General features: G+C 56.9%; 53 protein-coding genes and 4 tRNA genes (1 of these 57 cut by a window edge). 43 read left to right on the top strand and 14 right to left on the bottom strand.

Going from position 1 to position 56,764, the window contains the following annotated elements; genetic code table 11:
- From wecC to ACMWL8_RS21505, 12 genes are all read left to right on the top strand, one after another.
- Positions 1–282: the final stretch of a UDP-N-acetyl-D-mannosamine dehydrogenase gene (gene wecC, locus ACMWL8_RS21560; RefSeq protein WP_028014811.1), read on the top strand. It extends 981 nt beyond the left edge of the window; only the last 282 of its 1,263 coding nucleotides appear in the window; its start codon lies off the left edge, out of view; its stop codon occupies positions 280–282.
- Positions 279–956, top strand: coding sequence for a dTDP-4-amino-4,6-dideoxy-D-galactose acyltransferase (rffC, locus tag ACMWL8_RS21555; protein WP_028014810.1), 678 nt, complete (start codon positions 279–281; stop codon positions 954–956). The genes wecC and rffC overlap by 4 nt, the downstream gene beginning before the upstream one ends.
- Positions 957–960: 4 nt before the next feature.
- Positions 961–2,091 (top strand): dTDP-4-amino-4,6-dideoxygalactose transaminase, encoded by a 1,131-nt coding sequence (gene rffA / locus ACMWL8_RS21550; RefSeq protein WP_045261000.1) that lies wholly within the window; start codon positions 961–963, stop codon positions 2,089–2,091.
- A gap of 1 nt (position 2,092) precedes the next feature.
- Positions 2,093–3,343: a lipid III flippase WzxE gene (gene wzxE / locus ACMWL8_RS21545; protein ID WP_045260999.1), complete on the top strand. Its 1,251-nt coding sequence runs from the start codon at positions 2,093–2,095 to the stop codon at positions 3,341–3,343.
- Positions 3,340–4,419 carry a TDP-N-acetylfucosamine:lipid II N-acetylfucosaminyltransferase gene (locus tag ACMWL8_RS21540; protein ID WP_028014807.1) on the top strand — a complete coding sequence of 360 codons (1,080 nt, stop codon included), beginning with the start codon at positions 3,340–3,342 and terminating at the stop codon, positions 4,417–4,419. Before wzxE ends, ACMWL8_RS21540 begins: the two co-directional genes overlap by 4 nt.
- Positions 4,416–5,768: an ECA oligosaccharide polymerase gene (wzyE, locus tag ACMWL8_RS21535; protein ID WP_302233214.1), complete on the top strand. Its 1,353-nt coding sequence runs from the start codon at positions 4,416–4,418 to the stop codon at positions 5,766–5,768. The genes ACMWL8_RS21540 and wzyE overlap by 4 nt, the downstream gene beginning before the upstream one ends.
- 12 nt (positions 5,769–5,780) lie before the next feature.
- On the top strand, positions 5,781–6,521 hold the full coding sequence (wecG, locus tag ACMWL8_RS21530; protein WP_045260998.1) for a lipopolysaccharide N-acetylmannosaminouronosyltransferase: 741 nt from the start codon (positions 5,781–5,783) through the stop codon (positions 6,519–6,521).
- A gap of 197 nt (positions 6,522–6,718) precedes the next feature.
- Positions 6,719–8,104 (top strand): bifunctional threonine/serine APC transporter ThrP, encoded by a 1,386-nt coding sequence (gene thrP / locus ACMWL8_RS21525; protein WP_045260997.1) that lies wholly within the window; start codon positions 6,719–6,721, stop codon positions 8,102–8,104.
- Positions 8,105–8,206: 102 nt separating this feature from the next.
- Positions 8,207–8,283: transfer RNA gene (locus ACMWL8_RS21520), tRNA-Arg, on the top strand.
- Positions 8,284–8,351: 68 nt separating this feature from the next.
- Positions 8,352–8,427 (top strand) — tRNA-His (locus ACMWL8_RS21515).
- 21 nt (positions 8,428–8,448) lie between these two features.
- A tRNA-Leu gene (locus tag ACMWL8_RS21510) sits at positions 8,449–8,534 on the top strand.
- A gap of 46 nt (positions 8,535–8,580) precedes the next feature.
- Positions 8,581–8,657 (top strand) — tRNA-Pro (locus ACMWL8_RS21505).
- Between the two features lie 506 nt (positions 8,658–9,163).
- On the opposite strand, the gene ACMWL8_RS21500 is transcribed toward ACMWL8_RS21505, so the two are convergent.
- The 5 genes from ACMWL8_RS21500 to hemC form a co-directional block, all read right to left on the bottom strand.
- Positions 9,164–10,375 (bottom strand): hypothetical protein, encoded by a 1,212-nt coding sequence (locus ACMWL8_RS21500; RefSeq protein ID WP_045260996.1) that lies wholly within the window; start codon positions 10,373–10,375, stop codon positions 9,164–9,166.
- Positions 10,376–10,548: 173 nt separating this feature from the next.
- A complete protein-coding gene (gene hemY / locus ACMWL8_RS21495; protein WP_045261008.1) occupies positions 10,549–11,748 on the bottom strand; it encodes a protoheme IX biogenesis protein HemY in 1,200 nt (399 codons plus the stop codon).
- Between the two features lie 2 nt (positions 11,749–11,750).
- The gene (gene hemX / locus ACMWL8_RS21490) at positions 11,751–12,938 is read right to left on the bottom strand and encodes a uroporphyrinogen-III C-methyltransferase (RefSeq protein ID WP_041911826.1); all 1,188 of its coding nucleotides are present in this window, start codon (positions 12,936–12,938) and stop codon (positions 11,751–11,753) included.
- Positions 12,939–12,958: 20 nt separating this feature from the next.
- Positions 12,959–13,699: a uroporphyrinogen-III synthase gene (gene hemD, locus ACMWL8_RS21485; RefSeq protein ID WP_045260995.1), complete on the bottom strand. Its 741-nt coding sequence runs from the start codon at positions 13,697–13,699 to the stop codon at positions 12,959–12,961.
- Positions 13,696–14,637, bottom strand: coding sequence for a hydroxymethylbilane synthase (hemC, locus tag ACMWL8_RS21480; RefSeq protein ID WP_032644935.1), 942 nt, complete (start codon positions 14,635–14,637; stop codon positions 13,696–13,698). Before hemC ends, hemD begins: the two co-directional genes overlap by 4 nt.
- 350 nt (positions 14,638–14,987) lie before the next feature.
- Here hemC and cyaA point away from each other — a divergent pair, with 350 nt between their 5' ends.
- Complete coding sequence (gene cyaA / locus ACMWL8_RS21475; protein ID WP_045260994.1) at positions 14,988–17,531, top strand: class I adenylate cyclase; 2,544 nt, start codon at positions 14,988–14,990, stop codon at positions 17,529–17,531.
- Between the two features lie 43 nt (positions 17,532–17,574).
- Here the strand turns inward: cyaA and cyaY are convergent, their stop codons facing one another.
- Positions 17,575–17,895, bottom strand: a complete 321-nt coding sequence (gene cyaY / locus ACMWL8_RS21470) for an iron donor protein CyaY (protein ID WP_045260993.1) — start codon at positions 17,893–17,895, stop codon at positions 17,575–17,577.
- A gap of 135 nt (positions 17,896–18,030) precedes the next feature.
- Here cyaY and lptM point away from each other — a divergent pair, with 135 nt between their 5' ends.
- From lptM to corA, 8 genes are all read left to right on the top strand, one after another.
- Positions 18,031–18,234 (top strand): LPS translocon maturation chaperone LptM, encoded by a 204-nt coding sequence (gene lptM / locus ACMWL8_RS21465; protein WP_041911830.1) that lies wholly within the window; start codon positions 18,031–18,033, stop codon positions 18,232–18,234.
- Between the two features lie 35 nt (positions 18,235–18,269).
- Complete coding sequence (gene dapF / locus ACMWL8_RS21460) at positions 18,270–19,094, top strand: diaminopimelate epimerase (protein ID WP_028014795.1); 825 nt, start codon at positions 18,270–18,272, stop codon at positions 19,092–19,094.
- Positions 19,091–19,798, top strand: a complete 708-nt coding sequence (locus ACMWL8_RS21455; RefSeq protein ID WP_045260992.1) for a DUF484 domain-containing protein — start codon at positions 19,091–19,093, stop codon at positions 19,796–19,798. Before dapF ends, ACMWL8_RS21455 begins: the two co-directional genes overlap by 4 nt.
- Entirely contained in the window at positions 19,795–20,697 is a 903-nt protein-coding gene (gene xerC, locus ACMWL8_RS21450) for a tyrosine recombinase XerC (protein ID WP_045260991.1), read from the top strand. The genes ACMWL8_RS21455 and xerC overlap by 4 nt, the downstream gene beginning before the upstream one ends.
- Positions 20,697–21,413, top strand: a complete 717-nt coding sequence (yigB, locus tag ACMWL8_RS21445) for a 5-amino-6-(5-phospho-D-ribitylamino)uracil phosphatase YigB (RefSeq protein WP_045260990.1) — start codon at positions 20,697–20,699, stop codon at positions 21,411–21,413. The genes xerC and yigB overlap by 1 nt, the downstream gene beginning before the upstream one ends.
- 79 nt (positions 21,414–21,492) lie before the next feature.
- On the top strand, positions 21,493–23,655 hold the full coding sequence (uvrD, locus tag ACMWL8_RS21440; RefSeq protein WP_041911833.1) for a DNA helicase II: 2,163 nt from the start codon (positions 21,493–21,495) through the stop codon (positions 23,653–23,655).
- Between the two features lie 149 nt (positions 23,656–23,804).
- Positions 23,805–23,861, top strand: coding sequence for a YsgD/CorL family protein (gene ysgD, locus ACMWL8_RS21435; protein ID WP_212743980.1), 57 nt, complete (start codon positions 23,805–23,807; stop codon positions 23,859–23,861).
- 150 nt (positions 23,862–24,011) lie between these two features.
- Positions 24,012–24,962 carry a magnesium/cobalt transporter CorA gene (gene corA, locus ACMWL8_RS21430; RefSeq protein WP_008501540.1) on the top strand — a complete coding sequence of 317 codons (951 nt, stop codon included), beginning with the start codon at positions 24,012–24,014 and terminating at the stop codon, positions 24,960–24,962.
- A 42-nt stretch (positions 24,963–25,004) separates the two neighbouring features.
- Here corA and rarD read toward each other — a convergent pair whose 3' ends face one another.
- Positions 25,005–25,901, bottom strand: a complete 897-nt coding sequence (rarD, locus tag ACMWL8_RS21425; protein WP_045260989.1) for an EamA family transporter RarD — start codon at positions 25,899–25,901, stop codon at positions 25,005–25,007.
- A 51-nt stretch (positions 25,902–25,952) separates the two neighbouring features.
- On the bottom strand, positions 25,953–26,420 hold the full coding sequence (gene yigI / locus ACMWL8_RS21420; protein WP_028014789.1) for an acyl-CoA thioesterase YigI: 468 nt from the start codon (positions 26,418–26,420) through the stop codon (positions 25,953–25,955).
- A 162-nt stretch (positions 26,421–26,582) separates the two neighbouring features.
- On the opposite strand from yigI, the gene pldA reads away from it, so the two are divergent.
- The 3 genes from pldA to rhtC all read left to right on the top strand — a co-directional run bounded on the left by pldA (position 26,583) and on the right by rhtC (position 30,054).
- Positions 26,583–27,452 carry a phospholipase A gene (gene pldA, locus ACMWL8_RS21415; protein ID WP_045260988.1) on the top strand — a complete coding sequence of 290 codons (870 nt, stop codon included), beginning with the start codon at positions 26,583–26,585 and terminating at the stop codon, positions 27,450–27,452.
- Between the two features lie 90 nt (positions 27,453–27,542).
- Entirely contained in the window at positions 27,543–29,372 is a 1,830-nt protein-coding gene (recQ, locus tag ACMWL8_RS21410; RefSeq protein WP_032644788.1) for an ATP-dependent DNA helicase RecQ, read from the top strand.
- 61 nt (positions 29,373–29,433) lie between these two features.
- Positions 29,434–30,054 (top strand): threonine export protein RhtC, encoded by a 621-nt coding sequence (gene rhtC / locus ACMWL8_RS21405; RefSeq protein ID WP_010426287.1) that lies wholly within the window; start codon positions 29,434–29,436, stop codon positions 30,052–30,054.
- Here the strand turns inward: rhtC and rhtB are convergent.
- Positions 30,051–30,671 (bottom strand): homoserine/homoserine lactone efflux protein, encoded by a 621-nt coding sequence (rhtB, locus tag ACMWL8_RS21400; protein ID WP_045260987.1) that lies wholly within the window; start codon positions 30,669–30,671, stop codon positions 30,051–30,053. The two genes, rhtC and rhtB, sit on opposite strands and share 4 nt — an antisense overlap.
- Positions 30,672–30,782: 111 nt before the next feature.
- Here rhtB and pldB point away from each other — a divergent pair, with 111 nt between their 5' ends.
- The 3 genes from pldB (at position 30,783) to ACMWL8_RS21385 (ending at position 33,583) form a co-directional block, all read left to right on the top strand.
- On the top strand, positions 30,783–31,775 hold the full coding sequence (gene pldB, locus ACMWL8_RS21395; RefSeq protein ID WP_041911835.1) for a lysophospholipase L2: 993 nt from the start codon (positions 30,783–30,785) through the stop codon (positions 31,773–31,775).
- 25 nt (positions 31,776–31,800) lie between these two features.
- On the top strand, positions 31,801–32,601 hold the full coding sequence (gene yigL, locus ACMWL8_RS21390; protein ID WP_045260986.1) for a sugar/pyridoxal phosphate phosphatase YigL: 801 nt from the start codon (positions 31,801–31,803) through the stop codon (positions 32,599–32,601).
- 82 nt (positions 32,602–32,683) lie between these two features.
- Positions 32,684–33,583, top strand: a complete 900-nt coding sequence (locus tag ACMWL8_RS21385) for a carboxylate/amino acid/amine transporter (protein ID WP_045260985.1) — start codon at positions 32,684–32,686, stop codon at positions 33,581–33,583.
- Here the strand turns inward: ACMWL8_RS21385 and metR are convergent.
- Positions 33,471–34,424 (bottom strand): HTH-type transcriptional regulator MetR, encoded by a 954-nt coding sequence (metR, locus tag ACMWL8_RS21380; protein ID WP_028014783.1) that lies wholly within the window; start codon positions 34,422–34,424, stop codon positions 33,471–33,473. The two genes, ACMWL8_RS21385 and metR, sit on opposite strands and share 113 nt — an antisense overlap.
- Positions 34,425–34,539: 115 nt before the next feature.
- Between metR and metE the strand changes: the two genes are divergently transcribed.
- A complete protein-coding gene (gene metE, locus ACMWL8_RS21375; RefSeq protein WP_045260982.1) occupies positions 34,540–36,801 on the top strand; it encodes a 5-methyltetrahydropteroyltriglutamate--homocysteine S-methyltransferase in 2,262 nt (753 codons plus the stop codon).
- Between the two features lie 44 nt (positions 36,802–36,845).
- Here metE and ACMWL8_RS21370 read toward each other — a convergent pair whose 3' ends face one another.
- Positions 36,846–37,652 (bottom strand): dienelactone hydrolase family protein, encoded by an 807-nt coding sequence (locus tag ACMWL8_RS21370; protein WP_045260981.1) that lies wholly within the window; start codon positions 37,650–37,652, stop codon positions 36,846–36,848.
- Positions 37,653–37,907: 255 nt separating this feature from the next.
- Between ACMWL8_RS21370 and udp the strand changes: the two genes are divergently transcribed.
- The 9 genes from udp to tatD all read left to right on the top strand — a co-directional run bounded on the left by udp (position 37,908) and on the right by tatD (position 45,818).
- The gene (udp, locus tag ACMWL8_RS21365; protein WP_003860792.1) at positions 37,908–38,669 is read left to right on the top strand and encodes a uridine phosphorylase; all 762 of its coding nucleotides are present in this window, start codon (positions 37,908–37,910) and stop codon (positions 38,667–38,669) included.
- A gap of 139 nt (positions 38,670–38,808) precedes the next feature.
- Entirely contained in the window at positions 38,809–40,266 is a 1,458-nt protein-coding gene (rmuC, locus tag ACMWL8_RS21360) for a DNA recombination protein RmuC (protein ID WP_045260980.1), read from the top strand.
- Positions 40,267–40,332: 66 nt separating this feature from the next.
- Entirely contained in the window at positions 40,333–41,088 is a 756-nt protein-coding gene (gene ubiE / locus ACMWL8_RS21355; protein WP_028014779.1) for a bifunctional demethylmenaquinone methyltransferase/2-methoxy-6-polyprenyl-1,4-benzoquinol methylase UbiE, read from the top strand.
- A gap of 13 nt (positions 41,089–41,101) precedes the next feature.
- Positions 41,102–41,707, top strand: a complete 606-nt coding sequence (gene ubiJ / locus ACMWL8_RS21350; protein ID WP_045260979.1) for a ubiquinone biosynthesis protein UbiJ — start codon at positions 41,102–41,104, stop codon at positions 41,705–41,707.
- Positions 41,704–43,344, top strand: a complete 1,641-nt coding sequence (ubiB, locus tag ACMWL8_RS21345) for a ubiquinone biosynthesis regulatory protein kinase UbiB (protein ID WP_028014777.1) — start codon at positions 41,704–41,706, stop codon at positions 43,342–43,344. The genes ubiJ and ubiB overlap by 4 nt, the downstream gene beginning before the upstream one ends.
- A gap of 76 nt (positions 43,345–43,420) precedes the next feature.
- Positions 43,421–43,675, top strand: a complete 255-nt coding sequence (tatA, locus tag ACMWL8_RS21340) for a Sec-independent protein translocase subunit TatA (RefSeq protein WP_013099238.1) — start codon at positions 43,421–43,423, stop codon at positions 43,673–43,675.
- A 3-nt stretch (positions 43,676–43,678) separates the two neighbouring features.
- Entirely contained in the window at positions 43,679–44,221 is a 543-nt protein-coding gene (gene tatB / locus ACMWL8_RS21335; RefSeq protein WP_045260978.1) for a Sec-independent protein translocase protein TatB, read from the top strand.
- Between the two features lie 2 nt (positions 44,222–44,223).
- Positions 44,224–44,994 (top strand): Sec-independent protein translocase subunit TatC, encoded by a 771-nt coding sequence (gene tatC, locus ACMWL8_RS21330; RefSeq protein ID WP_028014775.1) that lies wholly within the window; start codon positions 44,224–44,226, stop codon positions 44,992–44,994.
- A 41-nt stretch (positions 44,995–45,035) separates the two neighbouring features.
- The gene (gene tatD / locus ACMWL8_RS21325; RefSeq protein ID WP_028014774.1) at positions 45,036–45,818 is read left to right on the top strand and encodes a 3'-5' ssDNA/RNA exonuclease TatD; all 783 of its coding nucleotides are present in this window, start codon (positions 45,036–45,038) and stop codon (positions 45,816–45,818) included.
- Here tatD and rfaH read toward each other — a convergent pair.
- Positions 45,815–46,306, bottom strand: a complete 492-nt coding sequence (gene rfaH, locus ACMWL8_RS21320; RefSeq protein WP_020882871.1) for a transcription/translation regulatory transformer protein RfaH — start codon at positions 46,304–46,306, stop codon at positions 45,815–45,817. The two genes, tatD and rfaH, sit on opposite strands and share 4 nt — an antisense overlap.
- A gap of 170 nt (positions 46,307–46,476) precedes the next feature.
- On the opposite strand from rfaH, the gene ubiD reads away from it, so the two are divergent.
- Entirely contained in the window at positions 46,477–47,970 is a 1,494-nt protein-coding gene (gene ubiD / locus ACMWL8_RS21315) for a 4-hydroxy-3-polyprenylbenzoate decarboxylase (protein ID WP_028014773.1), read from the top strand.
- A 42-nt stretch (positions 47,971–48,012) separates the two neighbouring features.
- On the top strand, positions 48,013–48,714 hold the full coding sequence (fre, locus tag ACMWL8_RS21310) for an NAD(P)H-flavin reductase (protein ID WP_028014772.1): 702 nt from the start codon (positions 48,013–48,015) through the stop codon (positions 48,712–48,714).
- A gap of 182 nt (positions 48,715–48,896) precedes the next feature.
- Here the strand turns inward: fre and fadA are convergent, their stop codons facing one another.
- Positions 48,897–50,060 carry an acetyl-CoA C-acyltransferase FadA gene (fadA, locus tag ACMWL8_RS21305; protein ID WP_008501515.1) on the bottom strand — a complete coding sequence of 388 codons (1,164 nt, stop codon included), beginning with the start codon at positions 50,058–50,060 and terminating at the stop codon, positions 48,897–48,899.
- 9 nt (positions 50,061–50,069) lie between these two features.
- Entirely contained in the window at positions 50,070–52,259 is a 2,190-nt protein-coding gene (gene fadB / locus ACMWL8_RS21300; protein WP_045260977.1) for a fatty acid oxidation complex subunit alpha FadB, read from the bottom strand.
- 190 nt (positions 52,260–52,449) lie between these two features.
- Here fadB and pepQ point away from each other — a divergent pair, with 190 nt between their 5' ends.
- From pepQ to hemG, 4 genes are read left to right on the top strand one after another with little or no spacing between them, the layout of a single operon-like run.
- Entirely contained in the window at positions 52,450–53,781 is a 1,332-nt protein-coding gene (gene pepQ, locus ACMWL8_RS21295) for a Xaa-Pro dipeptidase (RefSeq protein ID WP_045260976.1), read from the top strand.
- Complete coding sequence (locus tag ACMWL8_RS21290) at positions 53,781–54,395, top strand: IMPACT family protein (protein WP_045260975.1); 615 nt, start codon at positions 53,781–53,783, stop codon at positions 54,393–54,395. Before pepQ ends, ACMWL8_RS21290 begins: the two co-directional genes overlap by 1 nt.
- Before the next feature lie 40 nt (positions 54,396–54,435).
- Positions 54,436–55,887 (top strand): Trk system potassium transporter TrkH, encoded by a 1,452-nt coding sequence (trkH, locus tag ACMWL8_RS21285; protein WP_013099227.1) that lies wholly within the window; start codon positions 54,436–54,438, stop codon positions 55,885–55,887.
- A 10-nt stretch (positions 55,888–55,897) separates the two neighbouring features.
- Positions 55,898–56,443, top strand: coding sequence for a menaquinone-dependent protoporphyrinogen IX dehydrogenase (hemG, locus tag ACMWL8_RS21280; protein WP_028014767.1), 546 nt, complete (start codon positions 55,898–55,900; stop codon positions 56,441–56,443).
- Positions 56,444–56,764 lie beyond the last annotated feature (321 nt).

Below are 56,764 nucleotides of genomic sequence, written 5' to 3'. Positions count from 1 at the left end.
CTGGCATTTAAACCCAATATTGACGATCTGCGTGAAAGCCCGGCGATGGAAATTGCTGAGATGATTGCTGAATGGCATAAGGGCGAAACTCTGGTGGTCGAGCCGAATATTCATGAACTGCCGGCAAAACTGGCGGGGCACTGCATGCTGACGGCGCTGGATGACGCGCTGGCGACAGCGGACGTGCTGGTGCTGCTGGTGGATCATAAAGAGTTTAAAGCGACGTCCGGTGACGCGGTGCGTCAGCAGTATGTGGTTGATACCAAAGGCGTCTGGCGTTGAGTGCACTCCACGGCGTGCTGGAATCCCTTGAGTGGGAAAGCGCATTTTTTGCCCGTCCCTCGGCGATAGTCCGCTGGCGCGAGAATGCGCCCGCCCTGCAGGAAGTGGACTTCAGCGCCTGGCAGCGCGTGCAGGCTAAGATCCCGGCGGACCGTGCCGACCTGCTTGATGCGCTCCAGCAACACGGTTTTCAGCTGGTTGAAGGCGAGGTAGACCTTTCCATCACCCTCACCCGGCACGATGCGTCCGGCGCGGAAATTGCAACGGAACAGGACATTCCTGTGCTGCGCCAGATGGCGGCCCGGGCGTTTGCGCAAAGCCGCTTTCGCACGCCCTGGTATGCGCCTGACGATAGCGGACGTTTCTATGCCCAGTGGGTAGAGAATGCGGTCAAAGGTACCTTTGACCACGTCTGCCTGATTTTCCGTGCAGCGAACGGTCAGATTCAGGGATTTGTCTCGCTGCGCAAGCTTAACAAGCGCGAGGCGCGTATTGGCTTATTAGCCGGGCGCGGCATGGGGGAGAAACTCATGCAGGCGGCGCTGCACTGGGCGCAGCTGCAGCAGGTTGAGACGCTGCGGGTGGCGACCCAGGTGGGCAACACCGCCGCGCTTAAACGTTATATTGCGAGTGGTGCCAACATCGACGCCACCGCCTACTGGTTATACAGGTGACAAGATGATTCCATTTAACGCACCACCCGTCGTGGGAACCGAGCTCGACTATATGCAGTCTGCCATGGGCAGCGGCAAACTCTGCGGTGACGGCGGTTTTACCCGTCGCTGTCAGCAGTGGATGGAGCAGCGTTTTCGCAGTGCTAAAGTGCTGCTGACCCCGTCCTGCACGGCATCGCTGGAAATGGCGGCACTGCTGCTGGATATCCAGCCCGGTGATGAAGTGATCATGCCGAGCTATACCTTCGTTTCCACGGCGAACGCGTTTGTCCTGCGCGGAGCGAAAATCGTCTTTGTGGATATCCGCCCGGATACCATGAACATTGATGAGACGCTGATTGAAGCGGCGATCACCGACAAAACGCGTGCAATCGTGCCGGTTCACTACGCGGGCGTGGCCTGTGAAATGGACACCATCATGGCAATCGCCAAAAAGCACAACCTGTTTGTGGTAGAAGATGCCGCGCAGGGCGTGATGTCCACCTACAAGGGGCGCGCGCTGGGCACCATCGGCCACATCGGCTGCTTCAGCTTCCACGAAACGAAAAACTACACTGCCGGCGGTGAGGGCGGTGCGACGCTGATTAACGATCGTGCCCTGGTTGAGCGTGCGGAAGTGATCCGTGAAAAAGGCACCAACCGCAGCCAATTCTTCCGCGGTCAGGTTGATAAGTACACCTGGCGCGATATCGGCTCAAGCTATCTGATGGCCGACCTGCAGGCAGCGTACCTGTGGGCACAGCTGGAAGCGGCAGAGCGAATTAATCTCCAGCGCCTGTCCCTGTGGCAAACCTATTACGATGCGCTTGAGCCGCCGGCAAAAGCCGGACGTATTGAGCTGCCAACCATTCCGGCCGATTGCGTCCACAACGCCCACATGTTTTACATCAAGCTGCGCGATAACGACGATCGCAGCCAGCTCATCGCCTGGCTGAAAGAGGCCGAAATTATGGCGGTCTTCCACTATATTCCGCTGCACTCCAGCCCAGCGGGCGAAGCGTTTGGAATGTTCGCAGGTGAAGACCGTTACACCACGAAAGAAAGTGAGCGTTTGCTTCGCCTGCCACTGTTCTTCAACCTCGCGCCAGTTAACCAGCGTACGGTGATCAATACCCTTCTGAGCTATTTCGGCTGATATGTCTCTGGCAAAAGCATCGGTGTGGACCGCCGCGTCCACGCTTGTAAAAATTGGTGCCGGACTGCTGGTCGTCAAGCTGCTGGCCGTCTCATTCGGCCCCTCAGGCGTCGGGCTGGCGGGCAACTTCCGTCAGCTTGTTACCGTCCTTGGGGTGCTGGCCGGTGCCGGGATCTTCAACGGCGTGACCAAATACGTTGCTCAGTATCATGATGATGCGGCCCAGCTTCGCAGGGTAGTGGGCACCGCGTCGGCAATGGTCACGGGCTTTTCGACCCTGCTGGCGATTGTGTTTCTGCTAGCCGCAGCGCCCATTAGCCAGGGATTGTTCGGGCACACCCATTATCAGGGACTGGTGCGTCTGGTCGCGCTGGTCCAGATGGGCATTGCCTGGGCTAACCTGCTGCTGGCGCTGATGAAAGGTTTTCGCGATGCAGCCGGGAACGCGCTTGCGCTCATCCTGGGTAGCGTCATCGGCGTGATTGCCTATTATTTCTGCTACCGCCTGGGCGGCTATGAAGGCGCACTGCTTGGGCTGGCGCTGGTTCCGGCACTGGTTGTTGTGCCTGCGGCGTTCATGCTGATGCGCCAGGGCGTTATCCCTCTGAGCTACCTGAAACCGCAATGGGACAAGGTGCTTGCCAGCCAGCTGGGTAAGTTTACCCTGATGGCGCTCATTACTTCCGTCACGCTGCCGGTGGCTTACGTGATGATGCGAAACCTGCTGGCGGCGCATTACAGCTGGGATGAGGTAGGGATCTGGCAGGGCGTAAGCAGTATTTCCGATGCTTACCTCCAGTTTATAACGGCTTCCTTTAGCGTTTATTTGCTGCCAACCTTATCGCGTCTGACGTCCAGGCAGGATATTACCCGCGAAATTTTCCGCTCCCTGCGTTTTGTATTACCCGCAGTGGCGGCGGCCAGTTTGACCGTCTGGTTATTGCGTGATGTCGCCATCTGGCTGCTGTTCTCGGCGAAGTTTACCGCCATGCGCGATCTTTTTGCCTGGCAACTGGTGGGTGATGTGCTGAAAGTGGGGGCTTACGTTTTCGGCTATCTGGTGATTGCGAAAGCCTCGCTGCGGCTGTATATCCTCGCGGAGGTTAGCCAGTTTGCATTGCTGACAGCATTTTCGCACTGGCTGATACCCGCGCACGGTGCGCTGGGGGCGGCTCAGGCCTACATGGCAACCTATATCGTTTATTTCGCTGCCTGCTGCGGCGTATTTTTATTGTGGCGTAAACGCGCATGACTGCACTGATTCACATCCTGGGATCGGATATCCCACACCATAACCAGACCGTTTTGCGGTTCTTCAACGACGAGCTGGCATCGGGCAATCCTGATGCGCGCGAGTTTATGGTTGCAGGTCAGGATAATGGCCTGAGCGCGGCGTTTCCGGCGCTGACAATCACCTTCTGGCCGGATAAAGCTAGCCTGGCGAAGGCGGTTATTGCCAAAGCCAAAGCGGATCGTGAGCAACGTTTCTTTTTCCACGGGCAGTTCAATACCGGCCTGTGGCTGGCTCTGCTCAGCGGGGGAATTAAACCCTCCCAGTGCAGCTGGCATATCTGGGGAGCCGATCTCTACGAAGTCTCGCGCGGCTGGAAATTCCGTCTTTTCTATCCGCTGCGTCGCATGGCGCAGGGAAGGGTGGGCCGCGTTTTTGCCACCCGTGGCGATCTGAATTATTTTGCGAAGCAGCACCCTAACGTGCGCGGTGAGCTACTCTATTTCCCAACCCGTATGGATCCGGCGCTGAACACCATGGCGAATGACGCGGTTCGCGAAGGCAAGCTGACGGTGCTGGTGGGGAATTCCGGCGACCGCAGTAACGAACATGTCGCCGCGCTCCGGGCGGTACACCAGCAGTTTGGCGACACGGTGAACGTGGTGGTGCCGATGGGTTATCCGGCCAACAACGACGCCTACATTGATGAGGTTCGCCAGCAGGGGCTTGCGTTATTCAGCGAAGAAAATCTGCACATTCTCAGCGAAAAGCTGGAGTTTGATGACTATCTTGCGCTACTGCGAAAATGCGATCTGGGCTATTTCATCTTTGCTCGCCAGCAGGGGATTGGTACGCTGTGCCTGCTGATTCAGGCGGGTGTACCGTGCGTGCTTAATCGTGAAAACCCGTTCTGGCAGGACATGGCCGAGCAGCATATTCCGGTGTTGTTCACCTCAGACGCGCTGAATGTCGAAGTGGTACGTGAAGCACAACGCCAGCTCACGCTGGTGGATAAAAATAGCATCGACTTTTTCAGCCCGAATTACCTCACGCCGTGGCACCGCGCGCTGCGTATCGCTTCAGGAGACAACGCATGAGTCAGTTGCAGTTTAGCGGCTTACTGGTTGTCTGGCTTCTGAGCACGCTATTTATCGCCACGCTCACCTGGTTTGAGTTCCGCCGGGTGCGCTTCAACTTTAACGTGTTCTTCTCGTTGCTGTTTCTGCTGACCTTCTTTTTCGGCTTCCCGCTGACCAGCATTCTGGTCTTCCGTTTTGACGTGAGCGTCGCGCCGCCGGAAATTCTTCTCCAGGCCCTGCTGGCGGCGACCTGCTTCTATGGTGTTTACTACGTCACCTATAAAACGCGTCTGCGACCAGCGCAGGCCGCTGCCCCGCGTCGGGCGCTCTTTACCATGAACCGGGTGGAGACCCATCTGACGTGGGTGATGCTCATGACGATCGCCCTGGTTAGCGTCGGCATCTTCTTCATGCATAACGGCTTCCTGCTGTTTAAGCTCCACTCCTACAGCCAGATTTTTTCGGCTGAAGTCTCAGGCGTGGCGCTTAAGCGATTCTTCTATTTCTTCATCCCGGCGATGCTGGTGATCTTCTTCCTTCGCCAGGACAGCAAGGCATGGCTGTTCTTCCTGGTCAGTACGGTTGCGTTCGGTATCCTGACCTACATGATCGTGGGCGGTACGCGTGCCAACATTATCATCGCTTTCGCTATCTTCCTGTTCATCGGCATCATCCGCGGCTGGATCTCGCTGTGGATGCTGGTTGCGGCAGGGGTATTTGGCATTGTGGGGATGTTCTGGCTGGCGCTGAAGCGCTACGGGATGAACGTGGCGGGCGACGAGGCGTTTTACACGTTCCTCTACCTGACGCGCGACACCTTCTCGCCGTGGGAAAACCTGGCATTGTTGCTGCAAAACTACGACAAGATTGATTTCCAGGGGCTGGCGCCGATTGCGCGCGATTTCTACGTCTTTATCCCGAGCTGGCTGTGGCCGGACCGCCCTGGCGTAGTACTCAATACCGCGAACTATTTTACCTGGGAAGTGCTGAACAACCATTCGGGCCTGGCGATCTCGCCAACCTTGATTGGTTCCCTGGTGGTTATGGGGGGAGGCTGGTTTATCCTGCCGGGCGCGTTTGTCGTAGGGTTGATTATTAAGTGGTTTGACTGGCTTTACGTGCGCGGTAACGAAGAGACCAACCGCTATAAAGCGGCCATTTTGCACAGTTTCTGCTTTGGTGCCATTTTCAATATGATCGTTCTGGCGCGCGAGGGGCTGGACTCGTTCGTTTCGCGCGTGGTGTTCTTCATGGTCGTTTTTGGCATCTGCCTGTTACTGGCCAAACTGTTGTACTGGCTGTTCGACAGCGCAGGGCTTGTGCACAAGCGCGAGCCGCAGGGCAGCACAACGCTGTCGCAAGTCTGAGTAGGGAAAGTAATGACTGATAAAACTTCTGCACCGCGCTATGCGCTTCGTGGTTTGCAGCTGATTGGCTGGCGCGACATGCAGCACGCGCTGGATTTTCTGTTCGCCGACGGGCAGATGAAGTCCGGTACGCTGGTCGCTATCAATGCGGAAAAGATGCTGGCGGTGGAAGATAACGCCGAAGTCAAAAGCCTGATAGAAGCGGCTGAATTTAAATACGCGGACGGAATCAGCGTGGTCCGCTCTATCCGTAAAAAATATCCTGACGCTAATGTATCTCGCGTGGCGGGTGCCGATCTCTGGGAGCAGCTTATGGCCCGCGCGGGCGCGGAGGGCACGCCGGTGTTCCTGATTGGCGGTAAGCCTGAGGTGCTGGCCGAGACTGAAGAGAAACTGCGTCGTCAATGGAATGTTAATATCGTTGGTAGCCAGAATGGTTACTTCAAGCCTGAAGACCAGCAGGCTTTGTTTGCCCGCGTGCGCGACAGTGGGGCAAAAATCGTCACCGTGGCGATGGGGTCCCCGCGCCAGGAGATCCTGATGCGCGACTGCCGCATGGTCAGCCCGGATGCGCTTTATATGGGCGTCGGCGGCACCTACGATGTCTTTACCGGCCACGTGAAGCGCGCGCCGAAGATTTGGCAAAATATGGGGCTGGAGTGGCTCTACCGCCTGCTCTCCCAACCCACCCGCATTAAACGACAGATTCGACTGCTTCGCTACCTCACCTGGCACTATACCGGTAAAATGTAATCAAAATGTAGCGCGATATGCTGTTCGCGCTGCAACTCACCTGCAAAACTGCCGATAATTTGTGCAATGCATTCATTTTTTTAATGCATCGTTTGCCATTTGGCCGATTTTAAGAAACCATTCGCACCGTATTTTAGTACCCCTAAAAAACAATAACCGGTATTAAGCCGGGAAACAGCAAACACAATCGAGGATCTATGGCAGAGAAAAAACCGGAGCTACAGCGTGGGCTGGAAGCTCGTCATATTGAACTGATAGCGCTGGGCGGCACTATCGGCGTGGGCCTGTTTATGGGCTCCGCAAGTACGCTCAAATGGGCAGGCCCTTCCGTATTACTGGCGTATATTATCGCCGGGCTGTTTGTTTTCTTCATCATGCGCTCAATGGGCGAAATGCTCTTCCTGGAGCCGGTAACCGGTTCCTTCGCCGTTTACGCGCATCGTTATATGAGCCCGTTCTTTGGCTACCTGACGGCCTGGTCATACTGGTTTATGTGGATGGCGGTGGGCATCTCTGAAATCACCGCGATAGGGGTCTACGTCCAGTTCTGGTTCCCGGACATGGTCCAGTGGATACCGGCACTCATTGCCGTGGGGCTGGTGGCGCTGGCAAACCTGGCCGCCGTGCGCCTTTACGGTGAAATTGAGTTCTGGTTCGCAATGATCAAAGTCACCACGATTATCGTGATGATTGTCGTCGGCCTGGGCGTGATTTTCTTCGGCTTTGGCAACGGTGGACTCGCTATCGGCTTTGGCAACCTGACCGAAAACGGCGGCTTTTTCGCTGGCGGCTGGAAGGGCTTCCTGACGGCGCTATGTATCGTTGTGGCCTCGTATCAGGGCGTGGAGCTGATCGGTATTACTGCCGGTGAAGCGAAAAACCCGCAGGTTACGCTGCGTAGCGCGGTGGGCAAAGTGCTGTGGCGCATCCTGATTTTCTACGTGGGCGCAATCTTCGTTATTGTGACCATCTTCCCGTGGAATGAAATCGGCACGACGGGGAGCCCGTTCGTATTAACCTTTGCGAAGATTGGGATTACAGCAGCAGCGGGTATCATCAACTTTGTGGTCCTGACGGCAGCGCTGTCAGGCTGTAACAGCGGGATGTACAGCTGTGGCCGTATGCTCTACGCGCTCTCGAAAAATAACCAGCTGCCTGCGGCAATGAGTAAAGTCTCACGTGCTGGCGTGCCGGTAGCGGGCGTCGCGGTCTCCATTGTCATCCTGCTGATTGGCTCCTGCCTGAATTACATCATCCCTAATCCGCAGCGCGTGTTTGTTTACGTCTACAGCGCCAGCGTGCTGCCGGGCATGGTGCCGTGGTTTGTTATCCTCATCAGCCAGCTGCGTTTCCGCCATGCGCATAAAAAAGCGATCGCCAGCCATCCGTTCCGCTCGATCCTTTTCCCGTATGCGAACTATTTGACGATGGCGTTCCTGATTTGCGTATTAATTGGAATGTACTTTAATGAAGATACCCGCATGTCGCTGTTTGTCGGGCTGATCTTCCTGGCGGCAGTGACGGCCGCGTATAAGCTTTTTGGCCTGGGTCGCCGTGCCACCACGCAGAAAGTGGAGGAATAAGCGGCAAAATGTGCAAACCATAACCAAACGCGCATTTTTTTCAAAAAAGCACTAGACAGCGGGGACGGAGGTACGTAATATCCAGCCCCGCAACGGCGCTAAGCGCCCGTAGCTCAGCTGGATAGAGCGCTGCCCTCCGGAGGCAGAGGTCTCAGGTTCGAATCCTGTCGGGCGCGCCATTTTAGTTCCCGGCGCTAGAGCTGCGGTGGTCTGAGAAGTAGTCAGTACCGCGTGAAAGAATACAGTGGTGGCTATAGCTCAGTTGGTAGAGCCCTGGATTGTGATTCCAGTTGTCGTGGGTTCGAATCCCATTAGCCACCCCATTATTGAAAGAGTTGTGAATTGCGAAGGTGGCGGAATTGGTAGACGCGCTAGCTTCAGGTGTTAGTGTCCTTAGGATGTGGGGGTTCGAGTCCCCCCCCTCGCACCACGACTTTTTAAATGAATTGAACTAAAAATTCAAAAAAGCAGTACATCGGCGAGTAGCGCAGCTTGGTAGCGCAACTGGTTTGGGACCAGTGGGTCGGAGGTTCGAATCCTCTCTCGCCGACCAATTTTGAACCCCGCTTCGGCGGGGTTTTTTGTTTTCTGTAAGTTTTCTTCCCTGTCGTTATCTCCAGAAAGTACCCTTTATCATTGTCGCGATTCAGTGACATGCAAGCCATTGAAAATAAAATAAATAATTATTTATGGGATTTACTGTCTCTTCCTGGCGACATATTTCTGCTTTTGCCGATACGCTAGGAAGCTTCAGAAGCTACTTAACAGCATAATTTCCTTTTATCTTAAAATGTTGCGGCATGTAAAAGTTCTGCGTGTAAATCTGGCACGTTACGTGCAATAATATACGCGTAGATGCTCATTCCATCTCTTATGTTCGCCTTAGTGCCTCATAAACTCAGGAATGACGCAGAGCCATTTACGGTGCTTATCGTCCACTGACAGATGTCGCTTCGGCCTCATCAGACACCATGGACATAACGTTGAGTGAAGCACCAAATATGTTGTCTTACAGACCTGTTTTAACGCCTGCTTTTATAGCAGGCGTTTTTTTATGTCTTATTCCCGATACCCACGCATGATCAGGGCGACCAACAGCAGGGCGGCTGACGAGACCGTATAGAGCGCCAGCACTGAGCCAAGCCCAACAGCCACTATCGCTGTAATGCCGGTGAAAAGCGAGGCGCTGAGCGTTTGCCAGCGCCAGGCTTTACCGCTGGCTGACGCGGTTTGCGTAATATGAAAACTGCTGAGTACGCCAAACGTGCCGGCTGCGAAGAGAACGTTTGAGGCCAGATGCGCGATAAAGATCATCCCCAGCGCACATGCCATCCACCCGGATAACAACGGCAGCATTCCATAAGCGGCAAGAAAAATACCGAGACAAACGATGATTCGTGGCGTGTGGACGGCAAAGCGCGTCAGGCTCTCTTTTTTTAGCAGCATGGGGCCGCAAAGTTGTCCCATGCTCCTTGCGAAAAGCAGAGGCAGAGCAAGGCCCGCCGCATCCTGAGGATGGAGCTGCTGCGCCAGGGCCGGAAGTAGCGCCATCGCCGGTGAGCCGACGGCCGCCAGCGCCGGCAAAATGAGCAGGCTGCGCTTTTGCCGAACGGTCAACGTCCGCCAGCGCAGTGGCGCGGGGGCCGCCTCTTCACCGGGGAAAGGTAGCAATGACCCAGAAAACCGGCGTCCAGCCAGCCACAGCAGCAGCAGTGAACCGAGAAAGCTGGCGGCATCAATGGCCAGCAGGGTAAACACGGATGTCTTCTGGAACAGCAGCACGCCCAGTCCAGTACCTAATAACACCTGAGAAGCAAAAATCACATTTTCCAGACAGGTCGCAGCAGGCAGCTCTGTTTCGCTAAGTCCGCGTTTAAAGAGCAATGTCAGCGCGGGCCAGCTCATCCCGCTGAGCAGCGCTTCGGTGGATTGCACGGCGAGTAGCGAGGCAATGCTGTGATAACCCGCACCGAGCAGGGGGAAGAGCAGGGCGAGCAATCCCAGCCCCTCGGTCAGTATCAGCAGGAATACTGGAGAATAGCGCGAGCACAGCTTTTCGCCGATCGCGCTGCCGATGAATCCCGGAACCGTTGCGAAAAGAAAAGCGAGGGTGAGCAGGGCGGGCGGGGCCGACCACGCTAACAGTAAACCAAAGACCACGACCTGGGTTAGCCCATTTCCCAGCGAAGAAAAGATAAAAGCACAGGCAAGCAGGCGCAGCCAGCGGTGGCAGCGCAGCGCTTCAATAAGCGCATACAAAAGCGAGTTCATGAAGATTTCCTTTCAAAAACGATTTAATCCACGCTGCAGAAAGTGCGCGTGTGTGAAAAAAAGTTAATGAAAAGACATCGTTACATTGGCGGGTTCGTTTGCAGATGTGGGTGTAAAGAATGTAGCAGGAGAAAGGCGATAAAAAAAGGAGGCCGTCTGGCCTCCTTTTTTATTTATTGCGGGTTACCGTTATTTTGCAGCGTCAGCAATAGCCCATCGCGACGCATGGCGGCCGCCTCTTCTGGCTTATGCTGTTTGTCCAGCGTATCGGCAAGCCACGCGTAGTCAAACGCGTCCGGACGCTGTTTCAGTGCCGCACGGAAGGCCAGGCTCGCCTCTTGCCATTCGCCGTGCTTCATCAGCGACTGGCCCAGGGTACTCCACAGCAGCGGACGGTCACCGACGGTTTTGATCTGCTGGCGCAGCACTTTTTCGACCTGCTCAGGGTTATTGGTTTTCAGGCGCGGGATCACCATGACCAGGCGATCGTCGTACTGGCGCTTCAGGCCGTCGAGAAGGATCTCCTGGGCGGTGTCATGATCGTCACATTCAATAAGATGTTCCGCCATGGCCACCTGCAGGGGGACCTGCTGGCGCGTTTTCCGGCTCTGATTCTTCCACCAGGTTTTCAGGCCTTCGCTGCCCAGATCGGCGCGCGCCTGATCCATCAGGCCAATCCATGCCAGACGCTGAAGTTCATCACGATGTTCATCATCACCCACTTCGGCCTTCGCCATCGACAGAATGATGTCCAGCAACGAGCCCCACGCTCCGGTACGAATATAGGCCTGCTCCGCAAGGCGCAGGACTTCCGGATGACGCGGTGCGATTTCCAGCAGACGGTCAATGCCGTGGCGCGCCGCGTGGTTCTCATTGCGCGCGAGCTGCAGGCGGACGCGGGTAATTTCCACCGGGATCGGGTCGCCAGACGCCAGCTCTGACGCGCGTTCCAGATGCTGGTTAGCGCGGGCTTCATCACCGCGCTGCTGCGCCGCTTCGGCGGCCAGAAGATAGTTCACCACCGGCTGTTCCGCGTGATCGGCGTTTTTCGACATCAGCTTTTCAACCTGCTGGTAATCGCCTTCGGCCAGCTTTAGCAGTGCCTGTTCCGTTTGCTTACGGGCGCGGCGGCGCTTACGGCCAACGAACCAGCCGCGGGTATGGGCACCGGTGCGGAAAATACGGCGCAGGATCCATTCAACGGCAAGCAGGACCACGACGCCGAGGATCAGAACGATCGCCAGACCCGTTACGCTGGTTTCAATGTTGTAGTTATCGGTCTGGATCAGGACGTATCCCTGATGACCCGCAAGCATCGGGCCCAGGACGATCCCGGCGATCAGCAGGATGAAGAGTAAAAGGACTTTTAGCATCATTACTCTCCCTGTGGCGCGCTTTCAGGCGCTGGTGCCGCCGCTGTGCCGGTCTGCCCGGCCGGAACGCCCGGCTGCGCCAGGAGGTTACGCACGCGCGTCTGCATCAGCTTCTCCAGAATCGGCTGGCTGGCCAGTTTATCCGGCACGTTCATGGTGATGTTCTGCTGGCTCAGCTTGTCGATATCTTCGAGGAAGGCGGTGGTCGTTGCATCATCGGTGTTGTAGTAGGCGCGTACCCACGTCGAGACGTTATCCAGCGCCTGTTTGTACGTTTCTTCCTGATGGCGCGGCACGGCCTGCGCCGCGACCAGCAGGCGGGAACGGATGTTTTCGCGCAGATAGATATCCTGATTCGGCGCTAACAGCGGTACGGCGGTTTCATCGCGACGGCGGATGGTGATGAAGCTGTCCATAAAGTTCTGCCAGCTTTTCTGCAGGTTTATGCGCCATTCGCTCAGGGAGCTGGACAGCTCGGTACCGTCAGAGTCCATCGGGGAGTCGTCGTCATTGTTATCCGCCAGCTGCAGGTTATCTATTTGATTCGAAAGCTGGTTCACCTTAAGGATAATGCCGTCGTAATCCACCTGTGAAACGGCGGAGAGGCTGGCGATATCCTCGGTAATCGCACGGCGCGCGGTAATCAGGCTCGGGTCGTTCATGTCGGCCAGGCTCGCATCGGCGCTTTTCAACAGCGCGGCGGCGGTGGTCACGTCCTGATCGCTCCACAGCTTACGCCCGGCGAGTTTGACGAGAAAATCGGCCTGCGAGAGCAGCCAGGTTTTGGCATCGGTGCCGGAGATGGTGGCAACTTTCTGCTGTACTTCGCCCAGCTGTTTGGTCAGCTCTTCCTGTTTGCTGTTTGCCTCGGCAAGCGCGGCGGCCTGCTGCTTAATCACCGCTTCCAGCTCGGTTTTCTGCGTTTCCTGCGCTTTTTGCAGGGAGGTAAGCTGATTGACCAGCGTATCGCTGGTGGCCGTCTGGTTAGCACTCTGTTGCTTTACCAGACCATACAGGCCGACGCCTGCTGCCAGCGCAATGGCGATGGCAATCGCGCTCAGCGCGAGGCTGGTTTTATTGCTGCCGTTTTTCTTCTCAGCGGTTTTCTCTGTCGTCTCTGGCTGTGGCGTCGTCTCCACAGTCTCCCTGGTCTCTTCAACCACGGCGGAGGATTTTTCGTGTTCCGTCATTATGGCTTCCCATTTGAGAGTTATTGTAATGCGCGCAGCAGCGCATCGTTGTCGGCGTTATCAGCGATCCGAATATCCTGCCAGCCCAGTTCCCGGGCGAGGTTCGCCAGACGCTCACTGACGACCAGAAGCCGACAGCGGAGTAACCAGTTTTCGCGATACCACTGCGGTATCAGCGACCAAAGCTGTTGTAACATTTCACCGCTGGTGACCACCAGCGTATTAATACCGCGCGCGTGCCAGCGCATCGCCTCTTCTGCACCGTCGTAGTGTTTCGCACAGCGCTGGTAGCACTCAACAAACGTGACGTCAGCCCCGCGTTCCCGCAGCGTTTCACCCAGCAGTTCGCGGCCACCGTTGCCGCGCAAAATGAGCGCGCGCTTTCCGGCAATAGTTTGTAATTCAGGTAATTGTAGCAAGACTTCGCTGATTTCCCGATCCAACGGGTAGCGAACGTCTGTTCCACTCACGGTATGTAAGGCCAGCGCGGTGGTTCTGCCGATAGCGAAATAGCGCGGAGCGGTCGGCCAGCGTGTCCCCGCCTGTTGCAGCTGCGCATGGGCAAATTCCACGGCATGCTGCGATAGCGCAAACAGCAGGTCGCCTTCCTGCAGGGTATTCATCTGGTCGGCGAGCGCAGAGAGCTCCCGACCGGGGGAGAATTCAATGAGCGGAAAACTCCAGGCCACCTGCCCCAGTGCGCGCAGACGGCTCACTAACTGCTCTCCTGCGGGAGAAGGGCGGGTGACAAGAATACTCATGCAGGGGGTTCTCCGTTATAGACCTCGGCCAGAATTTCACGCGCGCCGTTATTCAGCAGCTCTTCCGCCAGCGACACGCCAAGCGCTTCGGCATCCTGCGGCTTGCCGCGACGTTCGCCGCGCACCATCTGTGAACCGTCCGGCGCGCCCACCAGCGCGCGCAGCCACAGTTCACCGTCTGTTAATTCAGCATAGCTGCCAATCGGCACCTGACACCCGCCTTCGAGGCGAGTATTCATCGCCCGCTCGGCTTTTACGCGGGTTGCGGTCTCGTCATGGTTCAGCGGAGCGAGCAGCTCGCGGGTGCGCGCATCGTCCAGACGGCACTCAATGCCGACGGCGCCCTGTCCGACGGCCGGCAGCGACAGCTCTGGCGGCAACGCCACGCGAATGCGTTCCTCCAGCCCCAGGCGCTTCAGGCCGGCAACGGCAAGAATAATGGCATCGTAATCGCCGTTATCCAGCTTGCCCAGACGCGTGCCAACGTTACCGCGCAGCGAGCGGATGATAAGGTCAGGACGACGCTCCGCCAGCTGACACTGACGGCGTAAACTGGACGTGCCAACCACGCTACCCGCCGGCAGCGCGTCGAGCGAGTCATAGTGGTTCGAGACAAACGCGTCACGCGGATCTTCGCGCTCGCAGATGGTCACCAGCCCCAGCCCTTCCGGGAACTCGACGGGCACGTCTTTCATCGAATGTACGGCGATATCGGCGCGGTTCTCAAGCAATGCCAGTTCCAGCTCTTTGACAAACAGGCCCTTGCCGCCCACTTTCGCCAGCGGCGTATCCAGAATCACGTCACCGCGCGTGACCATCGGCACCAGCTCGACGCGCAATCCACTGTGGCAGGCTTCAAGGCGCTGCTTAACATAATGTGCCTGCCAGAGCGCGAGAGGGCTTTGGCGTGTGGCAATTCTCAAAACATTGTCTAACATGCTTGTTACCGTCATTATCAATCGCTAACCATCCTAACATTGTTGACTCTGGGATGGCAGTTTTACGGTTGATGAAGCGTGAGAGGGACAAGGCGGCGTATTCGTCAGCCATAGCCGTATTCAGGAATTTACACGTACAGAACGGTGCTACACTTGTATGTAGCGCATCTTTCTTTACGGTCAACCGGCAAGGTGTTAAATTGATCACGTTTTAGACCATTTTTTCGTCGGTACCACCATAATGACAAGGGCGAAAAAAGGGTAACGGTTATCTTTTTGAAATACTGCGGGCTCGCTGTTATTCGTGTTTTGAATAGCTTACGACACCCGGAAACATCAGGCGATACATCTTGTACCTCTATATTGAGACTCTGAAACAGAGACTGGATGCCATAAATCAACTGCGTGTGGATCGCGCGCTTGCTGCCATGGGCCCTGCTTTCCAGCAGGTATACAGTCTGCTGCCGACATTATTGCACTATCACCACCCGCTGATGCCTGGCTACCTTGATGGTAACGTTCCCCAGGGCATTTGCCTCTTCACGCCTGATGAAACCCAACAGCATTATTTGAACGAGCTTGAACTCTACCGCGGCATGCCGCCTCAGGTTTCTCCGAAAGGTGAACTGCCGATTACCGGCGTTTATTCCATGGGGAGCACCTCATCGGTAGGGCAAAGCTGTTCTTCGGACCTGGATATCTGGGTCTGCCATCAGTCCTGGCTCGACAACGAAGAGCGCCAGCTGCTGCAGCGTAAATGCAGCCTGCTGGAGAGCTGGGCGGCATCGCTCGGCGTGGAAGTGAGCTTCTTCCTGATTGATGAAAACCGTTTCCGCCATAACGAAAGCGGCAGTCTGGGCGGTGAGGACTGCGGATCGACCCAGCACATTCTGTTGCTGGATGAGTTTTACCGTACTGCCGTTCGCCTGGCCGGGAAACGTATTCTGTGGAATATGGTGCCGTGCGATGAAGAAGAGAATTATGACGATTACGTCATGTCGCTATACTCGCAGGGCGTACTGACGCCAAACGAGTGGCTGGATCTGGGCGGCCTCAGCTCCCTGTCCGCCGAAGAGTACTTTGGCGCAAGCCTCTGGCAGCTTTATAAGAGTATTGATTCACCGTACAAAGCGGTGCTGAAAACCCTGCTGCTCGAAGCCTACTCCTGGGAATACCCTACGCCGCGCCTGCTGGCGAAAGACATCAAGCAGCGCCTGCACGACGGGGAGATCGTCTCCTTCGGGCTGGACGCTTACTGCATGATGCTGGAGCGCGTAACCGAATACCTGAAAGCCATTGATGACACCACGCGTCTTGACCTGGTGCGTCGATGTTTCTATCTCAAAGTCTGTGAGAAGCTGAGCCGCGAGCGCGCCTGCGTGGGCTGGCGTCGTGAAGTGGTCAGTCAGCTAGTGAAAGAGTGGGGATGGGACGAAGCGCGTCTGTCCATGCTCGACAACCGCGCCAACTGGAAGATCGATCAGGTGCGTGAAGCGCACAACGAACTGCTCGACGCGATGATGCAAAGCTACCGTAACCTGATCCGCTTTGCGCGCCGCAATAACCTTAGCGTCTCCGCCAGCCCGCAGGATATCGGGGTGTTGACCCGCAAGCTGTACGCCGCGTTTGAAGCGCTGCCGGGTAAAGTGACGCTGGTTAACCCGCAGATTTCGCCTGACCTGTCAGAACCGAACCTGACCTTTATCTATGTGCCGCCGGGCCGCGCGAACCGCACCGGGTGGTATCTGTACAACCGTGCGCCAAGCATGGATTCCATCATCAGCCATCAGCCGCTGGAGTATAACCGCTACCTGAACAAGCTGGTGGCGTGGGCCTGGTTTAACGGCCTGCTGACCTCGCGCACGCGCCTGTTTATCAAAGGCAACGAGGTGGTCGATTTAGCCAAGCTGCAGGAGATGGTGGCGGATGTGTCGCACCACTTCCCGCTGCGTCTGCCTGCCCCAACGCCAAAAGCGCTCTACAGCCCGTGTGAGATCCGTCACCTGGCGATCATCGTCAACCTGGAATACGACCCGACGGCGGCCTTCCGCAATCAGGTGGTCCATTTTGACTTCCGCAAGCTGGACGTCTTCAGCTTTGGCGAGCAGCAAAACTGCCTGGTGGGCAGCGTAGACCTGCTGTACCGCAACTCGTGGAACGAAGTGCGTACCCTGCACTTCAACGGCGAGCAGGCGATGATTGAAGCGCTGAAAACCATTCTCGGCAAGATGCACCAGGATGCCGCGCCGCCGGACAGCGTCGAAGTGTTCTGCTACAGCCAGCACCTTCGCGGTTTAATTCGTACCCGCGTGCAGCAGCTGGTCTCTGAATGCATCGAACTGCGCCTCTCCAGCACCCGTCAGGAAACCGGGCGCTTTAAAGCGCTGCGCGTCTCCGGGCAGACGTGGGGCCTGTTCTTCGAGCGTCTGAACGTGTCGGTGCAGAAGCTGGAAAACGCTATCGAGTTCTACGGCGCGATTTCACACAACAAGCTGCACGGCCTGTCGGTTCAAGTGGAAACCAACCACGTCAAGCTGCCGCAGGTGGTGGATGGCTTTGCCAGTGAAGGGATTATTCAGTTCTTCTTTGAAGAGTCGGGCGACGATGCCGGGTTCAATATCTACATTCTGGATGAGACCAACCGCGCCGAGGTGTATCACCATTGTGAAGGCAGTAAAGAGGAGCTGGTGCGCGACGTCAGCCGCTTCTACTCTTCCTCGCATGACCGTTTCACCTACGGTTCCAGCTTTATCAACTTCAACCTGCCGCAGTTCTACCAGATTGTGAACGTGGATGGCCGAGCGCAGGTGATCCCGTTCCGTACGCAGGCAATTACCCCTGCGGCGCCTGCGAATCAGGATACCGCACCGCTGTTGCAGCAGTATTTCTCCTGAGGCTTTTCGCCCGGTAAGGCGCAGCCGCCACCGGGCAACAAAACTACCTGAAACGCACTTCCTCGCCCGCCTGCGCGGTCGCCGCCTGTTCCAGCAGATTCCAGAACGTTTCGCCGCTGCGATCGCAAACCCACTCGTCACCCTTCAAATCAAAGTGATAGCCGCCCTGTTTGGCCGCCAGCCACACCTGGTGAAGCGGCTCCTGACGGTTAATAATAATTTTGCTGCCGTTTTCGAAGCTCAGGGTCAGAATGCCGCCGTTGATTTCACAATCGATATCGCTGTCGCCGTCCCAGTCGTCGATACGTTCTTCGATGGTCATCCACAGGGTGTCGGCAAGGCGATGGAATTCACTGTCGTTCATGGTTTTGTTCCTGTTTTTCGTGATGGCGGCAGTATAACGCTAAATAATTCCCGTTGCAGGAAAGCGGCAAACTCTTGCTTTTGTGTCTTCTCCTGCGATGATAGAAACAGATTTGAACTTACGGGCAACTTTATAATGAAAAACGCTTTCCGAACGCTTGCCGTTCTCATCACGCTGTTTAGCCTGACCGGCTGCGGACTGAAGGGACCACTCTACTTCCCGCCTGCGGATAAAACCGCGCCGCCGCCGACAAAACCGGTTAACAGCGGCATCGAGTCTTCCACGCCAAAGACTAACGATCGTGGCGATAACGGCGGTCCGACTCAGGTTAACCTCTGACGACAACGTTCTGTACCCGCGCAATGGAGCAAATGATGCAGTTCTCTAAAATGCATGGCCTTGGCAACGATTTTATGGTCGTCGACGCGGTAACGCAGAATGTGTTTTTCTCCCCGGAACTGATCCGCCGCCTGGCGGATCGGCACGTGGGCGTGGGGTTCGATCAGCTGCTGGTGGTTGAGCCGCCCTACGATCCTGACCTCGATTTCCACTACCGTATTTTCAACGCTGACGGCAGTGAGGTTAACCAGTGCGGCAATGGCGCGCGCTGTTTCGCCCGCTTTGTCCGCCTGAAAGGGCTCACCAATAAGCGCGATATCCGCGTCAGTACCGCCAACGGTCGCATGGTGCTCAGCGTTACCGACGATGAGCTGGTGCGCGTCAATATGGGCGAGCCTAACTTCGAGCCTTCCGCCGTGCCGTTTCGCGCAAACAAAGCGGAAAAGACCTATATTATGCGGGCAGCCGAGCAGACAGTATTGTGCGGCGTTGTCTCGATGGGTAACCCGCACTGCGTGATTCAGGTGGATGACGTGGAAACCGCGGCGGTCGAAACGCTCGGTCCGGTGCTGGAGAGTCACGAGCGGTTCCCGGAGCGGGCGAACATCGGCTTTATGCAGGTGATGAAGCGCGAGCACATCCGTCTGCGGGTTTACGAGCGCGGCGCGGGCGAAACCCAGGCCTGCGGAAGCGGCGCCTGTGCGGCGGTGGCCGTCGGTATCTCCCAGGGGTTACTGGCTGAAGAGGTTCGCGTGGAATTACCGGGCGGGCGTCTTGATATCGCCTGGAAAGGAGCGGGTCATCCACTGTACATGACTGGCCCGGCGACACATGTTTATGACGGGTTTATCCATCTATGAAACAACCAGGGGAAGAACTGCAGGAAACAGTGACGGAACTGGACGACAGCGCTGTTGTTGATTATCTGCTGAACAATCCTGAGTTTTTTATTCGCAATGCACGCGTCGTCGAACGAATGCGCGTGCCGCATCCGGTTCGCGGGACCGTGTCGCTGGTCGAATGGCACATGGCGCGCGCGCGTAACCACATCAACCAGCTTGAAGAGAACATGACGCTGCTGATGGAGCAGGCCAGCACCAACGAAAGCCTGTTCTATCGCCTTCTGCACCTGCAGGCGCGTCTGGCCTCGGCGCACAGCCTTGAAGAGTTTCTCAGCCGCTTCCACCGCTGGGCGCGTGAGCTGGGGCTGGCGGGCGCAACGATTCGTCTGTTTCCTGACCGCTGGCGCATCGGCGCGCCGTCCGGCTTTACCCATCTGGCGCTCAGCCGTCAGGCGTTTGAGCCGCTGCGCATTCAGCGCCTGGGTCATGAGCATCACTATCTGGGGCCGCTGAACGGACCTGAGCTGCTGGTAGTGCTGCCGGAAGCCAAAGCGATTGGCTCGGTGGCGATGTCGCTGATGGGGCGCGATGGCGATCTGGGCGTCATATTATTTACCAGCCGCGACGCGCACCACTATGAGCAGGGGCAAGCCACGCACCTGCTGCAGGAGATCGCCCTGATGCTGCCCGAGCTGCTGGAGCGCTGGATTGAACGCGTATGACGGACGGACTGCTCGCCACTGACGTCACCCGGTTTCTGCGCTATCTGGGCGTTGAGCGTCAGCTCAGCCCCATCACGCTGCTTAACTATCAGCGTCAGCTTGATGCCATCATGCAGATTGCCGAAGAAATCGGCCTGAAAAGCTGGCAACAATGTGACGCCGCCACGGTACGCGGGTTCGTCGTGCGTAGCCGTAAAAAAAATCTTAGCCCGGCGAGCCTTGCGCTCCGGCTCTCTGCCCTGCGCAGCTTTTTCGACTGGCTGGTCAGCCAGGGCAAGCTGAAAGCTAACCCAGCAAAAGGGATCGCCACGCCAAAAGCCCCGCGCCATCTGCCGAAAAATATTGACGTCGACGACGTAAACCGCCTGCTGGATATCGATCTAAACGATCCGCTGGCCGTGCGCGACCGCGCGATGCTGGAGGTGATGTACGGTGCCGGGCTGCGTCTGTCTGAACTCGTCAACCTCGACCTCAAGCATCTCGATCTGGAATCTGGCGAAGTGTGGGTAATGGGGAAGGGCAGCAAAGAGCGCCGCCTGCCGATTGGCCGCAATGCGGTCTCCTGGATTGAGCACTGGCTGGATCTGCGCGGCCTGTTTGGCGCGGAAGACGATGCGCTGTTTCTGTCGAAGCTCGGCAAGCGGATCTCGGCGCGAAACGTGCAGAAGCGCTTTGCGGAGTGGGGCATCAAGCAGGGGCTGAACAGCCACGTGCATCCCCACAAGCTGCGCCACTCCTTTGCGACACACATGCTGGAATCGAGCGGCGATCTCCGTGGCGTGCAGGAACTGCTTGGCCACGCGAACCTGTCGACAACACAAATTTATACCCACTTAGACTTCCAACACCTTGCCTCGGTGTATGACGCGGCGCATCCACGCGCCAAACGGGGGAAATAATGCGTTTTTACCGCCCACTCGGTCAGATCTCAGCCCTGACGTTTGACCTTGATGACACCCTTTATGACAACCGCGAGGTGATCCTGCGTACCGAGCAGGAGTCGCTGGCGTTTGTGCAGAACTACCATCCCGCGCTGAAGGCGATGCAGAACAAGGACTTCCAGAAGCTGCGTCAGTCCCTGCGGGAGACCGAGCCGGACATTTACCACGACGTGACCGAATGGCGTCGTCGCGCGGTTGAGCAGGCGATGCTGAACGCGGGTCTGAGCGCGCAGGATGCCGCCTTTGGTGCCGAAGCGGCAATGGAAAACTTCGCCAAATGGCGCAGCCGTATCGACGTGCCGCAGGAAACCCACGACACGCTGGCGACGCTTGCCGAAAAGTGGCCGCTGGTGGCCATCACCAACGGCAATGCCCAGCCGGAGTTGTTTGGCCTCAGCGATTATTTTGAATTCGTGCTGCGAGCGGGTCCGCACGGGCGCGCGAAGCCGTTCAGCGACATGTATCACCTGGCAGCGGAAAAACTGAATTTGCCGCTCGGTAACATTCTTCACGTGGGCGACGATCTGACCACCGACGTGGCGGGTGCCATCCGCTGCGGCATGCAGGCCTGCTGGATCAAGCCAGAAAATGCGGAGCTGATGACCGCAACAGACAGCCGTCTTCTGCCGCACGTGGAAATTTCGCGGTTGGCATCCCTCACGACGCTGATATAATCATCAATTGTTCTGTATAAATTAACAGGGTTTTGGCGAGTGGAAACATTTGCCTGCCCGACATGACGTGACGGTGCCAATGGACGTTTCTTACCTGCTCGACAGCCTTAATGACAAACAGCGTGACGCGGTTGCCGCCTCGCGCACCAACCTGCTGGTTCTGGCTGGGGCGGGGAGTGGTAAGACACGCGTGCTGGTTCACCGTATCGCCTGGCTGCAGAGCGTGGAAAACTGCTCACCGTACTCGATTATGGCCGTGACGTTTACCAACAAGGCGGCGGCGGAGATGCGTCACCGTATCGCCCAGCTGATGGGCACCAGCCAGGGCGGCATGTGGGTTGGCACCTTCCACGGCCTGGCGCACCGTCTGCTGCGCGCGCACCATATGGACGCTAACCTGCCGCAGGATTTCCAGATCCTCGACAGCGAAGATCAGCTCCGCCTGCTGAAGCGCCTGATCAAGGCGATGAACCTCGACGAGAAGCAGTGGCCGCCGCGTCAGGCGATGTGGTACATCAACGGACAGAAAGACGAAGGTCTGCGCCCGCACCACATTCAGAGCTTCGGTAACCCGGTCGAGCAGACCTGGCAGAACGTCTATAAGGCCTATCAGGAAGCGTGCGACCGCGCCGGCCTGGTGGATTTCGCCGAGCTGCTGCTGCGCGCCCACGAGCTGTGGCTCAACAAACCGCATATCCTGCAGCACTACCGCGAACGCTTCACCAACATCCTGGTGGACGAATTCCAGGATACCAACAACATCCAGTACGCGTGGATCCGTCTGCTGGCCGGAGATACCGGCAAGGTGATGATCGTGGGCGATGACGACCAGTCGATCTACGGCTGGCGCGGCGCGCAGGTGGAGAACATCCAGCGCTTCCTCAACGATTTTCCCGGCGCGCAAACCATCCGTCTGGAGCAGAACTATCGCTCAACCAGCAATATCCTGAGCGCGGCCAACGCCCTGATTGAGAACAACAACGGGCGTCTGGGCAAAAAGCTGTGGACCGACGGCGTCGACGGCGAACCGATCTCGATTTACTGCGCTTTCAACGAGCTCGACGAAGCCCGCTTCGTGGTGAACCGCATCAAAACCTGGCAGGACAACGGCGGCGCGCTGGAGCAGTGCGCCATTCTCTACCGCAGCAACGCCCAGTCGCGCGTGCTGGAAGAGGCGCTGCTGCAGGTGAGCATGCCGTACCGCATTTACGGCGGCATGCGATTCTTCGAACGTCAGGAGATCAAAGATGCGCTTTCGTATCTGCGCCTGATCGCCAACCGCAACGACGACGCGGCGTTTGAGCGCGTGGTGAACACGCCGACCCGCGGGATTGGCGACCGTACGCTGGACGTGGTGCGTCAGGCCTCGCGCGATCGCCAGCTGACGCTGTGGCAGGCGTGCCGCGAGCTGCTGCAGGAAAAAGCCCTCGCCGGGCGTGCGGCCAGCGCGCTCCAGCGCTTCCTGGAATTAATTGATGCCCTGGCGCAGGAAACCGCCGACATGCCGCTGCACGTGCAGACCGACCGGGTGATTAAAGACTCCGGGCTGCGTACCATGTACGAGCAGGAAAAAGGCGAAAAGGGGCAGACCCGTATAGAGAACTTAGAGGAACTGGTCACGGCAACGCGCCAGTTCAGCTACAACGAAGAAGACGAAGACCTGATGCCGCTGCAGGCGTTCCTCTCTCACGCCGCGCTGGAAGCGGGTGAAGGGCAGGCGGACACCTGGCAGGACGCGGTTCAGCTGATGACCCTGCACTCCGCCAAAGGTCTGGAGTTCCCGCAGGTGTTTATCGTCGGCATGGAAGAGGGCATGTTCCCAAGCCAGATGTCGTTGGATGAAGGCGGGCGTCTGGAAGAAGAACGTCGTCTGGCCTACGTGGGCGTGACGCGCGCGATGCAGAAGCTGACGCTAACCTACGCTGAAACCCGCCGCCTGTACGGTAAAGAGGTCTATCACCGTCCGTCACGCTTTATCGGTGAACTGCCGGAAGAGTGCGTGGAAGAGGTGCGTCTGCGCGCCAGCATCAGCCGTCCGGTTAGCCATCCGCGCATGGGCTCGCCGATCTCTGAAACCGACACCGGCTACAAGCTGGGCCAGCGCGTGCGCCATTCGAAGTTTGGCGAAGGTACCATTGTGAATCTGGAAGGCAGCGGCGAGCACAGCCGCCTGCAGGTCGCGTTCCAGGGGCAGGGGATCAAATGGCTGGTGGCGGCCTACGCGAAGCTGGAAACAGTCTAACATTCAGAAAAATATCATTATTTTGCAATAATCTGCTAGCCTTATACAGTGAAGGTCAATTAATGCCCTTCAGCGTTCCGTTGCGTGTTGACGCCGCAGTTACTGCTGGCGTAACATGCGCGCACGATTACGCTAAGAGGACATTCGCCTTGGACACACCCAGTAGATACTGGCTCAATTCCCTGTCATCCAGGAACAACTCCTAAGGCTATCTCCTCATGCTGATGGCCTTAGTGGTTGTCAGCGACTGCATTATTCCCGTCGCGCTGAGTCAGGCTGTTTAATGGTCTGAAACCCAATTTGTTTCTGTGTGCCCACCGAACTGTCCGATATTTTTTGCATTGGGAGTCCCGGTCATGTTGAGCGCATTTCAACTCGAAAATAACCGACTGACTCGGCTTGAAGCCGAAGAGTCACAGCCCCTCATTGATGCCGTATGGGTGGATCTGGTCGAGCCGGACGACGATGAGCGCCTTCGCGTACAATCTGAGCTGGGGCAAAGCCTGGCAACCCGCCCGGAACTGGAAGATATCGAAGCATCCGCGCGTTTCTTTGAAGATGAAGACGGCCTGCACATTCACTCCTTCTTCTTCTTTGAAGATGCGGAAGATCACGCGGGCAACTCCACCGTGGCATTTACCATTCGCGACGGTCGTCTGTTTACTCTGCGTGAACGCGAACTGCCGGCATTCCGTCTCTACCGCATGCGCGCCCGCAGCCAGGCGATGGTGGACGGCAACGCTTACGAGCTGCTGCTCGATCTGTTCGAGACTAAAATTGAACAGCTGGCGGATGAAATTGAAAACATCTACAGCGATCTGGAAAAGCTGAGCCGCGTGATCATGGAAGGCCATCAGGGGGATGAGTACGACGAAGCGCTTTCGACGCTGGCAGAGCTGGAAGATATCGGCTGGAAGGTGCGTTTGTGTCTGATGGATACCCAGCGCGCGCTGAACTTCCTGGTGCGCAAGGCGCGTCTGCCGGGCGGTCAGCTGGAGCAGGCGCGTGAGATCTTACGCGATATCGAATCCCTGCTGCCGCACAACGAATCCCTGTTCCAGAAGGTGAACTTCCTGATGCAGGCGGCGATGGGCTTTATCAACATCGAGCAGAACCGCATCATCAAGATCTTCTCGGTAGTGTCCGTGGTGTTCCTGCCGCCGACGCTGGTGGCGTCCAGCTACGGGATGAACTTCGAGTTTATGCCGGAGCTGAAGTGGAGCTTTGGCTACCCGGGGGCGATTATCTTTATGATCCTCGCTGGGCTGGCGCCGTATCTGTACTTTAAGCGTCGGAACTGGCTGTAAAATCTGGCGGGTGGCGCTGCGCTTACCCGCCCTACAAAACACCTACATTCCTCTGCGGGCTCTGCGCTGGGTATAAATCGCATCGGCGACGAAAATCGCCAGCGCCACCCAAATAAAGGCAAAGGTCACCATCTTATCCGCACCCGGCACTTCGCCGTAAAACACCACCGCCAGCAGGAACATCAGCGTCGGGCCAATGTACTGGAAAAAGCCCAGCGTGGAGAGGCGCAGGCGCGTTGCCGCACCGGTGAAGCACAGCAGCGGAATGGTGGTCACTACGCCCGCCGCCATCAGCATCAGGTTCAGCGACCACGGGTTGCTGCCCATATGGCTGGTGGCGCTGTCGGCGATGCCGAACAGATAGATCGCCGCCACCGGCAGCAGCCACAGGGTTTCAAACAACATCCCGGTTTGCGCTTCCACCGCAATTTTCTTACGTACCAGGCCGTAAAAAGCAAAGCTGAACGCCAGGCCGAGGGCGATAACCGGCAGTGAGCCGAACGTCCACAGCTGCACCAGTACGCCGCAGAAGGCCAGAATCACCGCTAGCCACTGCATCCGGCGGAAGCGTTCGCCGAGGAAAATCATCCCCAGCACGATGTTCACCAGCGGGTTAATGAAGTACCCCAGGCTCGCTTCGAGCATGTGGTGGTTATTCACCGCCCAGATAAACAGCAGCCAGTTGCCGCCGATGAGCACTGCGGAAAGCGCCAGCAGGAAGACCTTCTTCGGCGTTTTCAGCAGCGTTTTGACGCCGGACCACTGACGGCTGATGCTCATCAGCGCGATCATAAAGAAAAACGACCAGATGACGCGGTGAGTGAGGATCTCGTCGGCCGGAACATAGGCGATAAATTTGAAGTACGCCGGGGCGATACCCCAAATAAAATAAGCGGCAAGGGCGAGTAAAACGCCCTGCCGCGTCTGTTTAGCATCCATCGGGAAAATCCGTGACAAAAAAGTGAATCAATTTTACCCGAATTTGCCGCCTCAACCCACCATATAAGTGGCGGTTGCGCTGGCGATATAAACCTGCTCCTCGTTATGCAGCTCAACGCGGGCAACGGCAACTTTATTCCCGGCACGCAGCAGGCTGCTGGTGCAGGTAAAGCGGTTTCCGCGCCCCGGGCGAAGATAGTCGACGCGTAAATCAATGGTGCCCATGCGCGCCAGACGCTGGCGGAGTTCATCTTCGTTGATGGTGTCATGGCGCGTCAGCGTACTGCCCACGCAGACCAGACCTGCCGCCACGTCCAGCGCGGAGGCAATCACCCCGCCGTGCAGAATACTTTGTGCCCAGTTACCCACCATCATCGGCTGGTTGTTGAAACTCAGCTGGGCAAACTCTTTCTCGTAACGCTCCAGCTCAAGACCCAGCGCACGGTTAAACGGCATATGGTAAACAAAAATCTCGCCCACGAGTTTTAACACTTCTTCGGCGGTAAGCATGGCTGACATGAGACATTACATCCTTATTGTTAATGAAATGTTGATTTTATGCTTCAGCAATAAGGAATTCCACTTTCAGAAACGAGGATGCAGCAGTTATCGCAGAAGTCTGTAGAATGTTCGCCTCATAACTATTCAGGTAATTTTACTCTTTGCAGGAGAACACCACCGATGCGGACGTATCTGGCCTGGTTACTGGCGGCGGTTGCGCTGCCCCTCACAGCATATGCGCAGGAAGCGACGATTAAAGAAGTCCATGATAAACCTGCCGTTAAGGGCAGCATTATCGCCAATATGCTGCAGGAGCATGACAATCCGTTCACGCTCTACCCGTATGACACAAACTACGTGATTTATACCCAAACCAGCGATCTCAACAAAGAGGCGATAAGCTCCTATAACTGGTCTGATAATGCGCGTAAAGATGAGGTGAAGTTCCAGCTCAGCCTCGCGTTCCCGTTCTGGCGCGGTATTCTGGGGCCAAACTCGGTGCTCGGTGCGTCTTATACGCAGAAATCCTGGTGGCAGCTCTCCAACAGCGGCGAATCTTCACCGTTCCGTGAAACCAACTATGAGCCGCAGCTTTTCCTCGGCTTCGCAACGGATTATGAATTTGCTGGCTGGACGCTACGTGACGTTGAGGTTGGTTTTAATCACGACTCTAATGGCCGGTCCGACCCCACTTCACGCAGCTGGAACCGTGCCTATACGCGCCTGATGGCGCAGAACGGTAACTGGATGGTGGAAGTGAAGCCGTGGTACGTGATCGGCAGCACGGATGACAACCCGGATATCACCAAATATATGGGCTACTACCAGCTCAAAGTCGGCTACCAGTTAGGTGAAGCCGTGCTGAGCGCGAAAGGCCAGTACAACTGGAACACCGGCTACGGTGGTGCGGAAGTGGGCTTGAGCTATCCGGTAAGCAAGCATGTTCGCCTTTATACGCAGGTCTACAGCGGCTACGGCGAGTCGCTTATCGATTACAACTTCAACCAGACCCGCGTTGGCGTGGGCGTAATGCTGAACGATATTCTCTAGGCTGCTCGAATGTTTTTGCGTTAAACGTTGAAGTTTCTCTCTCAGGCGCTGAAAATAGCGCCTGTTTTATTTTTCGCAAATGGGGTTAACGTGGCGCAGGCGGAAGTATTGAATCAGGAGTCGCTGGCTAAACAGGTTTTGCATGAAACCTTTGGCTACCAGCAGTTCCGCCCCGGCCAGGAAACCATCATTGAAACCGTGCTGGAAGGCCGCGATTGCCTGGTGGTGATGCCGACCGGCGGCGGTAAATCCCTCTGTTATCAGGTGCCCGCGCTGGTGCTTAACGGCCTGACGGTCGTGGTATCGCCTCTCATTTCCCTGATGAAAGACCAGGTTGACCAGCTGCTCGCCAACGGCGTGGCGGCGGCCTGCCTGAACTCGACCCAAACCCGCGAGCAGCAGCAAGAGGTGATGGCCGGATGCCGCACCGGGCAGATCCGCCTGCTGTATATCGCGCCAGAGCGCCTGATGCTCGATAACTTCCTCGACCATCTCGCGCACTGGAACCCGGTTCTGCTGGCGGTGGATGAAGCGCACTGTATCTCCCAGTGGGGACACGATTTCCGTCCGGAATACGCTGCCCTCGGCCAGCTGCGTCAGCGCTTCCCCGAGCTGCCGTTTATGGCGCTTACCGCCACGGCGGACGACACCACGCGCCTGGATATCGTTCGCCTGCTGGGGCTGAACGACCCGTATATTCAGGTCAGCAGCTTCGACCGCCCGAACATCCGCTACATGCTGATGGAAAAATTCAAGCCGCTGGATCAGCTCCTGCGCTATGTCCAGGAACAGCGCGGCAAGTCCGGCATCATCTACTGCAACAGCCGTGCGAAGGTGGAAGACACCGCCGCGCGTCTGCAAAACCGTGGTTTTAGCGCTGCGGCCTATCACGCCGGGCTGGAAAACCATATCCGCGCCGACGTGCAGGAAAAATTTCAGCGCGACGACCTGCAAATCGTGGTCGCAACGGTGGCGTTCGGGATGGGGATCAATAAGCCCAACGTGCGCTTTGTGGTGCACTTCGACATTCCGCGCAATATCGAATCCTACTATCAGGAAACCGGCCGCGCCGGGCGTGACGGCCTGCCTGCGGAAGCGATGCTGTTTTACGATCCGGCCGATATGGCGTGGCTGCGCCGCTGTCTGGAAGAGAAGCCGCAGGGACAACTCCAGGACATCGAGCGCCACAAGCTCAACGCGATGGGTGCCTTCGCTGAAGCGCAAACCTGCCGCCGTCTGGTGCTGCTCAACTACTTTGGAGAGGGGCGACAGGAGCCGTGCGGCAACTGCGATATCTGCCTCGATCCGCCAAAGCAGTACGATGGCCTGATGGACGCGCGCAAAGCGCTCTCGACCATTTACCGCGTGAATCAACGCTTCGGGATGGGCTACGTGGTGGAAGTGCTGCGCGGTGCCAATAACCAGCGTATCCGCGACATGGGGCACGACAAGCTGCCGGTTTACGGCATCGGTAAAGACCAGAGCCACGAGCACTGGGTCAGCATTATTCGTCAGCTGATCCACCTCGGCTTTGCCACACAGAACATTGCCCAGCACTCCGCGCTACAGCTGACCGAAGCGGCGCGTCCGGTGCTGCGCGGTGACGTTGAGCTCAAGCTCGCCGTGCCGCGCGTGGTCGCCCTCAAGCCACGCGTGATGCAGAAATCCTACGGCGGCAACTACGATCGCAAGCTGTTTGCCAAGCTTCGCAAGCTGCGTAAAGCCATCGCCGATGAAGAAAACATCCCGCCTTACGTGGTGTTCAACGACGCGACGCTGATTGAGATGGCCGAGCAGATGCCGCTCAGCGCCAGCGAGATGCTCAGCGTCAACGGCGTGGGGACGCGCAAGCTGGAGCGCTTCGGTAAAGAGTTTATGGCGCTCATCCGCTCTCACGCTGATGGTGATGATGAGGAGTAGTCAGACGGGCGAAAAAGTGCCAGGATGATGACTCACTGTATTATTTCCCCGCGAGCTAATTATGTTAATGCTATTTCTCACCGTGGCGTTAGTGCACATCGTTGCGCTGATGAGCCCTGGCCCAGACTTTTTCTTCGTGTCGCAAACCGCCGTCAGCCGCTCCCGCAAAGAGGCGATGATGGGCGTGCTCGGTATTACCATGGGCGTTATGGTCTGGGCGGCGGTCGCGCTGCTCGGTCTGAACCTGATCCTGGCGAAGATGGCCTGGCTGCATAACATCATTATGGTTGGCGGCGGGCTGTACCTGTGCTGGATGGGCTACCAGATGCTGCGCGGGGCGCTGAAGAAAGAAGAGAAAAAACCGGAAGAGCCAAAGGTAGAGCTGGCGACGGGCGGCCGCAGCTTTGTAAAAGGGCTCCTGACTAACCTGGCAAACCCGAAAGCGATTATCTATTTCGGCTCCGTGTTCTCGCTGTTTGTGGGTGACAGCGTCGGCGCAGGCGCGCGCTGGGGGATCTTCCTGCTGATCGTTGTTGAGACGTTCGCCTGGTTTACCATCGTGGCCAGCCTGTTCGCCTTACCGGCAATGCGCCGCGGCTATCAGCGCATCGCGAAGTGGATCGACGGCTTCGCCGGCGCGCTGTTCGCCGGCTTCGGCATTCATCTCATCATTTCTCGCTAAGCATGACGCGCTGACGCAAGCAGCGCGCCAACCAGCATAAACAGCGAACCAAAGACTTTATTCAGGGCCTTCATCTGCTTAGGCCCTTTGATCCACGCCGCTATCCGCTGCGCCAGCGTCGCGTAACCAATCATCACGATGATATCGACAATAATGGTGGTCGCGCCCAGCACCACGTACTGCATGACCTGCGGCTGATGCGGCACGATAAACTGCGGGAACAGCGCGGCGAGGAACACGATGCTCTTCGGATTGGTCAGATTGACGAACACCGCGCGCTTAAACAGATGGCCGCGGTTTTGCGTCCTGGTGAGCGTATTCAGGTCAATCGAGCCTGCCGCGCGCCACTGCTGGATGCCAAGCCAGATCAGATACGCCGCACCGGCCCACTTCAGCACTTCAAAGGCCAGCACCGAGCGGGAGAACAGGGTCCCCAGACCAATCCCCACCAGCACAATATGAATGCCGAGCCCGGTCTGTAAACCGGCAATGGACGCCGCCGCACCGCGATAGCCGTGGTTGATGGAGGTGGTCATAGTGTTAATGGCGCCAGAGCCGGGCGAAAGGCTAAGGATGATTGATGTCAGCAGGTAGGCGAACCACCACTCGAAGGTCATTTGAAGCTCCCGAATTGTCTGTTTTTATGCCACAATACGCTATTGTTGAGTCATTTTGTGACCAGTGACGAAAAAAAACGATATTCCCTGGATTACGTGAGTGGAAACCCAATGTTTCAGCAGAAAAAGGACTGGGAAACACGAGAAAACGCGTTTGCTGCTTTCTCAATGGGGCCGCTGACCGATTTCTGGCGGCAGCGTGAGGAAGACGAGTTTACGGGCGTCGGGGGCATCCCGGTGCGCTTCGTTCGCTTCCGCAATGAAAAAAATGACCGGGTGATCGTGGTCTGCCCCGGGCGTATCGAAAGCTACGTTAAATATGCCGAACTGGCCTACGACCTGGTCAACATGGGGTTTGACGTGCTGATCATCGACCACCGTGGGCAGGGGCTGTCCGGGCGCATGCTGCCGGATACGCACCGCGGGCATGTGGATCACTTCAGCGATTATGTCGACGATTTTGCCGCGTTCTGGCAGCAGGAAGTTCAGCCCGGCCCCTGGCGCAAGCGGTACATCCTTGCGCACTCCATGGGCGGCGCCATTTCGACGCTGTTTTTGCAGCGGTATGAGCACCAGTGCGACGCCATTGCGCTCACCGCGCCGATGTACGGTATTGTCATTCGTTTTCCCGACTGGATGGTGCGCCATCTTCTCGACTGGGCTGAGGGCCATCAGCGCATTCGTGAAGGCTATGCCATCGGAACCGGACGCTGGCGCGCATTGCCGTTCGCCATCAACGTCTTAACCCACAGTCGGCAGCGCTATCGCCGCAACCTGCGCTTTTATGCCGATGAACCGCGCTTGCGCGTCGGCGGCCCGACCTGGCACTGGGTGCGTGAGGGTATTTTGGCCGGTGAGCAGGTGCTGGCAGGCGTAGGCGATGATGACACGCCGACGCTTCTGATTCAGGCGGAAGAAGAGCGCGTGGTGGATAACCGCATGCATGACCGCTATTGTGAACTGCGCGCTGCCGCCGGTCACCCTTGTGAAGGGGGTAAACCGCTGGTCATCAACGGCGCGTACCATGAGATCCTTTTTGAAAAGGACGCTATGCGCTCAGTCGCGCTTAACGCCATCGTCGAGTTTTTCGACCGGCATAACTGATTTTCTATTGAGGTTAAATTTTCCTATGTACCAGGTTGTTGCATCTGATTTAGATGGCACGCTGCTTTCACCCGACCACACCCTGTCGCCTTATGCGAAAGAGACCTTAAAGCTTCTGACCGCCCGTGGCGTGAACTTTGTGTTCGCTACCGGCCGCCACCACGTGGACGTGGGGCAGATCCGCGATAATCTGGAGATCAAGTCGTACATGATCACCTCCAACGGTGCGCGCGTGCATGATACCGACGGCAACCTGATCTTCACCCATAACCTGGATCGCGATATTGCCGCCGATCTCTTCGGCGTGGTGCATAACAATCCGGCTATCGTCACCAACGTATACCGTGACGACGAATGGTTCATGAACCGCCACCGCCCGGATGAAATGCGTTTCTTCAAGGAAGCGGTATTCAACTACTCCCTGTATGAGCCGGGCCTGCTGGATCCAGAGGGGATCAGCAAGGTGTTCTTCACCTGCGACAGCCACGAAGAGCTGCTGCCGCTTGAGCAGGCGATCAACGCCCGCTGGGGCGATCGCGTCAACGTGAGCTTCTCCACCCTGACCTGTCTGGAAGTGATGGCGGGCGGCGTTTCTAAAGGTCACGCGCTCGAAGCGGTTGCGAAACGTCTGGGCTTCGCGCTTAAAGACTGTATCGCCTTTGGCGACGGCATGAACGATGCCGAAATGCTGTCGATGGCGGGCAAGGGCTGCATCATGCAGAACGCGCATCAGCGTCTGAAGGATCTGCATCCGGAGCTGGAAGTGATTGGTTCTAACGCTGACAACGCGGTACCGAAATACCTGCGCAAACTGTTCCTTGAATAATCTTCATTCGGTTGTTTATTGTTCAGTTGTCAACTAAAGAGTTCGCTACAATGCCTGTCCTTCTTTCTGAGAGACAAGCATTGTGGCGCTACTCATTATCACCACTATCCTGTGGGCCTTCTCCTTTAGCCTGATTGGCGAATACCTTGCCGGTTCGGTCGACAGCTACTTCTCGGTGCTAATGCGCGTGGGGCTGGCGGCGCTGGTGTTTCTGCCGTTCCTGCGCACGCGCGGGCAATCGCTGAAAACCATTCTGCTGTACATGCTGGTGGGGGCGATGCAGCTTGGCATCATGTATCTGTTCAGCTTCCGGGCTTACGTCTACCTGTCCGTCTCCGAATTCCTGCTCTTTACCGTGCTGACGCCGCTCTATATCACGCTGATTTACGATCTGCTCAGCAGGCGCCGTCTGCGCTGGGGATATCTGCTAAGCGCCGCGCTGGCGGTTATTGGCGCGGCGATCATTCGCTACGACAAAGTGAGCAATCACTTCTGGACAGGGCTGATGTTCGTCCAGCTTGCCAACATCAGCTTTGCCATTGGTATGGTGGGCTATAAACGCCTGATGGAAACCCGCCCGATGCCGCAGCACAACGCGTTTGCGTGGTTCTATATGGGCGCGGCGATCGTCGCGGTGGCGGCGTGGTTTATGCTCGGCAACCCGCAAAAGCTGCCGACCACCACCGTGCAGTGGAGCGTTCTGGTCTGGCTGGGCGTGGTGGCGTCGGGGCTGGGGTACTTTATGTGGAACTACGGCGCTACGCAGGTAGACGCCGGTACGCTGGGGATCATGAACAACGTGCACGTCCCGGCGGGGCTGCTGGTGAACCTTGCCATCTGGCAGGAACAGCCGCACTGGCCGAGCTTCCTTATTGGGGGGGCGGTGATCCTGGCTTCACTGTGGGTCCATCGCCGCTGGGTCGCTCCGCGCTCCGCACAAACGGAAGATGGTCGCACGCGTGGTTCCGCGCTGAGCGAATAAACGCCTCCGTAACCGGCTGACGCTGCTCGCCATCGCGCACGGCGGCGTACAGCCGGCTCCACAGCCCTTCTCCCAGGGTTTTGGTGACCACCAGACCCTGGCGTTCAAAGCTCTCCACCACCCAGTGCGGCAGCGCCGCGATACCCATGCTGGCCGCCACCATCTGGATCAGCAGCAGGGTGTTATCCACACTTTTCAGCTGCGGGCTGATGCCTGCCGGCTGCAGGAAGTGACGCCAGATATCCAGGCGGCTGCGCTGAACCGGGTAAATCAGCAGCGTTTCTGTCGCCAGATCTTCCGGCGTGATGCGCGTTTTGGCTGCCAGCGGATGGTCCGGCGCCAGCACCAGACGCACCTCAAAATCGAACATCGGCGAATAGTGCAGGCCGCTGCGCGGCAGGATGTCGGACGTCATCACCAGATCCAGCTCGCCCTGCTGGAGCGAGGGCTGCGGGTCGAACGTCACGCCAGATTTAAAGTCCATCTCCACCTGCGGCCACTTCTGGCGAAAGTTCTCTAGCGCGGGGGTCAGCCACTGAATACAGCTGTGGCACTCAATGGCGATCCGCAGTTTGGTCTGCTGCGGCTCGTTACACGCCTGCAGCGCGCTGGCGATCTGCGGCAGTACCTGATTCGCCAGTTGAAGAAGAATTTCACCCTGCGGCGTAAAGCGCAAAGGCTGGCTCTTACGCACAAAAAGACGAAATCCGAGGCGTTGTTCCAGATCGCTGAACTGGTGAGAAAGGGCGGACTGGGTCTGGTGCAGCGTGGCCGCCGCCGCCGCGAGCGAACCGCAGTTCCGCAACGCTTGTAGCGTTTTCAGGTGTTTAATCTCGATCATGAAAGTCCTTCACTCCGCCATGAACATTTTGCGCTTGAGGAATATACAGTACCTGCCAATTATAGATGTGTAAACATCTGGACGTCTAAATAACAAATTTCACAAGGGGCATACCATGACAATCCGCACTCACACTCTCGGTTTTCCTCGCGTTGGCCTGCGTCGCGAGCTGAAAAAAGCGCAAGAAAGCTACTGGGCGGGCAACGCCACCCGTGAAGAACTCCTGGCGGTGGGGCGGGAGCTGCGCGCCCGTCACTGGGATCAGCAAAAACAGGCGGGTATTGACCTGCTGCCGGTGGGCGATTTCGCCTGGTACGACCATGTTCTGACGACCAGCCTGCTGCTGGGCAACGTGCCGGCTCGTCATCAGAACAAAGATGGATCGGTGGATATCGACACCCTGTTCCGCATCGGCCGTGGCCGCGCGCCAACGGGTGAGCCAGCGGCAGCGGCGGAAATGACCAAGTGGTTTAACACCAACTATCACTATATGGTGCCGGAGTTCGTCAAAGGTCAGCAGTTTACGCTGACCTGGACGCAGCTTCTGGACGAAGTGGATGAAGCGCTGGCGCTGGGCCACCAGGTGAAGCCCGTATTGCTGGGGCCGGTAACCTACCTGTGGCTGGGTAAAGTGAAGGGCGAACAATTTGACCGCCTCAGCCTGCTGAACGATATTCTGTCGGTCTATAAGCAGGTGCTGATTGAGCTGGGCAAGCGCGGCATTCAGTGGGTGCAAATCGACGAACCCGCGCTGGTGCTGGAGCTGCCGCAGGAGTGGCTCGATGCCTTCAAACCGGCGTATGACGCGCTCACCGGACAGGTGAAGCTGCTGCTGACCACCTATTTCGAGGGCGTGACGCCGAACCTCGACACTATCACCGCGCTGCCGGTTCAGGGCCTGCACGTTGACCTGGTTCACGGTAAGGACGATGTCTCAGAGCTGCACAAGCGCCTGCCTGAGGAGTGGTTGCTCTCCGCCGGTCTGGTCAACGGCCGTAACGTCTGGCGCGCCGATCTGACCGAGAAATACGCCCAAATTAAAGACATCGTCGGCAAACGCGAGCTATGGGTGGCATCATCCTGCTCGCTGCTGCACAGTCCGATCGATCTGAGCGTGGAGACCCGTCTCGACCCTGAAGTGAAGAGCTGGTTTGCCTTCGCCCTGCAAAAATGTGAAGAGCTGGCACTGCTGCGCGACGCGCTCAACAGCGGCGATACGGCGGCGATTACCGAATGGAGCGCACCGATTCAGGCGCGTCGTCACTCGGCTCGCGTGCACAACCCGGCGGTAGAAAAACGTCTGGCGGCCAACACCGCCCGGGACAGCCAGCGTCAGAGCCCGTACGAGGTACGTGCCGAAGCCCAGCGCGCCCGCTTCAATCTTCCCGCGTGGCCGACCACGACCATCGGTTCATTCCCGCAAACTACCGAGATCCGCGGCCTGCGTCTGGACTTCAAAAAGGGCAATCTGGACGCGAATCATTACCGCACCGGCATTGCGGAACACATCAAGCAGGCGATTATCGAGCAGGAACGCCTCGGGCTGGACGTGCTGGTACACGGCGAAGCCGAGCGTAACGACATGGTGGAATACTTCGGTGAACACCTGGACGGCTTCGTCTTTACCCAGAACGGCTGGGTGCAGAGCTACGGCTCCCGCTGCGTGAAGCCGCCGGTGGTCATTGGCGACGTCAGCCGCCCGGAACCGATCACGGTGGAGTGGGCGAAGTACGCCCAGTCCCTGACCGACAAGCCGGTAAAAGGCATGCTGACCGGCCCGGTGACCATTCTCTGCTGGTCGTTCCCGCGCGAAGACGTGACCCGTGAAACCATCGCCAAACAGATCGCGCTGGCGCTGCGTGATGAAGTGGCGGATCTGGAGGCGGCGGGGATTGGCATCATCCAGATTGACGAACCGGCGCTGCGCGAAGGTTTGCCGCTGCGCCGCAGCGACTGGGATGCTTACCTGCAGTGGGGCGTGGAAGCATTCCGCATCAACGCCGCAGTGGCGAAGGACGACACCCAGATCCACACCCATATGTGTTACTGCGAATTTAACGACATCATGGATTCGATTGCCGCGCTGGATGCAGACGTGATCACCATCGAGACCTCGCGTTCAGACATGGAGCTGCTGGAGTCGTTTGAAGAGTTCGACTACCCGAACGAAATTGGGCCGGGCGTGTATGACATTCACTCCCCGAACGTGCCGAGCGTGGAGTGGATTGAGGCGCTGCTGAGAAAAGCCGCTCAGCGCATCCCGGCGGAACGCCTGTGGGTAAACCCGGACTGCGGCCTGAAAACCCGCGGCTGGCCGGAGACGCGTGCGGCGCTCGCCAACATGGTGAAGGCGGCGCAGAACTTACGTCAGGCTTGATGACGCGCAGGCCCGGTAAGGCGCAGCCGCCACCGGGCTTTTTTTTATGCTTTCTTCCCGCCGTACTGGCTAAACCATGCCAGCATTCTCTGCCAGCCATCTTTAGCGGATTCCGCGTGATAGCTCGGACGATAATCGGCATTAAACGCGTGTCCGGCATCGGGATACACCACGATTTCGGCCTTCGCGTTCGCCGCCCGCAGCGCGTGGCGCATCGTCTCGACGGTATCAAGCGGAATGCCGGTATCCTGGCCGCCATACAGCCCTAACACCGGGGCATTGAGATCGGTAGCGATATCAACCGGATGCTTCGGTGAGTTCAGCGTCTTTTCGCCCACCAGTTTGCCGTACCAGGCAACGGCGGCTTTCAGCTGCGGGTTATGCGCGGCATACAGCCAGCTAATGCGTCCACCCCAGCAGAAACCGGTGACCATTAAGCGGTGCGGGTCGCCGCCGTTGCGCGCCGCCCAGCTGGCGACGTGGTCTAGGTCTGCCAGCACCTGCGCGTCTGGCACTTTGCTGACCAGGTTGCTGAAGAGCGTCGGGATATCACTGTAGTCATTCGGATCGCCCTGACGGAAGTAGAGCTCTGGCGCAACGGCCAGATAACCCTCCAGCGCCAGGCGGCGGCAGAGGTCGCGAATATGTTCGTGAACGCCGAAAATCTCCTGAACCACAATCACGACGGGCAGCGGGCCGTCTGCTGACTTTGGCCGCGCGTGATATGCAGGCATATTTTCCCCCTGAGAGGGGATGGAGGTCTCGCCTGCCGTAATGGCCTCTTCTGAGGTTGAGACGATGGTTGAAGCATGCGGAGCCGCAGCAGGTGCAAATCCGGTTTTTTCAGTCATGGCATTCTCCGTACCAATGAGTTAGCGCAAAGGTAAATATAGACACCAGGTTAACAACTCACAGTGCCTTAAACGGTCTATCTTTTGTGCAGCACCCGACGATATAACTTGTTAATGTGATGTGGATCACTTTTTGATGGAAATTCAATGCAATCATTTTCATTCATGGTGAGATGCGTCACGTAATTATGCTTACCGCTTCTGTAAAGTACCGTTTTACTTCTTCTGACTAACCGACCCACAGAGGAGTCACCTATGTCTAAGTCTGATGTTTTTCATCTCGGCCTCACTAAAAACGATTTACAAGGGGCTACGCTCGCTATCGTCCCTGGCGACCCAGAGCGTGTGGAAAAGATCGCCGCGCTGATGGATAAGCCGGTCAAGCTGGCTGCCCATCGTGAATTCACCACCTGGCGCGCAGAGCTGGATGGCAAAGCGGTGATTGTGTGCTCTACCGGTATCGGTGGCCCGTCTACCTCTATTGCCGTGGAAGAGCTGGCGCAGCTGGGCATTCGTACTTTCCTGCGTATCGGCACCACCGGCGCGATTCAGCCGCACATTAACGTGGGCGACGTGCTGGTGACGACCGCATCCGTGCGTCTGGACGGCGCAAGCCTGCACTTTGCACCGATGGAATTCCCGGCAGTGGCTGACTTCGAGTGCACCACCGCGCTGGTTGAAGCGGCGAAATCCGTGGGCGCAACCACTCACGTGGGCGTAACTGCCTCTTCTGATACCTTCTATCCGGGCCAGGAGCGTTACGACACCTTCTCAGGCCGCGTGGTGAGCCGCTTCAAAGGCTCAATGGAAGAGTGGCAGTCTATGGGCGTGATGAACTACGAGATGGAATCCGCAACGCTGCTGACCATGTGCGCAAGCCAGGGTCTGCGTGCCGGTATGGTGGCGGGCGTTATCGTCAACCGCACCCAGCAGGAGATCCCGAACGCCGAAACCATGAAGCAGACAGAAAGTCACGCGGTGAAAATCGTGGTTGAAGCGGCTCGCCGCCTGATCTAGTCCTCCTCTCTGAGATAAAAGGCCGACGCGTTCGGCCTTTATTTTTTGCGTAGCGCCTCGCAGGAAAACCCTTTCAAACTGGACGTTTATACAGCACAATCTTATTTTGTGCGGGTAATACGTTGATGCAGGGGGCATTGTGGATATCTCAATCCTTATTTATGCGGTAATTGCGCTGGCTGGCGTGGCGATAGGCTGGCTGATATCCAGCTATCAGCATGCACAGCAGAAGGCCGAGCAGTTGGCTGAACGCGAAGAGATCGTCGCCGATTTAAGCGCCGCAAAACAGCAGCTTGCCCTAAGCGACCACTGGCGCGACGAGTGTGAACTGCTCAATAACGAACTGCGTAACCTGCGTGATATCAACACCTCGCTGGAGGCCGATCTCCGCGAAGTGACTACCCGCCTTGAATCCACCCAGCTGCATGCCGAAGACAAAATCCGCCAGATGATCAACAGCGAGCAGCGCCTCAGCGAGCAGTTCGAGAATCTCGCCAACCGCATTTTCGAGCACAGCAACCGCCGCGTTGATGAGCAAAATCGCCAGAGCCTGAACAGCCTGCTGACGCCGCTGCGCGAACAGCTGGACGGCTTTCGCCGTCAGGTACAGGACAGCTTTGGTCAGGAAGCCCGCGAACGCCACACGCTGGCGCATGAGATCCGCAATCTTCAACAGCTGAATGCCCAGATGGCGCAGGAAGCGGTCAACCTGACGCGGGCGCTGAAAGGCGATAACAAAACCCAGGGTAACTGGGGGGAAGTGGTGCTCACCCGCGTGCTGGAGGCCTCTGGCCTGCGGGAAGGGTATGAATACGAAACGCAGGTGAGTATCGAAAACGATGCCCGCTCGCGAATGCAGCCGGATGTGATTGTGCGTCTGCCGCAGGGCAAAGATGTGGTCATTGACGCCAAAATGACGCTGGTGGCCTATGAGCGCTACTTCAACGCTGAAGACGACTATACGCGCGAATCGGCGCTGCAGGAGCACATTGCCTCCGTGCGTAACCATATTCGCCTGCTGGGTAGAAAGGATTATCAGCAACTGCCTGGGCTGCGCTCGCTGGACTACGTGCTGATGTTTATCCCGGTCGAACCCGCGTTTTTGCTGGCGCTCGACAGACAGCCCGAACTGATCACCGAAGCGCTGAAAAATAACATTATGCTGGTCAGCCCCACCACGCTGCTGGTGGCCTTACGCACCATTGCTAACCTGTGGCGCTACGAACACCAGAGCCGTAACGCGCAGCAGATTGCCGACCGCGCCAGCAAGCTGTACGACAAAATGCGCCTCTTCGTGGACGACATGACCTCCGTCGGGCAAAGCCTGGATCGTGCGCAGGATAACTACCGCCAGGCGATGAAAAAGCTCTCCTCCGGGCGTGGCAATCTGCTTGCGCAGGCTGAAGCATTCCGCAGCCTGGGAGTGGAGGTTAAACGCGAGATTAATCCGGAATTGGTCGAACAGGCCACAGCGCAGGACGAAGAGTTCCGACTGCGTGAGGGCGGGGATGAACAAAATACCCCCAACCAGGACAACGATTTAGCGGCGGATTTATCGCCAGACGAGCAGCCAGCGCGTTTCTTTCGCGGTGGTTGAATCGTAGGGCAATTGCGCCCAATCTGTTACACTTCACGAACATTTGACTGATTAGCAGGCTCTGAGATGGTTGACGATTCACAAGACACGACGCACTTTGGCTTTCAGACTGTAGCCAAAGCGCAGAAAGCTGACATGGTGGCCCACGTATTTCATTCCGTGGCGGCGAAGTACGATGTGATGAATGACTTGATGTCGTTCGGCATTCATCGCTTGTGGAAGCGCTTCACCATCGACTGCAGCGGTGTGCGTCGTGGACAAACGGTTCTCGATCTGGCTGGCGGTACGGGCGATCTGACGGCGAAATTCTCCCGTCTGGTGGGCGAAACCGGTCGCGTTGTATTGGCTGATATTAATGACTCCATGCTTAAAATGGGACGCGAAAAGCTGCGTAACATCGGCGTGGTGGGTAACGTGGAATACGTGCAGGCCAACGCCGAAGCGCTGCCGTTCCCGGACAATACTTTTGACTGCATCACGATTTCCTTCGGTCTGCGTAACGTCACTGATAAAGAAAAAGCGCTGCGCTCCATGTACCGCGTGCTGAAGCCGGGTGGACGCCTGCTGGTGCTCGAGTTCTCTAAACCGATTATCGACCCGCTGAGCAAAGCCTACGACGCATATTCCTTCCACGTGCTGCCGCGTATTGGCGAACTGGTGGCAAACGACGCGGAAAGCTATCGCTATCTGGCGGAATCAATTCGCATGCATCCGGATCAGGACACCTTAAAAGCCATGATGCAGGATGCGGAATTTGAGAACGTTGAGTACTTCAACATGACGGCGGGTGTCGTCGCGCTGCATCGCGGTTACAAATTCTGAGTGGAGGTGTCCCGTGCCCTTTAAACCCTTAGTCACCGCAGGCATCGAGAATGTGCTGAATGCCTTCCTGTATCGCGCTCCGGCGCTGAAAGCCGCACGTCAGCGGCTAAACGGGAAGGTACTGCGCATTGTGTTAAAAGAGTTCTCGACGCCGCTCGTGCTGGTTTTCAGCGAACGTCAGCTTGACGTTCTGGGTGAGTGGGAAGGTGAAGCTGATTGCTCGGTCATTACCCATATGAGCGTGCTGCCAAAACTGCGCGATCGCCAGCAATTAACGGCGCTTATCCGCAGCGGTGAGCTGGAAGTGGAAGGCGACATCCAGGTCGTGCAGAACTTCGTTGCGCTCAGCGATCTGGCTGAGTTTGACCCGGCAGAGCTGCTGGCGCCTTTTATTGGCGACATCGCCGCTGAAGGGATCGGGAAAGTTATTCATGGCGGCACGGCGTTCCTGCGCAAAAATCTGCAACGCCAACAGCGTTATGCCGCAGAAGTGCTGACCGAAGAGTGGCGCATGGCGCCCGGGCCGCTGGAAGTGGCGTGGTTCGCAGAAGAGACGGCCGCGGTTGAACGTGCGGTTGATGCCCTAAGCAAACGGCTGGAAAGACTGGAGGGCAAATGACGCCTGGTGAAATTCGGCGCCTCTATTTTATCATCCACACCTTTTTGAGTTACGGGCTCGACGAGCTCATCCCCAAAATGCGTATCACGCTGCCGCTCAGGATCTGGCGGCGGACGCTGTTCTGGATGCCAAATCGCCATAAAGGTCAGCCGCTGGGTGAACGCCTGCGTCTGGCGCTGCAGGAGCTCGGCCCGGTATGGATTAAGTTCGGACAGATGCTCTCAACTCGCCGCGATCTCTTCCCGCCGCACATTGCCGATGAACTGGCGATGCTGCAGGACCGTGTCGCCCCGTTTGACGGGGTGAGAGCGAAGAAACAGATCGAGGAGGCGATGGGTAACCTTCCCGTTGAAACCTGGTTTGACGATTTCGAAATAGAACCGCTGGCGTCGGCTTCTATCGCTCAGGTGCACACTGCGCGTCTGAAAGAGAACGGTAAAGAGGTGGTGATCAAGGTGATCCGCCCGGATATCCTGCCGATTATCAAAGCCGACATGAAGCTAATTTATCGTCTGGCGCGCTGGGTTCCGCGTCTGCTGCCGGACGGCCGTCGACTGCGCCCGATGGAAGTGGTGCGGGAATATGAAAAAACGCTGATTGATGAGCTTAATCTGCTGCGTGAATCGGCAAACGCCATTCAGCTGCGCCGCAATTTTGAAAACAGCCCGATGCTCTACGTGCCTGAAGTCTATTCTGACTATTGCAGCCAGAACATGATGGTCATGGAGCGCATCTACGGTATTCCGGTTTCGGATGTGGTGGCCCTGGAGAAGCAGGGAACGAACATGAAGCTGCTGGCCGAACGTGGCGTGCAGGTCTTCTTTACCCAGGTATTCCGCGACAGTTTTTTCCATGCGGACATGCATCCGGGCAATATCTTCGTGAGCTATGAGCATCCTGAGGATCCGAAATACATCGGTATCGACTGCGGAATTGTGGGCTCGCTGAATAAAGAAGATAAACGTTATCTGGCTGAGAACTTCATCGCCTTCTTCAACCGCGACTACCGTAAGGTGGCCGAGCTGCATGTGGATTCCGGCTGGGTTCCGCCAGACACCAACGTCGAAGAGTTCGAGTTTGCTATCCGTACCGTTTGCGAACCGATTTTTGAAAAACCGCTGGCAGAGATCTCTTTTGGACACGTGCTGTTAAACCTGTTCAATACGGCCCGCCGCTTTAATATGGAAGTTCAGCCACAGTTAGTTTTACTTCAGAAAACATTACTTTACGTTGAGGGTGTAGGTCGACAACTCTATCCTCAGTTAGACTTGTGGAAGACGGCTAAACCTTTCCTGGAATCCTGGATTAAGGATCAGGTTGGCCTTCCAGCGCTGGTGCGTTCGCTGAAAGAGAAAGGACCGTTCTGGATCGAAAAAATGCCTGAAATTCCTGAACTGGTTTACGACAGTTTGCGTCAGAGCAAGAATCTTCAGCACAGCATGGATAAAATCGCCCGCGAGCTTCAGTCCAGCCGTGTGCGCCAGGGACAGTCACGCTACCTCTTTGGCATTGGCGCAACGCTGCTGCTGAGCGGTACGCTGCTGCTGATCAACCGTCCTGACTGGCAGATGATGCCCGCCTGGCTGATGGCTGGCGGGGTTGTTGTCTGGCTTGCAGGATGGAGAAAAACGCGCTGAGTTTGCATCGCCATCGACAGGTCGCATACGTATAATGCGACCTGACCAATTAATCATCTATCCCTGAGGAATATGTATGGGTGGTATCAGTATCTGGCAATTAGTTATTATTGCCGTCATCGTCGTGCTGCTGTTTGGCACCAAAAAGCTCGGTTCTATTGGTTCCGATCTGGGCGCGTCTATCAAAGGCTTCAAGAAAGCGATGAGCGATGATGAGAGCAAGCAGGATAAAACCAGCCAGGACGCTGACTTTACTGCTAAATCCATCTCCGATAAGCAAGAAGATGCCAAAAAGGAAGACGCTAAACGCCACGATAAAGAGCAGGTGTAAGTCGTGTTCGACATTGGTTTTAGTGAGCTGCTGCTGGTCTTTGTGATTGGTCTGATCGTACTGGGGCCGCAGCGTCTGCCGGTAGCGGTGAAAACCGTCGTGGGCTGGGTTCGAGCGCTAAGATCGCTGGCTTCGACCGTTCAGAACGAGCTGGCGCAGGAACTTAAGCTGCAGGAATTTCAGGAAAGCCTGAAAAAGGTTGAGAAGGCGAGCATGGATAACCTGACGCCGGAACTGAAAGCCTCAATGGATGAGCTGCGCGAAGCGGCGGAATCCATGAAGCGCTCTTACAGCGTTAACGATCCTGAAAAAGCGAGCGATGAAGCGAACACTATTCATAACCCGGTGGTGAAGGACAGCGAAGCGCAGCGTGAGGGCGTGACGCCAGCGAGTGCGGAGCACCAGGCCGCAGCGCCTGAACAAACGCCGCAGGCAACTGAACTGAAAAAACAGGCGCAGCCGGAAGAGCCGGTGGTAAAAGCGGCTGAAGCGAAACCCGCCGCGCCCGTTTCCGAATCATCCCCCTCGTCGAGTGATAAAGCGTAACCATGGCAGTAGATGATACTCAACCGCTTATTACGCACCTGATTGAGCTGCGTAAGCGCCTGTTAAACTGCATTATTGCGGTATTCCTCATATTCCTGTGCCTGGTCTATTTCGCCAACGATATTTATCAGGTGGTTTCTGCGCCGCTGATCAAGCAGATGCCGCTGGGGGCAACGATGATTGCAACAGACGTTGCATCACCGTTTTTCACCCCGATTAAGCTCACCTTCTGGGTGTCGTTGATTGCGTCTGCACCCGTCATCCTTTATCAGGTATGGGCATTTGTGGCGCCAGCACTGTACAGGCACGAACGTAAACTGGTGATCCCGCTGCTGGTCTCCAGTTCGCTGCTGTTCTATATCGGCATGGCGTTTGCCTACTTCGTTGTCTTCCCGCTGGCCTTTGGCTTCCTGACGCATACCGCGCCGGAAGGGGTTCAGGTATCGACGGATATCGCTAGCTACCTCAGCTTTGTGATGGCGCTGTTTATGGCGTTCGGTGTGGCGTTTGAAGTGCCGGTGGCAATTGTGCTGCTCTGCTGGGTTGGGGTAACCACCCCTGATGACCTGCGTAAGAAGCGTCCCTATATTCTGGTGGGTGCCTTCGTAGTCGGCATGCTGCTGACGCCGCCGGACGTCTTCTCACAAACGCTGCTGGCAATACCGATGTACTGCCTGTTTGAGGTTGGCGTATTCTTCTCGCGTTTCTACGTGGGAAAAGGACGCCGGTCGGACGATGAAGACGATGCGTCCGAAAAGACCACTGAAGAGTAAAACCAGCCGCCCGTCAGGGCGGTTGTTCTATGGGGAATCGCATGTTTGATATCGGACTCAACCTGACCAGCTCGCAGTTTGCGAAAGATCGTGACGAGGTGGTTGCGCGGGCTTTTGAGGCTGGCGTAAAAGGGCTGCTCCTGACCGGGACCAACCTGCATGAGAGCGAGCAGGCGCTGCTGTTGGCGCAACGCTATCAACACTGCTGGTCAACCGCAGGCGTCCACCCTCATGACAGCAGCCAGTGGACGGCGGAGAGCGCAGAAACCCTGCGCACGCTGGCAAAAACGGCAGAGGTGGTGGCTATTGGCGAGTGCGGGCTCGATTTTAACCGCAACTTCTCCACGCCTGAAGAACAGGAAAAGGCGTTCACTGCCCAGCTTGCGCTGGCGGCAGAGCTTGAAATGCCCGTCTTTATGCACTGTCGCGACGCGCATGAACGTTTTCTCGCACTGCTGGACCCGTGGCTGGATAAACTGCCCGGCGCAGTGCTCCACTGCTTCACCGGGTCTCGCCAGGAAGCGCTGGATTGCCTGAACCGCGGTTTGTATCTGGGGATCACCGGTTGGGTGTGTGATGAGCGCCGCGGGCTTGAGCTTCGCGAGCTGCTGCCGATAATCCCGGCAGACCGTTTGCTACTTGAAACCGATGCGCCATACCTGCTGCCGCGAGATATGAAGCCCAAACCGGCATCGCGGCGAAACGAGCCCGCCTTGCTGGGGCACATTGTTGAGCGCGTAGCGCACTGGCGCGGAGAGGATCCGCACTGGCTTTCCGCGCAGACGGATGACAACGTGCGTCGCCTGTTCGGGATAAACGTTTAAACTTTGCGGAAGTCGGTGTTTTTCACGCTCTGCAGCACCTGCTTGTTCAGCAGATTGAGCAACAGCATGGAGCGCGCTTCACCGTCCGGCTCGGCGAAAATCGCCTGCAGGCCTTCGAATGCGCCTTCGGTAATGACGACGCTATCGCCCGCGTAAGGGGTTTCCGGGTCGGTGATCCCTTCAGGCTGTTGATAAACAGACAGCTGATGAATGACGGTCGACGGAACGGTTGCCGGGTGGGCACCAAAACGAACGAAGTGGCTGACGCCGCGCGTTGCGCTGATGGTAGTGGTGTGGATCACCTCGGGGTCGAACTCCACGAACAGATAGTTCGGGAATAAAGGCTCACTAACGGTTGTGCGCTTCCCGCGCTGCATTTTTTCAAGCGTGATCACGGGTGTCAGACAATTTACAGACTGACGTTCAAGATGTTCCTGCGCGCGCTGAAGTTGCCCGCGTTTGCAATACAGTAAATACCAGGCCTGCATAATCACTCTTTCCCTTAGTTCGGGGCGCAAGCATATCAAAACCCTGGAGGGATCGCTAAGTTGATTATAATGGGGGAAATTCGAACACAGCGGATAAGTTCACGCTAATTTAACAAAATTACAGCATCAAGCAGGCTTACGCCGTATAATGAAGCGCTTACAGAGAGGCCATGACTAACTGCATGAAATACCACGATCTCCGCGACTTCCTGACGCTGCTGGAAAAGCAGGGTGAACTGAAACGCATTACACTTCCTGTTGATCCTTATCTGGAAATGACAGAAATTGCTGACCGCACCCTGCGTGCCGGTGGCCCTGCATTACTGTTTGAAAATCCAAAAGGTTACTCAATGCCGGTGCTGTGCAACCTGTTTGGCACCCCGCGTCGTGTCGCGCTGGGAATGGGGCAGGAAGACGTTACCGCGCTGCGTGAAGTGGGGAAACTGCTGGCATTTCTGAAAGAGCCTGAGCCACCGAAAGGTTTCCGCGATCTGTTCGATAAGCTGCCGCAGTTTAAGCAGGTGTTGAACATGCCCACCAAACGCCTGCGCGGCGCGCCGTGTCAGCAGAAAGTGCTGGAAGGCGATGCGGTGGATCTCACCAAAATCCCTATCATGCAGTGCTGGCCTGAAGATGCTGCGCCGCTGATCACCTGGGGCCTCACCGTGACGCGCGGACCGCATAAAGAGCGGCAAAACCTCGGTATTTATCGCCAGCAGCTGATTGGCAAGAATAAGCTCATCATGCGCTGGCTGTCGCACCGCGGCGGCGCGCTGGATTTCCAGGAGTGGTGTGCTGCACATCCGGGTGAACGGTTCCCGGTGTCTGTCGCGTTAGGTGCCGATCCGGCCACCATTCTGGGGGCGGTCACGCCCGTACCGGATACGCTCTCTGAATATGCGTTTGCTGGCCTGCTGCGCGGGACTAAAACCGAGGTCGTGAAGTGTATCTCCAACGATCTCGAAGTGCCGGCCAGCGCCGAAATTGTGCTGGAAGGTTACATTGAGCAGGGTGAAATGGCGCCAGAAGGCCCATACGGCGACCATACCGGCTATTACAACGAAGTGGATAACTTCCCGGTGTTTACCGTCACGCATGTTACTCAACGTGAAGATGCGATTTATCACTCCACCTATACTGGCCGCCCACCGGATGAACCGGCGGTGCTCGGCGTGGCGCTGAACGAAGTATTTGTGCCGATCCTGCAAAAGCAGTTCCCTGAAATCGTTGATTTTTATCTGCCGCCTGAAGGATGCTCGTATCGCATGGCGGTGGTCACGATGAAGAAGCAGTATCCCGGACATGCTAAACGCGTGATGATGGGCGTATGGTCTTTCCTGCGCCAGTTTATGTATACCAAATTTGTTATTGTCTGCGATGATGACGTTAACGCCCGTGACTGGAACGACGTTATCTGGGCGATAACCACGCGAATGGATCCTGCGCGTGATACGGTGTTAGTCGAAAATACGCCGATAGATTATCTGGATTTTGCCTCGCCGGTTTCCGGTCTTGGCTCAAAGATGGGACTGGATGCCACAAATAAATGGCCTGGCGAAACCGACCGTGAATGGGGTCGCCCGATCAAAAAAGATCCTGCTGTGACCGCGCGAATTGACGCGATCTGGGACGAACTGGCCATAATGAATAACGGTAAACCCTGAGCTGACCGTTAAGCCCTATAGACTTCCCGACAGAGAGAGCGAATGACAACCTTAAGCTGTAAAGTGACGTCGGTAGATGCTATTACCGACACCGTATATCGCGTCCGTTTGGTTCCTGAAGCGGCATTCTCATTCCGTGCCGGCCAGTACCTGATGGTGGTGATGGATGAGCGTGATAAGCGTCCTTTCTCTATGGCCTCTACGCCAGCAGAGCAGGAATTTATTGAGCTGCATATTGGTGCGTCTGAGCTTAACCTGTACGCGATGGCCGTGATGGACCGCATCCTGAAAGAGCGTGAGATTGTGGTCGACATTCCTCACGGCGACGCGTGGTTGCGTGATGACGAAGACCGTCCGCTGATTCTGATCGCGGGCGGTACGGGCTTCTCCTATGTGCGCTCTATTCTGTTGACCGCGCTGGCGCGTAATCCAGACCGTGACATCACCATCTACTGGGGCGGCCGTGAAGAGAAGCACCTGTACGACCTGTCTGAACTTGAAGCGCTGAGCGTTAACCATCCTAACCTGCGCATTGAGCCAGTGGTCGAGCAGCCGGAAGAGGGCTGGCGTGGACGTAGCGGGACGGTGCTGACGGCGGTACTGCAGGATCACGGCACGCTGGCGGGACATGATATCTACATTGCAGGCCGTTTTGAGATGGCGAAAATTGCCCGCGACCTGTTCTGTAACGAACGCGATGCGCGTGAAGATCGCCTGTTTGGCGATGCGTTTGCCTTCATTTAAATAAAAAACCCGCCCCTGACAGGCGGGAAGAACGGCAACTAAACTGTCTCTCTTCGCCAATGACGCCATAACTGCGTTGGCTGCGCTCGGTCACCCGAATCACTTACTAATGTAAGCTCATCGGGATTCGCTCGCTTGCCGCCTTGTTCTGACGTCATTGGCTTTGAGATACTTTTCCTTACTTACACTCTCTCAAACACCGTCGCGATACCCTGACCCAGGCCGATACACATCGTTGCCAGACCAAACTGGGCATCTTTGCGTTCCATCAGGTTAATCAGCGTCGTGCTGATACGCGCCCCGGAACAGCCCAGCGGGTGACCGAGGGCGATCGCGCCGCCGTTGAGGTTAATCTTCTCGTCGATCTGCTCCATCAGCCCCAGATCTTTAATGCACGGCAGGATCTGCGCGGCAAACGCTTCGTTCATCTCGAACAGATCGATATCGCTGGCAGTTAAGCCCGCTTTTTTCAGCGCCAGCTTCGAGGCCGGAACCGGGCCGTAACCCATGATTGAAGGATCGCAGCCCACCACCGCCATCGAACGCACGCGAGCGCGTGGCGTCAGGCCCAATTCGCGGGCGCGGCTTTCGCTCATCACCAGCATCGCGGCGGCACCGTCGGACAGCGCCGACGACGTCCCTGCCGTTACCGTACCGGTGACCGGATCAAATGCCGGACGCAGGGTAGAAAGCGCTTCGACCGTCGTTTCCGGACGAATGACTTCGTCGTAGCTGAACTGCTTCAGTACGCCGTCTGCATCGTGGCCCCCGGTCGGGATGATCTCATTCTTGAAGGCACCGGACTGCGTGGCGGCCCAGGCGCGGGCGTGAGAGCGCGCGGCAAAAGCATCCTGCATTTCACGACTGATGCCGTGCAGGCGGGAGAGCATCTCGGCGGTCAGGCCCATCATGCCTGCGGCTTTCGCCACGTTGCGGCTCATGCCCGGATGGAAATCGACCCCGTGGCTCATCGGCACGTGTCCCATGTGTTCAACGCCGCCGACCAGACAGGCCTGCGCATCGCCGGTCATGATCATGCGCGCCGCGTCGTGCAGGGCCTGCATCGACGAACCGCACAGGCGGTTGACGGTGACCGCCGGAACCGAATGCGGGATCTCCGCCAGCAGCGACGCGTTGCGGGCGATGTTGAAGCCCTGCTCCAGCGTTTGCTGCACGCAGCCCCAGTAGATATCGTCGAGCGCTGCTGGGTCCAGCGCCGGGTTACGCGCCAGCAGGCTACGCATCAGGTGCGCGGAGAGATCTTCCGCTCGCACGTTACGGAACGCACCGCCTTTTGAACGGCCCATCGGGGTGCGAATCGCATCAACAATGACAACCTTTTCCATTGTGACTCCTTAAGCCGTTTTCAGCGCGCCAACCGGACGGGCTGGCTCAACTGCTGGATAGTAGGGTTCGTTATGGCGCGCTTTGTTACGCAGCCCTTCCGGCACTTCATAAAGCGGGCCGAGGTGCTGATACTGCTGCGCCATATCGAGATAGCGGGCGCTGCCGAGCGTATCCAGCCAGCGGAACGCGCCGCCGTGGAACGGAGGGAAGCCCAGGCCATATACCAACGCCATATCCGCTTCTGCCGGGCTGGCGATAATGCCTTCTTCCAGGCAACGGACCACTTCGTTGATCATCGGAATCATCATGCGGGCAATAATTTCGTCGTCGGTGAAGTCGCGTTTCGGCTGGCATACGTCGGCCAGCAGGCCATCCACCGCCGCATCTTCTTCTTTCTTCGGTTTGCCTTTGCTGTCTTCTTTATAACGCCAGAAGCCCAGGCCGTTTTTCTGTCCGAAGCGGTTGGCGTCAAAGAGGGCGTCAATGGCATCGCGATAATCTTTCTGCATGCGCTGCGGGAAGCCCGCCGCCATGACGGCCTGCGCGTGGTGGGCGGTATCAATGCCGACGACGTCCAGCAGATACGCCGGGCCCATCGGCCAGCCGAACTGTTTTTCCATTACTTTGTCGATTTTGCGGAAGTCCGCGCCGTCGCGCAGCAGCTGGCTGAAGCCGGCGAAGTACGGGAACAGCACGCGGTTCACAAAGAAACCTGGGCAGTCATTAACGACGATCGGCGTTTTACCCATCTTGCTTGCCCACGCCACGACTTTAGCGATGGTTTCGTCAGAGGTTTTTTCTCCACGGATCACTTCGACCAGTGGCATACGGTGTACCGGGTTGAAGAAATGCATTCCGCAGAAGTTTTCCGGACGCTTCAGCACGCTCGCCAGTTCGCTGATGGGGATGGTGGAGGTGTTTGAGGCCAGGACGGCGTCCGGGCGAACCTTGTCTTCCGTTTCCGCCAGCACCGCTTTTTTGACTTTCGGGTTCTCAACGACCGCTTCAACCACCACGTCCACACGGTCAAAACCGCTGTATTCCAGCACAGGCTGGATGGTTGAGATCACGCCTGCGAGCTTCAGCCCGTCAATTTTTCCGCGCTCAAGCTGTTTATTCAGCAGCTTGGCGGCTTCGGTCATGCCCAGCGTCAGAGATTTCTCGTTGATGTCTTTCATCACTACCGGCACGCCTTTCCAGGCCGACTGGTAAGCGATGCCGCCGCCCATAATACCGGCGCCGAGTACCGCCGCGTGTTTTGGCGTCTCAACGTTTTTGGTCAGCTGTTTGGCTTTGCCCTTTACGAACTGATCGTTGAGGAAGATGCCAACCAGCGCGCGGGCTTCATTGGTGTGCGCCAGCGGAACAAAGCTCTGGTTTTCCAGCTTCAGGGCTTCGTCGCGGCCAAAGCGGGCTGCCGCTTCAATGGTTTTCACCGCCGTGATTGGCGCCGGGTAGTGTTTACCCGCCGTCTGCATCACCATGCCTTTGGCGATGGTGAAGCTCATGGTGGCTTCAATCTTGCTGAGCTTTAACGGCTCCAGCTTCGGCTGACGTTTGGCCTTCCAGTCGAGGTCGCCGTTAATCGCCTGACGCAGAATAGCGAGTGCACCTTCAACCAGCTTCTCTGGTTTCACGACGCCGTCGACCAGACCGATTTTCTGCGCCTGTTCTGCACCCACGTCTTTACCAGCGGCAATGATTTCCAGGGCGCTGTCGGCGCCCAGCATGCGGGGCATACGCACGGAACCGCCAAAGCCCGGCATGATGCCCAGCTTGGTTTCCGGCAGGCCGATACGCAGGTCCGGCGTCGCCAGACGGTAGTCGGTCGCCAGCACGCACTCGCAGCCGCCGCCCAGCGCGTAGCCGTTCACGGCAGAGATCGTTGGAACAGGCAGATCTTCCAGACGATTAAAGACGCTATTGGCAAAGTGCAGCCACTGGCTCAGCTGTTCTTCAGGAACCTGGAACAGCGAGAGGAATTCGGTGATATCGGCACCGACAATAAAGGCCGCTTTGTTAGAACGCAGCAGCAGCCCTTTTAATTCAGATTGCTTTTCAAGTACTTCCAGCGCCTGGCCAAGACTGGCCACCGTCGCGGTATCAAGCTTATTCACTGAGCCGGGGGCATCGAACACCAGTTCGGCAATGCCATCTTCCAGCCAGTTGAGGTACAGGGTGTCGCCTTTGTAAAGCATGTCAGTCTCCTGAATCCAGCAAGTGGATCTGGTCATACCAGATGAGACGGAGTGTGGAATTTATGTTAATAAAATGCAAATTACTCATTAAGAAATTGCTGCATTGATCACGGTCGGTGGAAATCACGCAGCCGGAGTGAGGTGTGCTAAGATGCGATGACTTGAGGTCAAAAATACGAAAGGAAGAATGATGGACTCACTGGCTTCGCTTTATAAAAATCATATCGTTACCCTACAGGAACGTACCCGCGATGTACTGGCACGCTTCAAGCTGGATGCTCTTCTGATCCACTCCGGCGAGCTGATGAATACTTTTCTTGATGACCACGCCTATCCGTTTAAGGTTAACCCGCAGTTTAAAGCCTGGGTGCCGGTGACACAGGTTCCGAATTGCTGGCTGCTGGTGGACGGCGTGAACAAGCCGAAACTGTGGTTCTACCTGCCGGTTGATTACTGGCACAACGTCGAACCGCTGCCGACCTCTTTCTGGACGGAAGAAATTGAGGTGATCGCCCTGCCAAAAGCGGACGGCATTGGCAGCCAGCTGCCAGCGGCGCGCGGCAACATCGGCTACATTGGCCCTGTACCTGAACGTGCGCTCGGTCTGGATATTCCGGCAGACAAACTCAACCCGAAAGGGGTGCTGGATTACCTCCACTATTACCGCGCGTATAAAACCGACTACGAACTTTACTGCATGCGTGAAGCGCAAAAAACGGCGGTGAATGGCCACCGCGCCGCGCACGAAGCGTTCCAGTCAGGCATGAGCGAGTTCGATATCAACCAGGCGTATCTCACCGCCACCGGTCATCGCGATACCGACGTGCCGTACAGCAACATTGTCGCGCTCAACGAGCACGCGTCCGTCCTGCACTACACCAAACTGGATCACCTGGTTCCGTCGGAAATGCGCAGCTTCCTGCTGGACGCAGGGGCCGAGTACAACGGCTACGCGGCCGATCTGACCCGCACATGGGCGGCGAATGCGGACACCGAGTTCGCACAGCTGATTAAGGACGTGAACGATGAACAGCTGGCGCTGATTGGCACCATGAAGGCCGGAACCAGCTACGTGGATTACCACATCCAGTTCCATCAGCGCATTGCTAAATTGCTGCGTAAGCATCAGCTTGTGAAAGACATGAGCGAAGAGGCGATGGTCGAGAACGACCTGACTGGACCATTCATGCCGCACGGTATCGGCCACCCGCTGGGCCTGCAGGTTCACGACGTTGCGGGCTTCATGCAGGATGATACCGGCACGCACCTGGCGGCACCGTCTAAATATCCTTACCTGCGCTGCACCCGTATTCTTGAGCCGCGCATGGTATTGACCATCGAGCCGGGGATCTACTTTATTGAATCCCTGCTGGCGCCGTGGCGTGAAGGGCAGTTCAGCAAGCACTTCAACTGGGAAAAAATCGACGCGCTGAAACCGTTTGGCGGCATTCGTATCGAAGATAACGTGGTGGTTCACGAGAACGGTATCGAGAATATGACGCGAGACCTGAAGCTGGCCTGATGGAAAGCTGGCTGATACCGGCTGAACCGGTCACCTTTGTTGAGGAAATCAAGAAAAGCCGCTTTATTACGCTGCTTGCGCACACCGACGGCGTAGAGGCGGCGAAAGTGTTTGTCGAGTCCGTTCGCGCGGAGCACCCTGACGCACGTCACCACTGCGTGGCGTGGGTGGCAGGGCCACCGGACGATTCGCAACAGCTCGGTTTTTCCGACGACGGTGAACCGGCGGGCACAGCCGGTAAACCCATGCTCTCCCAGCTGATGGGTAGCGGCGTGGGTGAAATTACCGCCGTGGTGGTGCGCTACTACGGCGGCATCCTGTTGGGCACGGGCGGGCTGGTTAAAGCGTATGGCGGTGGAGTGCAGCAGGCACTGAATATCCTGACGACCACCCGCAAAACGCCGCTCACCGAATATACTTTATTGTGCGATTACGCTCAGCTATCGGGCATTGAAACACTGCTCAAACAATTTAACGGCGTGATTGCGCACAGTGATTACCAGGCAATGGTGCAATTACGCGTGGCGCTTCCTCAGGCAGAACTGGCTGCTTTTTCAGCAAAGCTGGCTGATTTCAGTCGCGGTTCGTTGCAATTGCTGCCGATTGAAGAATAATCCCCACCTCACTTTTTGAATACCAAAGGAAGCGGCAGAGATGCATTTTCGTGCCATAACCCGAATCGTTGGACTGCTGGTCATACTCTTTTCGGGGACGATGATTCTCCCTGGACTGGTGGCGCTTATCTACCGGGACGGCGCGGGGCGGGCTTTTACCCAGACCTTCTTTGTCGCGCTGGCGATCGGCTCGCTGCTGTGGTGGCCGAACCGTCGTCAGAAAGGTGAGCTGAAATCTCGCGAAGGCTTTCTGATTGTGGTCCTGTTCTGGACGGTGCTGGGAAGCGTCGGTTCGCTGCCTTTTATCTTCTCTGAGCAGCCTAACCTCAGCATCACGGATGCCTTTTTTGAATCGTTTTCTGGTTTAACGACCACCGGTGCGACGACGCTGGTGGGGCTGGATTCGTTACCCCACGCTATTCTCTTTTATCGCCAGATGCTGCAGTGGTTCGGGGGGATGGGGATTATCGTCCTGGCGGTGGCCATCCTGCCGATTCTGGGCGTCGGGGGGATGCAGCTGTACAGGGCTGAAATGCCGGGGCCGCTGAAAGACAACAAGATGCGTCCGCGTATTGCCGAGACGGCGAAAACCCTGTGGCTGATTTATGTTCTGCTGACGGTAGCCTGCGCGCTGGCGCTGTGGTTTGCCGGGATGCCTGCCTTCGATGCTATCGGGCACAGCTTCGCGACGATTGCCATTGGCGGGTTCTCCACTCACGATGCCAGCGTGGGCTACTTCGACAGCCCAACGATTAACACCATCATTGCGATTTTCCTGCTGATCTCCGGCTGTAACTACGGCCTGCACTTCTCTTTACTGAGCGGACGTAGCCTGAAGGTGTACTGGCGCGATCCTGAGTTCCGCATGTTCATTGGCGTCCAGCTTACCCTGGTCGTCATCTGCACCCTGGTGCTGTGGTTCCATGATGTTTACAACTCGGCGCTGACCACGCTCAATCAGGCGTTTTTCCAGGTGGTGTCGATGGCTACGACCGCCGGGTTTACCACGGACAGCATCGCGCGCTGGCCGCTGTTCCTGCCGGTACTTCTTCTGTGCTCCGCGTTTATCGGCGGCTGTGCGGGGTCGACGGGCGGTGGTCTGAAGGTGATTCGTATTCTGCTGCTGTTCAAACAGGGGAACCGTGAGCTGAAGCGCCTGGTCCACCCGAATGCGGTCTACAGCATTAAGCTGGGGAACCGCGCGCTGCCGGAACGTATCCTCGAAGCGGTGTGGGGGTTCTTCTCGGCGTATGCGCTGGTCTTTATCGTCAGCATGCTGGCTATCATCGCGACGGGAGTGGATGATTTCTCCGCCTTTGCGTCCGTCGTCGCAACACTGAACAACCTCGGGCCTGGCCTGGGGGTTGTGGCGGATAACTTTGCCAGCATGAACCCGGTTGCGAAATGGATCCTTATTGCCAATATGCTGTTTGGTCGCCTTGAGGTCTTTACGCTGCTGGTACTGTTTACCCCAACATTCTGGCGCGAATAAGGAGCCGTTGATGAAAACACTGATTCTTTTCTCTACGCGAGACGGACAAACGCGTGAGATTGCCGCGTATCTGGCGTCGGAATTAAAAGAGCTGGGCATTTACTCGGATGTGGTGAACCTGAATCGCGCGGAGGAGATTGCCTGGCAGGAGTACGATCGCGTGGTGATTGGCGCCTCCATTCGTTACGGACACTTCCATCCGGCGCTGGATCGCTTTGTGAAAAAGCATACGGCGGTACTCAACACATTGCCGGGCGCGTTTTACTCGGTCAATCTGGTTGCCCGTAAAGCTGAGAAGCGTACGCCGCAGACCAACAGCTACACGCGCAAGTTTTTGCTCGGCTCGCCGTGGCAGCCAGACCTGTGCGCCGTCTTTGCCGGTGCGCTACGCTATCCTCGCTACCGCTGGTATGACCGCTTCATGATCCGCCTGATAATGAAGATGACGGGTGGCGAAACCGATACGCGTAAAGAAGTGGTTTATACCGACTGGTCGCAGGTGGCCAGTTTTGCGCGGGAAATTGCCCATTTAGCGGGCGATTCGCGACTTAAATAAGCGTTAAGTTTGAAAAGTGAGCGAACGAAAAGTTTTTTGTATTTTGTGCTTGTCACTTCAGAATAACTCCCTATAATGCGCCTCCACTGACACGGAACAACGGCACACACGCCGCCGGGTCAGCAGAGAAAAGCAAAATAAACGCTTGACTCTGAAGCGGGAAAGCGTAATATGCACACCCCGCGCCGCAGCGAAAACGTAGCGGCACTGCTCTTTAACAATTTATCAGACAATCTGTGTGGGCACTCAAAGTGACATGGATTCTTAACGTCGCAAGACGAAAAATGAATACCAAGTCTCTGAGTGAACATACGTAATTCA

The sequence above is a fragment of the Enterobacter sp. 04-C-12-SI-ECC genome, assembly GCF_047530715.1.
GTDB lineage: Bacteria > Pseudomonadota > Gammaproteobacteria > Enterobacterales > Enterobacteriaceae > Enterobacter > Enterobacter bugandensis.
This window is presented reverse-complemented; position numbering and strand designations above follow the sequence as displayed.

What these genes read in the sequence shown, in the direction of transcription:
- thrP (WP_045260997.1), top strand. Translation starts at nt 6,719, where the DNA reads ATGGCAGAGAAAAAACCGGAGCTACAGCGTGGGCTGGAAGCTCGTCAT.
- tatD (WP_028014774.1), top strand. Translation starts at nt 45,036, where the DNA reads ATGTTTGATATCGGACTCAACCTGACCAGCTCGCAGTTTGCGAAAGAT.
- hemC (WP_032644935.1), bottom strand. Translation starts at nt 14,637, where the DNA reads ATGTTAGACAATGTTTTGAGAATTGCCACACGCCAAAGCCCTCTCGCG.
- rhtC (WP_010426287.1), top strand. Translation starts at nt 29,434, where the DNA reads ATGTTAATGCTATTTCTCACCGTGGCGTTAGTGCACATCGTTGCGCTG.
- wzyE (WP_302233214.1), top strand. Translation starts at nt 4,416, where the DNA reads ATGAGTCAGTTGCAGTTTAGCGGCTTACTGGTTGTCTGGCTTCTGAGC.
- pldA (WP_045260988.1), top strand. Translation starts at nt 26,583, where the DNA reads ATGCGGACGTATCTGGCCTGGTTACTGGCGGCGGTTGCGCTGCCCCTC.
- wzxE (WP_045260999.1), top strand. Translation starts at nt 2,093, where the DNA reads ATGTCTCTGGCAAAAGCATCGGTGTGGACCGCCGCGTCCACGCTTGTA.
- wecG (WP_045260998.1), top strand. Translation starts at nt 5,781, where the DNA reads ATGACTGATAAAACTTCTGCACCGCGCTATGCGCTTCGTGGTTTGCAG.
- lptM (WP_041911830.1), top strand. Translation starts at nt 18,031, where the DNA reads ATGAAAAACGCTTTCCGAACGCTTGCCGTTCTCATCACGCTGTTTAGC.
- hemX (WP_041911826.1), bottom strand. Translation starts at nt 12,938, where the DNA reads ATGACGGAACACGAAAAATCCTCCGCCGTGGTTGAAGAGACCAGGGAG.
- rhtB (WP_045260987.1), bottom strand. Translation starts at nt 30,671, where the DNA reads ATGACCTTCGAGTGGTGGTTCGCCTACCTGCTGACATCAATCATCCTT.
- cyaY (WP_045260993.1), bottom strand. Translation starts at nt 17,895, where the DNA reads ATGAACGACAGTGAATTCCATCGCCTTGCCGACACCCTGTGGATGACC.
- hemY (WP_045261008.1), bottom strand. Translation starts at nt 11,748, where the DNA reads ATGCTAAAAGTCCTTTTACTCTTCATCCTGCTGATCGCCGGGATCGTC.
- trkH (WP_013099227.1), top strand. Translation starts at nt 54,436, where the DNA reads ATGCATTTTCGTGCCATAACCCGAATCGTTGGACTGCTGGTCATACTC.
- ubiE (WP_028014779.1), top strand. Translation starts at nt 40,333, where the DNA reads ATGGTTGACGATTCACAAGACACGACGCACTTTGGCTTTCAGACTGTA.
- hemG (WP_028014767.1), top strand. Translation starts at nt 55,898, where the DNA reads ATGAAAACACTGATTCTTTTCTCTACGCGAGACGGACAAACGCGTGAG.
- metR (WP_028014783.1), bottom strand. Translation starts at nt 34,424, where the DNA reads ATGATCGAGATTAAACACCTGAAAACGCTACAAGCGTTGCGGAACTGC.
- ubiD (WP_028014773.1), top strand. Translation starts at nt 46,477, where the DNA reads ATGACTAACTGCATGAAATACCACGATCTCCGCGACTTCCTGACGCTG.
- pldB (WP_041911835.1), top strand. Translation starts at nt 30,783, where the DNA reads ATGTTTCAGCAGAAAAAGGACTGGGAAACACGAGAAAACGCGTTTGCT.
- yigB (WP_045260990.1), top strand. Translation starts at nt 20,697, where the DNA reads ATGCGTTTTTACCGCCCACTCGGTCAGATCTCAGCCCTGACGTTTGAC.
- rarD (WP_045260989.1), bottom strand. Translation starts at nt 25,901, where the DNA reads ATGGATGCTAAACAGACGCGGCAGGGCGTTTTACTCGCCCTTGCCGCT.
- fre (WP_028014772.1), top strand. Translation starts at nt 48,013, where the DNA reads ATGACAACCTTAAGCTGTAAAGTGACGTCGGTAGATGCTATTACCGAC.
- uvrD (WP_041911833.1), top strand. Translation starts at nt 21,493, where the DNA reads ATGGACGTTTCTTACCTGCTCGACAGCCTTAATGACAAACAGCGTGAC.
- ACMWL8_RS21455 (WP_045260992.1), top strand. Translation starts at nt 19,091, where the DNA reads ATGAAACAACCAGGGGAAGAACTGCAGGAAACAGTGACGGAACTGGAC.
- rffA (WP_045261000.1), top strand. Translation starts at nt 961, where the DNA reads ATGATTCCATTTAACGCACCACCCGTCGTGGGAACCGAGCTCGACTAT.
- rfaH (WP_020882871.1), bottom strand. Translation starts at nt 46,306, where the DNA reads ATGCAGGCCTGGTATTTACTGTATTGCAAACGCGGGCAACTTCAGCGC.
- dapF (WP_028014795.1), top strand. Translation starts at nt 18,270, where the DNA reads ATGCAGTTCTCTAAAATGCATGGCCTTGGCAACGATTTTATGGTCGTC.
- fadB (WP_045260977.1), bottom strand. Translation starts at nt 52,259, where the DNA reads ATGCTTTACAAAGGCGACACCCTGTACCTCAACTGGCTGGAAGATGGC.
- pepQ (WP_045260976.1), top strand. Translation starts at nt 52,450, where the DNA reads ATGGACTCACTGGCTTCGCTTTATAAAAATCATATCGTTACCCTACAG.
- udp (WP_003860792.1), top strand. Translation starts at nt 37,908, where the DNA reads ATGTCTAAGTCTGATGTTTTTCATCTCGGCCTCACTAAAAACGATTTA.
- fadA (WP_008501515.1), bottom strand. Translation starts at nt 50,060, where the DNA reads ATGGAAAAGGTTGTCATTGTTGATGCGATTCGCACCCCGATGGGCCGT.
- ACMWL8_RS21500 (WP_045260996.1), bottom strand. Translation starts at nt 10,375, where the DNA reads ATGAACTCGCTTTTGTATGCGCTTATTGAAGCGCTGCGCTGCCACCGC.
- ACMWL8_RS21290 (WP_045260975.1), top strand. Translation starts at nt 53,781, where the DNA reads ATGGAAAGCTGGCTGATACCGGCTGAACCGGTCACCTTTGTTGAGGAA.
- tatA (WP_013099238.1), top strand. Translation starts at nt 43,421, where the DNA reads ATGGGTGGTATCAGTATCTGGCAATTAGTTATTATTGCCGTCATCGTC.
- yigI (WP_028014789.1), bottom strand. Translation starts at nt 26,420, where the DNA reads ATGTCAGCCATGCTTACCGCCGAAGAAGTGTTAAAACTCGTGGGCGAG.
- ACMWL8_RS21370 (WP_045260981.1), bottom strand. Translation starts at nt 37,652, where the DNA reads ATGACTGAAAAAACCGGATTTGCACCTGCTGCGGCTCCGCATGCTTCA.
- hemD (WP_045260995.1), bottom strand. Translation starts at nt 13,699, where the DNA reads ATGAGTATTCTTGTCACCCGCCCTTCTCCCGCAGGAGAGCAGTTAGTG.
- ubiB (WP_028014777.1), top strand. Translation starts at nt 41,704, where the DNA reads ATGACGCCTGGTGAAATTCGGCGCCTCTATTTTATCATCCACACCTTT.
- metE (WP_045260982.1), top strand. Translation starts at nt 34,540, where the DNA reads ATGACAATCCGCACTCACACTCTCGGTTTTCCTCGCGTTGGCCTGCGT.
- corA (WP_008501540.1), top strand. Translation starts at nt 24,012, where the DNA reads ATGTTGAGCGCATTTCAACTCGAAAATAACCGACTGACTCGGCTTGAA.
- xerC (WP_045260991.1), top strand. Translation starts at nt 19,795, where the DNA reads ATGACGGACGGACTGCTCGCCACTGACGTCACCCGGTTTCTGCGCTAT.
- ACMWL8_RS21540 (WP_028014807.1), top strand. Translation starts at nt 3,340, where the DNA reads ATGACTGCACTGATTCACATCCTGGGATCGGATATCCCACACCATAAC.
- yigL (WP_045260986.1), top strand. Translation starts at nt 31,801, where the DNA reads ATGTACCAGGTTGTTGCATCTGATTTAGATGGCACGCTGCTTTCACCC.
- tatC (WP_028014775.1), top strand. Translation starts at nt 44,224, where the DNA reads ATGGCAGTAGATGATACTCAACCGCTTATTACGCACCTGATTGAGCTG.